Below are 57,671 nucleotides of genomic sequence, written 5' to 3'. Positions count from 1 at the left end.
GTGGTTTTTAAGCCTTACAAACTCAGCTTCCGGTATTTGCTCTTCCTTCCACTTTGCCCAAAATTTATCTTGTGTACCGCAGGTAGCGTATAAACCTTCATGCCCGTTTATGGCCAACAGTAACTGGCTGTAGGCATATAAATGCGGTACTTCATCCTGCTTTTGGTTACGAATATGCTGAGAAATTGCCTCAGCATTGGTCGATTTACCCTCTTTGTTTGAGTCGGGGCGTTTTGCCTCAATCACCACTAATGGCAACCCATTTACAAAACACACAATGTCCGGTCTGCGGTTGCCCGTCCCCTCGGCATTTTGTATCACTAATTCTTCGGTACAATGAAAGTGGTTGTTGTCGATGTTATGCCAATCAATCAGCTTTATAGTGGGGGAAGCTTTTTTACCGTCTATGAATTCAGTGACACTAATGCCGTACATCAACGCATTATAAATCTTCTCGTTGGCTGCTTTTAACCCTAAGTTCATAGCAGGGTTAAGCTCATGCATCACCTTATCAATGGCCGCTTCTGAGAGCTTATGCTGCTTACCCGCAAACGAAAACGTCTGTTTGGCTAAAAAGTCACGCATCACAGGTAACAACACCACCTGATGGGTACTTTTTTTATGGCCTGCTAACGTGTTACCACGTAAGGCTTCACATTCACTTGGTGGAATAAACGTGTAGCCTAAGTTAGTAAGCAACGTAAGCGCAGGAATTTTTGCGCTAAATTCTTCTTGAAACTTAATGGTTGTCATTGTGCCTAATCATCCTTAAATTGCATCGCCTAATAAGTTAGGTTTTTGCGAATAACTCACATGTATTTGGTCATCATTTAGCTTTATTTCCAAGTAACCCAAAAAGTTAGGCCAATCTTGAAGCGTTAAACGCTCGTCTCCAATACGAGCCGCTAAAGTGGCCAATATGGTGTCGTGAGTAACCCATAAATGCACTCCATCTGCTGAGTTACTTAACAGCGCTTTTATATCACTAAAAATACGTGCAACCGAATCGTCTAAATCATAAAAACCATCCCATGATTCAGTACCCGACAGCAAATGTAAATTAACGGCTTCATGACCTTTTTTAAGCCAATGTTGCCAAGCTAAGTCACCATCTTTAATAATAAAACCAGGATCGCCTAATAAGCGACATTGCTCTATATCATCAGGTTTAAAATGAGTTGCCTGAGCTATTAGTTCGGCAGTTTGAACACATCGGCCAATAGGGCTGGTTCTAATACTCAATACTTGACCGTTTATTAGCGAAGCAAATAATTTACTCTGCTCAATACCTTCATCAGTCAGCATTACATCATTACCCACAGTGTTCGGTAAAATATCAGGCCGTTCAGCATGTCTTACAATGAGTATTCTTTTCATTTATTTATGTCCGTATTAACTTCATCACAGTTACTAAGCTATCTTTCTTAATAATCGAATCAATGCAAAGCCCTGCTTTTTTAAATAGCGCTTCAAATTGGCCTTGCGTCCTTTCTTGTCCACCTGTCACTGTGAGTAAATGTAAATCACAAAGAGAGCCACCAAAGCCGTACTCATCAAGTAACATTTCAAACACATAAATCGCACCATTATTTTGTAATGAGTTCGCTGCATTTAAAAGAATTTGCAAAGCATCTGCGTCGTTCCAGTCATGAAGCACACGCGCCAGCATTATTTTGTCTGCTTTAACAGGCCATGTTTCAAAAAGGTCAAAGGCTCTTTTATTACCGAAGTTACTAGAATCAACAACACCTTCAAGGTCACCCAAAGTCACATTTGAAGAGGAGAACTTATCAAGGACAAGCTGTGCCAATAAACCATTGCCTCCCGCAGCATCAAAAACAATATCGCCTTTTTCAATATCTAAATAACAAACAAGTTCTTTATAGTCTTTTAATGCGTAGCTGCGCAGCATATTATGATGCCTTTCAGTATGCTCCTTAGACAAACTCACTTGTTTAAAAATGTCATCATTTTCAATGTCCTCTTGCATTAATTGCGTGAGGTTGTGCCACCTTTGCATTAACTCACCACGATACTCTATCGCAGCGCTTGCAAGCGACATAGCGTGGTTAGTTGTTAAAAAAGAACCTTTGGGTAATACATGCCAAATATGTTGTTCGCATTTTACCAACCCTAACTCCCCTAAGGCATTCAACAGGCGAGTTAACCGTTTTTCTAACGTGTTTGTGTGTATGGCTAACTGGGCTGTATCGTTAGGTAAGTAGTCAAATACTTTTAAATCAGCGGCAGCCGCAATAGTAAAGGTTCGCCAGTAACCAACCATATCAGCAGATAAAGATCCAAAACCATCATTATTTGCAGCTCTAAGCTCTCTAACAATATTGCCTTGTTCGTTAATAATTTGCAGTGCACCAGAATGCGTTTCAATGCGCGAAAGCCCATTATAAAAAGGCTCTACACTTGCGTAGCGCTGTGCGTAAATAGGTTTGCCACTTTTATCAATGTGATGCCAACCTTCATCACTTTTTGCTCTTGCAAACCCCTTATGAAAAACATCCAAGTCTAAAAACCAGTATGAATGAATAAACCGACCTTGCTTATCAATGTGCGTACTCAGGCCATTTTCAGCCTGAGCAACGGCAATACCTTCTCTAAAGTCTCCGCAGTAATGCCACTTATTTTCGTAAAGAGGTTGGCCCGATTTATCAATATGAAAGTAAAAACCGTCCTTATCACATACCACAGCAATGTTCTGTTGATAATTACCAACAAAAGCATAACGCTGTGTATAAACTGCAAAGCCATTTGGCAATATATGAAACCAATCATCGTTTTCTAACACAGCCGCTAAGCCACAGTAAAAACCAAAAGTACGATTAAATCTGTGCGGGTAAATTGCTTCGCCTGTTTCGTTTATGTGCCACGCTTGGCTATTTAAACAAACAGGCGCAACTTGATATGCGTTGTCTATTGCATGAAATGATAAAACCTCATCAAAGCGTGTAGGGTAAGCTGGGGTGCCATCAGTAAAAGTATGATACTTACCATTGCCTGAAACAGAGAGTTTAGTTAATGTGCTCATTACACGCGCCTCATAGTGCACTGCTTACACAAAGGGTGATCTTGATATGTATTCATCAACTCAACATACTGTTCACTCTGGGCTAATTCTGAGAGTGACGACTCGGCAACTGAGCCAAATTCCCCTAATGATTTACGTTCTTGATCAGGCGCACAACACACATTAAAACGACCCGATGGATCAATCCAAATTTCTTTACCTAAAAATGGGCAGTGGCCATTCGGTGCTATATCGTCTAAGTTGTCTATGTGTAGCTCAGAAAAGTTATCGAGTTTAAAAGGTCTCAATGCAGTTTTATTATGTAATTCAACACGCTCATGGCAATACTTAACTATTTGATTCCAACGCTCTGCAAACACAATATCGTTGCGTAAGTTTTCAGTCGCTATTTCATCAAAGTGCGCCCATAACTGGTGACCTTTTATGCGGTCAAACCCCAGTGCAATAGCAAGGTCAACCATTTGAGGGATTTCCTCTAAGTTGCTGCGTAAGAACGTTAGTTGCATTGTTACAGAACAATAATGACGTTCGGCCCAGCTGTCTCTAATGGCAATATAACGTTTTGCATTTTCAATATGTTCGCTTAATTGAGCACCAAGCATAATGCTACTGTGAGTGGCGTCGGTTGCCCCATTCCACGAAATTTTTACATCACTACCAATAGGCACAATACGATTAGCCCAGTATTCAACATTATGGTGTTTATCGGGGCTTGGGAAGGTGCCATTAGTGGTTAAATTTAACGATAAGCCCAACTCATGGCATAAATCTAAAAACACATCAAAATGAGGGTATAGTAAAGGTTCTCCCATTGTTGAGGGGATCACTTCTTTAATACCCATTGCAGCCGCATCGCGGATCACCTGCTCAAGCATCACTCTATCCATATTAGGGCGTAATCGTCCTTGTTGCTTACGCAATTTAGGGCTATCAGAATAAGGCGAATGATCCTCACACATAACACAATTTAAATTACAGGTATCAGGGTTAGTGTCTAAGGTAATGCGCCAAAAATTGGTATCCCTCACTGCATTAGCTCCTTGTAGCAAGCCTCTAAGTCAATAATATGCTGGTCTATACATGGAATTTCGCCATCGTCACTAAATGCATAACCCTTTTCTCCAAGTTGCCTTGCATACTGTGGGTCGTCAACAAACACCTGCATTTTTTTAGCTAGTGCATCAACATTTCTATGCTCATAGGTCAGGCCATTTACGCCATCTATAACGTATTCACCCATACCGCCATCGTTAGCTGTAATCACAGGTACTCTAGACTGTTGCGCTTCATGTATCACAAGCGGAGAGTTCTCAACCCAAACTGAAGGCGTTACTATCGCATCGGTTTTACTAAATACATCAACAGCTATGTGCTGGTTTTTATACTCTGGCATCCACTGAATACTGTTCTGTTTTTCGAGTGGTAATGTGGCAGCAATAGCTCGTAATGCGCGAGAGTCTTGCCCTCTGTCGCGGCCCCAAATACGTAAAATGGCATCGCCTTTTATCTTACCAAATGCCTCAATTAACTGGTGAATACCCTTAGCCGGAATATGCGTACCGATATAGCCAAAGGTAAAAGGTTCACCTTCATTGCGTACACGGCCCAACATACGAGAACGATCAAAGCCGTAATCCAAGTAAATGCTTTTATCAGTTGGTAAACCAAAGTCTTTTTCGTAACGGTTTTTTAAATATTTGGCTGGCGAGATAAATAGGTCAACATGCTCAACAACCTCTTTTACGTGGCGCATTCTGCGTTCAACCCAGTTTTCCCAATAAGCAATATCTTGCTCTAACTCTTCTTTATCACCCGAAAAGTAACGGGCATAACATTGTGTGGCACATTTTTTATTTTCTTGTCCATCACATGCAGCCCAAAGGTTATCGTCAGCAGAGTGCATTTGCATAAACTGCCCACGCGGGCACATTAACCAATAATCATGCAACGTATAAACAACAGGAATATTGCGTTTTTTGGCTTCAAACACCAAAGATGTCGATAAATGGTTCAAATGGCCAATATGCACAATATCAGGGCAATATTCATCTAATAACTCAGCAAATTTTTGGTCAATAATCGCTAAGCGATACCTATCTCTGTGGCGAGGGTTATTAACAAGGTGTAATGCAATTTCAGGCACATCAGCATCGTGGCTAATCCTTATATCGCCATCTGGTCTAAATGCATCTTCTTCACGGGTAAAAACACGAACTTCGTGGCCTTTTTTAACCAATCCATGACAAATAGTTTGAGAATAAACCTCTGAACCCGCGTTATACAACATAGGGTAGCCATGTATTACTTTTAATATTTTCACGAATGCGCTCCTAATTTTAATTTTTTATTATATGCGCCAACTAACCTTGCAACCCCTTGTTCTGGCAAAACACTCGCGTGCCAACCTAGTAGCGATTTAGCACGAGATGGGTCGCCAATAAACCGCGCAACATCGTAATCACGAGACGCCGCCTCAACAATAGTTGAAGAGCTATTGGCGGCCTTAATAGCCATTTGTGCGGCTTGTTTTAAGGTTGTGCCATGCCCGGGTAATAAATGAATGGGTGGCAATTGTTTTTCACCTTCACTCAGCAATGTTATAGCTTTTACTAAACCCGCTACGGTGTCATCTACATGGGTAAAATCAAATAAATGCTCAAAGCCATCAACCCGTAAATCAACGCCTAAGGCGGCATTTCTGCTAAATGCAGGTAATACTCTATCTTCATGATCAAGCGTGCAGCCATACACGTTAGCTAACCTAACAATAGCGGTATTAATACCTGCACTTCGTGCGCTTAAAGCGGCATCTTCCATGTAAAGCTTAGAGCGACCATAAATATTAACGGGTACTAAAGGCATGGTTTCTGTGACGGGTAAAATTTTTGGTTCGCCATAAACCTCGCGGCTACTGGCAACCAGTACCCAAGGTTTATGTGTACTATTTGCGGCTAAATTAAGAAGTTGCTCACTGGCCAGTGCATTAGTTTGCCAGCACTTTTCAGGATCGTTCTGCGCCCATACAACGCGCGAAACAGCCGCTAAATGTATTACGCCACAGCATTCATTTAATGCTTGGCTTAACTGCCATGTATTACAAATATCACCTGTTCCATCAGCAATATCAAAACCAACTACTTCATAACCTAGTTGAGATAATAGGGGAGATAAATGACGGCCAATCAACCCTAAGTGGCCTGTCATTAAAATTTTATTCATTAATTCTTAATCCTTTACTACCTAATTAATATTACTTACCTGCTCACTGGCTGATTCTAGAGTTCGGCCTTGGTAATCATGGAGTGTAACGCCTTGCTCTGTTTTCCAGTTTTTCCAACCGTTAGCCGTGGCAAGTAGCAAAAACATTGATGCGCCACTGGGCGAGGGAAATAAATAATCCCGTTGAAATATAAAGCGACCATTCTGCTCTGTTATTACCCCTTTAGCTAAAAGGCGGTCGCGCTTATCGTAAAAGCGCTGGTCTGTTTTACGCGTTGTTGTCATAGGGGCTGACGAGCCTTTTAATACCACCATACCTTCGTTGGTGTATATTCCTTTGGCATCAACATCAGCACGGTTACAAATAAATACCTGCTCAGGTTTGGTGGTTGACTGCTCAGCAAGCGGTTCAAAAATGGGGTAGCCAAGGGTGGCCAATAACAAGCTGCCTATTTCATGTATTTCATCGCAATCAGCTTTAAGCGGCACAGGTGTATGGGGCTTTTGGCCGCCATTACCATTAAGTAGTTCATAACGCTGGCAGTGTTTGGCTTTTTCTATCGACAGCGATTCTAAATACAGCACATGAGTTTGCGTTAAGTTATTAGTGAGCGACACCAATACCAATGCTCGCTCCCAGTCCTTCTTCTCATCTTTGTAATGCTGCATCAATCTGCTGCCTACATCGCCCGACTGCCCAATATATAACTCGTCTTTGCTATCGCCAGAGACCAAAAAGTAAAGGCCCACCTGTTTGGCTTCTGGCATTTTTACAAACTCAGCAATATCACTACGCGGCACTTCAATTAAGCGAATAATCGAAGTGGTTTGCTCAGCAATGCGAATACCCGCAGGATCGCCCGTAGGTAAAAATATTTGAATAGTGCGAGGGCGTTTTTGCGTGATCATGCGACCTCCTTGTCGTCCACTTTGACCCTACGCTTGCCTGTTAACAGTTGCTGCATCAACGCTTTCTTTTCTTTTTTTAAGTCAGCAAGTTGTTTTTTTAATAAATCAATTTCTTTATCTGCGTTGGTTAGAACAGAGGCAATTTTTAGCTGTTCAGTTTTTGGAGGTAAATTAATTCTAAAATCTTTAACCATGCCAGCATTCAAATTTGATTGCGTACCTTGTTGTCCCATCAGAGTAATTTTGCTTTTTAAGTTTGTTAGAAAATAATATAAATAATCATTTGATAACTTGTCGGTTGGTCTAATTCCTAAGATAGCTTGTGATGAACTTAATTCGACTTCCGCAATACTGCATTCCCCTATAGAAGCATACATAGCATAAAGGATTGTTCCCTTTGGATAGAAGCGTGCGCTGCTATTGTTTAAACCTTCCTGAGTTAAATATTTTTCTGTTTTTGAAATCGACTTACCATGCTTGGTCATATCAGCAATAGAAACCCAAGGTATATCACCGCCATAGTATTCAGGAATAGATGATTTTGGCGTTCCACCACTATTCATCTCAGCGATTGATTTTAATTTTACTTCTTCCCACTCACCCTCAAACGGTTTACCTGACTCATCGAGTAGGCTTTTTTTCCCAGTGAGAAGTTGTTGCATTAGGGCTTTTTTCTGCTGTTTGCTGTTGTCGATTAGGCGCTCGGTGGTGCTAATCGCTTTATCCCAAGTGTATAGAATTTTGGCAACTTTACGCTGTTCAGGAAGTGGGGGGATTAAAACAGGAAACTCTTTCAATTGAGTCGAATTAATACTGGCTAGGTTCGTACTGCGTTTAGCACAACTTAAAAAGTATGTTTTGCCATAATGGCTACCTGATAGTGCTGCAAGATAATACGGTTCTAATATTTTAGAGTCCACGCGTACTGCAAAAACATGATTTTGATTTAAACACGGCTGTATTTGACCATGCCAAACATCCCCACGTCCTAATTTGTCGAAGTCACCACCTTCTGTCATCAATACATCACCAGCTCTTAGGGAGTATCGTGCTAGTTGGTGACGCTCAATAGCAATCGTTTTAACTTCTGTTAAGTCAATATGTCCGTCTTGGACATTCGCTACTCTCAGGTAGGGCACTTCAATAGGATCTTTAAGCCCTTTTTTCCCTTTGGCTACGCCGGTACGAATTTCAGCAATATCGACTAATGGTTTTCGTTCCCATCCATTAGGCACCATAACCCAGCTCCTTTAAGTAGCTACTCATATCAAACTCAAAGGGTCGCAGCTCATTTTTCACTTGCATGTGCCCACTGAATAGTTTAATCAACCTAATATTTAGCTCAAAACTAATCATCCGACTCTCCTTTTACCAAGGTGGCTGGTTTGTTGAGTGCTTTTTTCTCTGTGCTAGCTAATCGGCGCTCTACTTTTTTAACGTCTTCAGCTGGCGGTAGGTTTTCTGGTTCAATACCTCGACCAAGTAGTGTTTCTCGCACCGCCTGATTGTTGGTGATGTGCTCGTTAGATATCTGCTGTTCTTGCGTCATTTGTTGGTGACGTGCATTGTGAATCGTGATTTCGGTGGCAAAGTCTTTTGCTTTAAGCACGATTGTGGGGGCAAAGTCGGCTAAAGGGCGATTGTCAGGCACTTGCCATTTTGCTTTCATAGCTTTGGTATTTCGGCCAAATAGCGCACTATCGCCTTTACTGCGAATTAAGGCAAAGTTTTGATTACCACCAGTTTGTTCAAAAATGACATCTGAAAGCTCTGTTTCTGTTGTTGATAATTTTCTACGCGCAGCTACTCGTTCAGATTCTAATAAGCGTTGCTCTATCAACTCGGCTTTGCGGGTTTGCATGGCAAAATAGGTTTGTGCAAAGGCGATTTGTTGCTTTCTGGCGTCACCATTTTGCGCGACTAAGTAGCAGGCATAGCGTGTGAGCATGATATCGTCTATTTCACGTTTGCTGCCAGAGCCAAGTTCAACCATTTTCCCGACGTCGGCAAAATGGTCTGCTATATTATGGCCGCTGATTTCACAGGCTGTTTTTGCTTTGGAAGTAACACCGATAAAGTTATCCCATTTGCCATATCCTAGTAGGTGTTGTAGATCGCGCGCTAACCAGTACTCGATACCAGTTTCAGTTTTCTGAGAATGGGCTTCAAAGGTTGTGGTGAGTGATTGAATTTGCTGTTGTTCCATAATTTATTCCCTATAACCTAGTTCTGTTAAGTAGCTTTCCATTTCTGCCTCAATGTTTTGCAGCTCATTTTTAAGCTGTACACGCTCAGTACGCACTGCCACTAAATCAATTTCAGCTTCTTCTTCAAAGGTATCGACGTAACGAGGGATGTTGAGGTTAAAGTCGTTTTCGGCAATTTCGTCAAAGCTTGCTAGGTATGAATACTTATCGGTGGTTTCACGCGCTTTGTAGGCATCGATAACTTTTTGAATGTTATCAGACGTTAACTGGCTTTGGTTTTTACCTGATTTAAACTCACGGCTGGCATCAATAAACAGTACGTTATTATCCGTTTTTTGCTTTTTGAAAATTAAAATAGCTGCGGGTATACCTGTACCAAAAAACAGCTTTTCTGGTAGGCCAATAACGGTATCGAGCAGGTTTTCTTCAATCAGTTGTTTACGGATTTTACCCTCACTCGATGCGCGAAATAGCACACCATGTGGCACAACTACCGCCATACGGCCTGTGTCTGGCTTTAGGGTTTCTATCATGTGGCTGATAAACGCGTAATCGCCTTTGGTTTTAGGCGGCACACCACGGCGAAAACGCCCGTAAGGGTCGCTACTAGCATCATCATGCCCCCACTTATCCAAGCTAAATGGTGGATTGGCGGTGACCACATCAAAGTGCAATAAGCCGTTGCCGTCTTTATCAAGCAGCAATGGGTTACGAATGGTGTCGCCCCATTCTATACGGTGGTTATCTTCACCGTGTAGGAACATGTTCATTTTAGCAAGTGCCCATGTAGAACCTATGGCTTCTTGTCCAAATAATGCGTATTTTTTAGAGCCTGAGTTTTTACGCACCATAGCGCCACATTTTAACAGCAACGAGCCACTGCCTGTACATGGGTCACATATTTGGTCGCCTTCAACTGGCTCTAAAACGGTGGCTAAAAGAGTTGAGACCTCAGGCGGGGTATAGTATTCGCCGGCGGTCGCGCCACTGCCAGCGGCAAAGTGTTTAATAAGATATTCATAGGCGTTACCGATAATGTCTAAGCTGCCTACACGCTCTGTGCTTAGGTTTAAAATGTCTTTACCAAAGTCTTCTAACAAGTGGCGCAGTAAATCGTTTTTTTGTTTTTCTTGGCCTAAGCGGTCGGTGTTAAAACTGATGTCTTGGAATACGTTTTTAAGCTTGCTGCCGTTGGCTTCTTCTAGTGCGTGTAGGGCTTTATCGATGCGCTCACCGTTGCCTGCTTCATAACGCTTTTCGTATAAGTCCCAAAAGCTAGCGCCATCAGGTAACACAAAGCGCTGCTTAGCCATCATTGCATCTACTAGGGCTTTATTATTTCCGAATTGCTGAACTAACTTAGCGTGTTCGTCTTTGTATACATCAGAGATATATTTTAAAAACAGCATGGTGAGGATGAAGTCTTTATAGGTATCGGCACTGATCACACCGCGAAAGGTGTCGCAGGCGTTCCACACCGCTTTGTTAATATCGTCCTGATTGATTTGATTTATAGTTGTTGCCATAGTCGTGAAATACCTTAGTTTAGTTAATTATAAACATCTTAATTCAATAATTTTAATGCAATTGTTGTTTATCTTTATTTTTAATCAGCTGCATCATTGCAGCTTGTTCTTTTAAAGCACACTTATGTATATCTGCGATAAGTTGTTGGTCTTTAATATCCAACAGCTTGATTGGGGTGTTTTCTAGCACTTACCTACGCACACTTAAATGCAACGATCCCTCAGCTGTAGAGCTAAAATAGCGTTGAGCTAGTAATTGATTTAACTGCCAACAAATAAACTCGGGCTTAACTCTTATCAAAAAGAAGTGGGGGAGTTAGTCCAAATTGAAATATTTTAAAACAACTAGAATTCATTATGCTATCGCAGACATAAAGCGCCAACTCCAGCGTATAAAACCTAACTTTAACAAAGAATATACTTAAATTACCTAATTATCTTTGGTAGGCAATGGCTGATTTAGTTGTTCAGGCGTAACTCCGTGTATGTGTGCATTATAAAGCCATGTATGAAATTGCTCTAATAATCGATTATTTTCAGCTTCAAGTCTTTCGTTTCTTCGCTTTAAAGAATCTAATCTTTCAGCTGCTATTTTTAGGCTTGGCGGTAATGACTGAGTTACATTTTTAACCTTACTGGTGTTACCAGAAACAATTGCTTTGACCTCAGTGAAAGCTGTCTTTATTCGCGACTGCTTTGACAATGTTTGTCTTGTTGTTTTAAGTTTGTAGTCATGTTCAACAGCCTCGATCAAAGAATCCCATGTTAATCTTGAGTCTGTAGGCCAATCATCAAGTAGTTCAACCACGTTTTTGATATCTTCATCTGTTAGGTGCTTAGCCATAGTTAATCCTCGGGGAAGTATAATTCATTCATTTCATCTAAGTCTTCAAAGGAAATATCATCATCAGCCGAAGGGCTAGGCAGGGTGTCGATTGAAAGGTTACTCCTAATCATTTCATCAACCGATATTTTCTGAGCTTGTTTAGTACGTTGATAATTAATGATATTAGGTAGCCTTTTTCTGCCATTTATATCCATAGCTCGGTCTAATAAAGATGCATTGTTCAAATTTGTTAGTTTTATTAGTGAGCCATCTTCTATATTCGGATCTTCAAACATGCTAATTAATTCTTTGGCCCGCTCAACCGTAAGTGCTCTGCTTTCATAAAACCGTAATGCACCTTGTACCCCATCATCTACAGCCTTCTTGTCCATTTTTAAAAGCTTTTCTTCTTTTTTGAGACGCTGACGGACCCTCTCGCACTTATCATCATCACCTTTTACACATACTTGTTCATCACAATTAAGACAATCACGATATTTAGTACAGGGTTCTGATATATATGATGCTATACACATGCCAAACTCTGTTGTATGAGCAGTTAAGGACGCTTTAGTATTGAGTTCCTGTATGGTTCTGGCAGTCGCGATTAATAGCTGAACTTGATTTTTTTCATTTTTCGGTTGAGTCGTCATCTCATTTGAAGCAAGTTCTCTCTCGCGACTTTCTATAAAGTCTTCGCCGTACTCTTCATAAGTTGTATGATCATAGTATCGGTTATGAGCAGGATCACTTCGCATTGCCCATTTAGCACGCATTTCTCCATCCATTCCGTTAACGGCTGCCATTGTGTCCAGCATATGTCGTAACTGGTGTGAAGTAATGACTAAATCTCCATACCCCCAACGCTGGAATATAGAATGTACTCCTGAAGCTAATTCACCTGTCGTTCTATTTTTTTTCTTAGTCGGTGCTAAGTCCTCATTTAGTGTATTAATAGTCGGGATCTGTAGCTCAGTATAAATAGTTGCTCTTCTTGATTCTAAACTGTTAGAAAAACTAGCATAAAGAGATTGCGACCACTTAACTTTAATGCCATCACCATTTTTAAATGGAATATACGGAAACCCATCAGGCAAGCTATCGCGAATAATCTTATTTAAATCAACAAGATTTACAATATAATCCTTGCGCGCAATACCTCTTTTTGTGAGGAGCTGATTGCGAGCGGTACGCATATTTTTTCGTTTATGGCTATCACTTGTGTCACCATAAATTGATAAATCTAAGCCTAAGGCTAATGCAGCCTCATTCATAGTTAATAATTGTTCTTCTGGCACATTTGGGCACAATTTATGACGAGGAAAACTTGGAGAGTCTTCTAGCATTTTTGCAAAATTTCGGGCATCTTTTGACTGCTTCTGTAGTCTTGCTATAGCTTGTTCTATTACTTGATACATAACGGTAGGCAACCATTTATTTTCGTACCCATAACCTTTCCCTGAGTACCACTTAATGCCTTTAACAATGATCTTCGTGTCCCAGTCAATTTTAATATCGTCAGGATTACTTGGCTCAGCTAGAACACTTCCATTTCCACTATCAATAATTAATGCTTGTTTCGACTGGTTTTTTGCTTTTTTAATTTCGTCTAGAATTAGCGCTTCAACTTCCTCTTCAGATAGTCCTAGCTCTATCGCTTTCTTTGCATTCATTGGAGTGCATTCGATACAGCTATCTAGAAGATAAAGAGGTTCAGAGCCACGGTTGGGTGCTGAAAATAATAGTGCCATTGTCGATGTGGTAAATATATCTCTAGGGCTTAGTTCTTCCATCTTTAATGAAGTTACTCTGGCTAACGCCATCAAAGCATCTTCATCTGGCATCTTCTTTTGTCTAGCATCATCATCATCAACAGCCTGATCAACAGGTTTGAGTATTGGGTTTTTCCATGAAAAACGCGAAATAATGTTGTATTCAATTAAAAACTTTAATAGGTTAGCTAGCCCTCGTCCAGCTTGATATGCAGCCCCCCTTACCCAGTACTTTTCTTGCAGCTTCAGCTGCATTATTGAAGTCGTTAGCTGTAAGCTTTGTAACATTAATATCTACTAGAGCATTTGTATCTGTTCGGCTTGCATGAATAGCCCTTAATGCTTTAAATCTGTTATCTACAGCTGACTTACCACCACCGCCATAAACAATATATGCTTTAGCAAACGGCATAAATGAGGGATCGAAAAGCTGCTCTGTCATTCGCTTACGACTATTAGCTCCAAATATTGTGAAGTTTCCGACTTTATCCCAATAATTACTTTCATAGTCATACTTCTCATTCAACGGTGGGAGTTTTCTACAGAATGCAAGAAACTCATTTAAATTATTCTCATGCTCAAGTTCGTGTTTAGGTTTAAAAATAAAAACTTCAGGCATTATTGTACTCACGACATTTCTCAATTACTTGGCAAACAGCCAAGATAGCACGATCATTAATTGTTACGATTTGCATATCCCCACCTGCATCCTTTTTTAGACGCTCCCTCTCTTCAACTAACCACTCAAGAACTAGATGATGGGGAGCATTAGCCCATGGTTTAAATTTAGGGCAGAGGTAACAAGCTATGGGCGCATAATCTTGGCAAAAAGCGTTTGTACCACAGGAGCCAATATCGCAGTCCTTATCACGGCATGGAATGCGTGCTGCTCCAGGATTTATACTATTCGCTTCATCTTCATCGGCTACTATCTGACCAGCAAATGCGGAAGCATACTTAGCTAATGATTGGTTCATGACTTTTGAAACTTCAATGGCAAATTCAGGTATATTTGCAACATACACTCTTACATTCTGGGTACTAGAATGATCAAGTATCCGAGCTATTGTAAGAACACCAGCACCTTCTCTTGCTGCCCTCGTGCCCATAGAGTAACGAAAGCGGTATCCTGTAGAGTGTAGAGGCTCTCCTGTACGTTCACTTATTACATTAAGCCTTTTTATAGCTCTTCTTAGATTTGAAGATAGATCGATATTTTTTATATGCAGTAATTCAGATTTTAAAAAAGAAAGAAGTAGCTCTGAACTGAGATGCTTCATTTCCTTAAGTACATCGTGAGCGATAAATAAGGGTAACTCCCCTTTTTGCTCATCCGTCAATTTGCGACCTAGTATCTTTTCAATAAGTTTAGTTTGCTCTTTGATATGTTTTTCTATCACTCGACCAATTTCGATGGTAAACGCAAAGGGGGTCAAAGAAGCTCTGAATTTTTCTCCTATTTGCTTAGCCCTCGGTATATTACCGATATAAGTGGATATAGAAGAGTGAGTATTGCTCCAAAAAAAATCTTTATGCTTAGTAGAAGCTAATTGGTCAGGGCGTCGACCTGAAGCTTTGAATAATGTGATAGTAATATACTGTTCAAGACTCAGCTTTCCTTCAGCATATTTATGGGCTGCATGATGGCCTATCGCATCAAACTCCAAATCACTATAAGGCCCTGTTTCAGGATCGAGAGTCAGCACAGGTATGCCTTTATCGTTTCCACCGATACGCCAGCCATCAATCAGCTTAAAAATTGATTCATCTATATGGGAAGCTAAGCCCAAAAATCGCATTTTCTTAATGAAGCAGCGAACTTGTGACACGTAAAGCTTAAATTTATTGGATTTCGCCCCATTTTTAGCTAAGTTATAAAAAGTCATTAAACCAAGCTCAGTAAAAGCTCTAAGGCCTGTATTCTTTTGGTATGCGTTTAAAGAATTGACCAAAGATTTTGTATAGCCAGCTGAATAATTCTCAGCAAAATACACTACCGTTTCATGAATATCTTCGCGTAAAAGTGCTTCAAAAACACCTATACACGCTACATTAATCGTTATATTTCGGCTAAGAATCCAAGTATCATCAAGATAGTCAAATTCAAAGTTATTAAATGATACAGCTTTTGTTGTTTTGCTCTTTTTAGCAAAAAAACTTTGGTTCTCAAAATTATATTCCAATTAAATGACCTCTTACATGTCAATGTCTTCGTCGTAGGCACCGACGACTTGATTTAGCTGTTCACTATGCTTCTCTTGCATTATTAAACCAATATCCATAGCACGGTTATCAGTATGCCTTTTCGCATAATGCTGACCACTTAAAGATTTCTCCGACCAGCCCATAAGCTTTCTTCTGTCAGACTCTGATTTTATATCTGTCGTTTTATTCTGCTCAATAAGAGCATCTGTAGTTTTACTGTATCTATCATTCCATGTGTGTCGCAATGCATGGGGATGCACCCTATAACCAACCACTTCGGACACCTGCCTAAACATTTTATTCACTTGTGCTAAGGATAAAGCTGAATTCGATTTCGTACGATGGTTATGAGTTACAAATAGGTACTTAATATACTCAGAGCCTTTAGCATTCGGACGATGATTGATAAGGTAATTCTCATACATTGTCGTAAGGCGACTATCCATTGGCACTATTCGACCCTTTGTTTTTCCCTCAGGTCGAATAGTGCGATCATCTTCCTTGTCCACAGAGGCATTTATTTTTAGGTACTTACGCCCATTTTTTTCATTTGTTATGATATCTGACGGGTTGTTATCTGTTTTAACTCTAACTTTCATCAATTCACCACGACGACACCCTACTGAATTAAAGAAATTAAAAATTAGTTCATTTCGATAACGAACAGACTCATTCCACCAAGGATTTCTCGATGAATTAGTTCGAATAACATCCATTACTTCAATGACTTGGGATTCAGTTAATGAGCGCCATTGCCCCCAATCTACAGTTTCATTCTCATTTGAAGATTTCCTATCAGGCCGGATGGATAATAAAAAACTTTCTGAACTGAGGCTTTTTGTTTTAGAGGTTTTTTCCGTGGATTCTTTTGCTTTGGATTCTTTTTTTTTGAAGTATTCAGCCTTAGAGGGACACAGTTCACTTTCAAGCCAACCAAGGTAATAAGCAAAAGTTGTTATTCGATTATATGCCGTATAAGAAGATATATTTCTATCATCCTCAATAATAATAGTTGCCCTTGATGTTTCCAGCTTCTTTGGATTGAGCTTGAACGGAACAATATTTGAAACCTTGTGCTTAGCAAACATCTCCCTAATTTTTTCTACATCAAACGAAGCTGCATTTTTTAACTGTTGCAGTTCATTCTTTTTAAGGAAGTTACCTGCTTTACAGCGTTCAACCAAATTAAGATTAAGATAACCACATATTTCGGAAAGAAGACGAAGATGCTCGAAAACAACATGGCAAGTATTGCTAGCGCGAGAAAAGTTTCGATAATGAACAGTAACAAACAAGTTTTCGTATAAAAGAGGGGCTCCGCTTTCATCGAGTAAGATTGAGTACTTTTCCCCATTCGACATTTGTAATCTTTTTAACTTCATTTCTTCTCCAGAACATTAAAAACTTTACAAAATAACAAGGTAAAGCATAAGCTAAAAACAAGTATAAAAAAAGTTTACAAAAACTACAATGTTTTATATAAACTTTTTAAATATTAGCTTATTAATTAATACTTTAAGATATAAACTTTACAAAGTTACATCTCTGGTAACCGTCAGAACGGGATATCGTCGTCAAAATCAATGGTTGGTTCCATTGGGTTTGATGCGCCACCTTGCGGAGCACTTTGTGGTTTAGGAGCGAAACCACCTTGCTGTTGTGGTGCACTTTTTTGCTGTGGTGCATAACCACCTTGCGGCTGATATTGATTACTTTGCTGCTGTGGTGCTGGAGCCGTTTTTGGTTGTGCTACTGGTGCGGCTTGTTGCTGCGGATTATAGCCACTTTGCTGTGCGGCTTGGCCTTGGTTATTTTGACCGTAACCACCGCTTTGTTGACCACCTTGCGGCTGATTACCTTGGTAACCACCACCTTGTTGTCCACCTTGCGGCTGATTACCTTGGTAACCACCACTTTGTTGATCGCCACCACGTGCGCCTAACATTTGCATTTGACCAGTAAAGCCATCTACAACTATTTCTGTAGTGTATTTTTCTTGGCCTTGTTGATCGGTCCACTTACGTGTTTGAAGCTTACCTTCAACATAAATTTGTGAACCTTTACGACAATATTCACCAACAATTTCAGCTAATTTGCCAAAGAACACAACACGATGCCACTCAGTTTTATCAACCATTTGGCCAGTGTTTTTATCTTTATAGCTATCCGAAGTTGCTAAGGTAATATTTGCTACACCATTGCCGTTAGGCATATAACGAACTTCAGGATCTTGCCCTAAATTACCAACCAAAATTACTTTGTTCACACCGCGTGCCATGGAACCATCTCCTATAAATGTTAGATTAAACCAGCTACTTTACGTGCTTGGTCTAGGTCAAATTCTTTATCATTAATCTTTAAATAGCTGCGACTTTCATCGCGAACCACAGTTGCTTCTATTACACCTGGTAAAGCAACTAACTGAGAAGCAAGTGTTTGAGCATGCTCTTCAGAATCTAATTTGGTCATTAAACTAATAACTTTACTTTTGGGTGGGACTTGCATTTTCCACGCAATAATAAGCCATATTAACCCAACAAGTGCCGCTGCCGCAAACACAGCTTGCGTCGTTGTAGTTTGTGCTACATAACCACCTAACATACCGCCTAAAAAGGCGCCTAAAAACTGACTAGATGAGTAGCCACCCATTGCTGAACCTTTTTGGCTTGCAGGTGCTATTCGCGATACAAGCGCAGGCATAGTGGCTTCTAAAAAGTTAAACGCCACAAAATAAAGCAGCATACACACAGCAATGCCTACTACACTATTAACCCATACCGACATTGCTAGCATACTAATAGTTAACAAGGCTACTGAGCCAATAAATGCTTGTTTTTCTTTCTCTTTTTTAATGGCTACAATCATTATTGGTACCATTAATAAAAATGCTAAAAATAGCACTGGAATATATAGATACCAGTGATGGTCGGCAACTAAGCCATCTTTAATTAATTGACTCGGCAGTACGACAAATATTGTGGTTAGCGTTAAGTGTAATAGCAATACACCTGCATTTAATCGTGCTAACTGAGGGTGCTTAATTAGTTTTTTAATGTCGCTAAAGCTTGCTAATGTATCGCCTTTGGGCGCTTTATTTACCGCATTTGGCACTAGCATAGTCACTATAAATATACCAAAAACAGCTAAAATAGCAGTCAACCAAAATACACCCGCAATACCCCACGAAGCTGCAACAATTGGCCCAAGTAGCATAGCAAAGGCAAAGCTCATTCCTATGCTCATACCAATAACGGCCATTACCTTTGGTCGTTGCTCATCGCGGCTTAAATCTGAAGCAAACGCGAGTAGCGCACTGGCTATTGCGCCCATACCTTGTAGAGCGCGGCCTACGGTAACCATTTGAATAGATTCAGCTAATGCAGCAACTACAGAGCCAATAGCAAATACGACTAAGCCACCAACAATAACCTTTTTACGACCAATTTTATCGGATAATCGACCCATAGGTATTTGCAATACAGCTTGCGTTAAACCATACGCACCAATGGCAAAACCAATCCAAATAGGCGAAAAACCTTCAAGCGATTGTCCATAAATAGCCAATACAGGCATCAGCATAAACAAGCCGAGCATTCTAAATGCAAACACACTCGCCAGCGATACTGCGGCGCGTTTTTCTCGTGAATTAAGTGAAGATGCGGTCATTATCTGCGTGATCTTACTCTATGAAAAATTGAGGTTGGGATTCTACCATAAGCTTGGCAATAATTAATCGCCTATAAGTAAGGATTTTTCATTGATCAAGGATTAATATTGCTTCGTATTATGCGATACTGAGTAAATAATTTTGGTAATAAACGAGATAGCATGGAAAACATTGAAGTCCGAGGCGCCCGTACGCATAATTTAAAAGACATCAGCCTAACCATCCCACGTGATAAATTAATAGTTATTACTGGTCTATCTGGTTCGGGGAAGTCATCACTTGCATTTGATACACTTTATGCAGAAGGACAACGCCGGTATGTTGAATCACTTTCTGCGTATGCAAGACAATTTTTATCGCTTATGGAAAAGCCTGATGTAGATCACATCGAAGGCCTCTCTCCTGCAATTTCTATTGAGCAAAAATCAACGTCTCATAACCCACGATCCACTGTGGGTACTATTACCGAAATTTACGATTATTTACGACTTATGTTTGCCCGTGTTGGCGAACCACGATGCCCTACACATGATTTACCACTTGCTGCGCAAACAGTTAGTCAAATGGTAGATACTGTTTTGGCACTGCCTGAAGGCAGTAAATTAATGCTGCTTGCGCCTATAGTAAAAGAGCGTAAAGGTGAGCATGTTAAGTTATTAGAGCAGCTATCAAGCCAAGGTTATATTCGCGCCCGTATAGACGGTGAAGTATGTGACTTATCTGATCCACCAACACTTGAGCTTCATAAAAAACATACAATAGAAGTTGTTGTAGACAGATTTAAAGTAAAAGATGGCTTACAACAACGCTTAGCAGAGTCATTTGAAACTGCGCTTGAAATGTCTAACGGCGTTGCACATGTAGCATACATGGATGATAGCAGCGCTGAAGAAATTCTATTCTCAGCAAACTTTGCCTGCCCTACTTGTGGCTATGCAATGACTGAGCTAGAACCGCGTTTGTTTTCGTTTAATAACCCTGCTGGTGCGTGCCAAACCTGTGATGGTTTAGGTATACGTCAATATTTTGATCCTAATCGCGTAGTGCATAACCCAGAGTTAAGTCTTGCTGGCGGTGCAATTAAAGGCTGGGATAAACGCAGCTTTTATTACTATCAAATGCTACAAGCGGTTGCGGATCATTACAATTTTGATTTAGATGTGCCTTATCAAGATTTAGACAGCGACTCGAAAAAAATTATTTTAGATGGCTCTGGTAGCACTAAAATTGCATTTAATTACCGTAACGACCGTGGCGATTTAATTACGCGCAATCATGAGTTTGAAGGCGTGTTAAACAACATGAATCGCCGCTACCGCGAAACTGAGTCAAACTCAGTACGCGAAGAACTTGCTAAATACCAAACAAGCCAAGCATGTCCTAGCTGTAATGGCTCGCGTTTACGCGAAGAATCTCGAAATGTATTTATTGGAAAAACCAACTTACCTGCAATCACGTGCATGAGTATTGGTGAAGCTATGGAGTTTTTTGAAGGGTTAACGCTAACCGGACAAAAAGGCCAAATAGCTGAAAAAATACTAAAAGAAATTCGCGACCGTTTATCGTTTTTAATTAACGTTGGCCTAAATTACTTATCACTTGAGCGCAGCGCCGACACACTATCAGGTGGTGAAGCTCAGCGTATTCGTTTAGCGAGTCAAATTGGTGCAGGCCTTGTAGGTGTAATGTACGTACTAGATGAGCCATCAATTGGGCTACATCAGCGCGATAACGACCGCTTACTACAAACACTGGTCCATTTACGTGACTTAGGTAACACCGTTATTGTGGTAGAGCACGATGAAGATGCTATTCGTGCCGCTGACCATATTATTGATATTGGTCCAGGCGCGGGAGTTCATGGTGGGCATATTATTGCGCAAGGTACACGCGACGATATTTTAGCAAGCAAAGAGTCTGTTACGGGCCAATTTTTATCAGGCGTACGTAGAATAGAAATACCAAAAGAACGTCACCCAACAAACGACAAATGGCTAGAGCTATTTGGCGCAACGGGTAATAATCTTAAAAATGTGGATTTAAAAATCCCATTTGGTTTAATGACCTGTGTGACAGGTGTATCGGGCTCGGGTAAATCAACGTTAATAAACGACACTTTATTTAAACTTGCTCATACAGAGCTAAATGGCGCAACAACTGCCGAAGCGGCACCCTATAAATCAATTAGTGGTTTAGATCATTTTGATAAAGTGATCGATATTGATCAAAGCCCAATTGGTCGTACTCCGCGTTCAAATCCGGCAACCTACACAGGTATATTTACCGGCATTCGTGAGTTATTTGCAGGTACACAAGAAGCGCGCTCACGTGGCTACAAAGTAGGTCGCTTTAGCTTTAACGTTAAAGGCGGACGCTGTGAAGCTTGCCAAGGTGACGGCTTAATTAAAGTTGAAATGCACTTTTTACCTGATGTGTATGTACCGTGTGATGTATGTAAGAGTAAACGCTATAACCGCGAAACCCTCGAAGTACAATACAAAGGTAAAAACATACACCAAGTGCTTGAGATGACTGTTGAAGACGCTCATGACTACTTTGATAAAATACCAGCTATTGCGCGTAAGCTTAAAACGCTGATGGACGTTGGTTTGTCGTACGTGCGTTTAGGTCAAGCCGCTACTACTCTCTCTGGTGGTGAGGCGCAACGTGTAAAATTAGCACGCGAGCTATCAAAGCGTGATACTGGTAAAACGCTCTACATATTAGATGAGCCAACAACAGGCTTACACTTTGCTGATATTGAACAGCTGCTTGTTGTACTTCATCGTCTGCGCGATCACGGCAATACAATTGTTGTTATTGAGCACAACCTCGATGTAATTAAAACAGCAGATTGGGTTATCGATTTAGGACCTGAAGGCGGTGCTGGCGGTGGTGAAATACTCATTGCAGGCACGCCAGAAGAAGTAGCTGAATGTGAGCGTTCACATACTGGGCATTACCTAAAACCTCTATTAAGTAAATAGAGGTTTTGCTTACCCACCATAAGGAAAGTCGGTGTTAAGTACTTTAGAGTTATAAAGTGGCGGGCAAATAAGCTTCTATATAAAATATAACTCAATTAATCAGTATTATATAAAAAATGCCGCTTAGTAAAGCGGCATATTTGTTTTTAAATTTATTTATAATTTAACCGCGAGGAATAAAACCAAGCGCATCGTATACCGATTTCAATGTTTTCTCAGCACGTACACTTGCTTTTTCAGCACCTGATTTCATTATGCTATTAAGTAGGTTTTGATCTTCTCTGATCTCTTTAAAGCGAGCTTGAATTGGCTCAATCATGTTTACAACTGCATCTGCTGTATCTTTCTTTAAATGGCCATACATTTTATCTTCATACTCAGGAACTAGGTCTTCTATTGAGCGCTTAGTTGCAACACTCAATAAAGTAAGCAAGTTTGATACGCCAGGCTTTTCTGTGCGATCAAAATAGATGCGCGCTTGCTCATCTGAATCTGTTACTGCTTTTTTAAGCTTTTTCACAATTTGTTTAGGCTCATCTAATAACATGATGTAACCATTTGGGTTTTCGTCAGACTTAGACATCTTTTTAAGTGGATCTTGCAGGCTCATTACGCGTGCACCAAACTGTGGAATATACGGCTCTGGTAATTTAAATACGTCGCCGTATAAATTATTAAAGCGTGTGGCTATATCGCGAGTCAGCTCTAAGTGTTGCTTTTGATCTTCACCAACGGGGACTTGATCAGCTTGGTATAATAAAATATCCGCAGCTTGCAATACCGGATATGAAAATAAGCCCACGTTTACGTTATTTGCATGCTTAGATGACTTGTCTTTAAACTGAGTCATTCGATTAAGCTCACCCATTTGCGCGTAACAATTTAATACCCACGCTAACTGTGCGTGCTCAGGTACTTGTGACTGTACAAATAAAGCAGATTTTTCAGGATCAATGCCACATGCCGCGTAAAGAGCAATACCATCCAACACTCGAGAGCGCAGTAATTCAGGCTCTTGGCGAACCGTAATAGCGTGTAAGTCTACTAACATAAAGAAACTTTCGTGGTCTTCCTGTAACTTTAGCCACTGGTTAATAGCGCCAACATAGTTGCCTATTGTCATACCACCGGTTGGCTGAATGCCGCTTAAAACTACTGGTTTACTCATGATTTTCCTTTATTTTGCTTAATTAATAATATTTAACGCTGCGTTAGAACAGGTATTATATCTAAGAAGTGATCGCATAGGTACTGTGGATTATAATCCTTAAGATTTTCACCTTGGTTATAGCCATAACTAAGTGCAATTACGTCTATATTAGCGGCTTTAGCTGCAAGTATATCGTTTTTAGAATCCCCTATCATTATTGCTTTATTAGGCTCTGCATTTAGTTTTTTGCAGGCAAATAGCAATGGCTCTGGCGATGGTTTTTTTGCCATATCGTCACCGCATACAATCACATCAAAATGACTCGTTAGTGCCAGTTTATCAAGTAGTTTTTCTGTAAATACTCGAGACTTATTAGTGATTAGTGCTTTAGACATACCACGAAGTGCTGCAAGCCCGGTTTCTACATGTTGGTACAAAACACTATACTCACCAACTTGTTGTTCATAGTGCTTATAAAACTGTAATATTGCTTTACTACTAAGTGACTCATCTAGATGCTCACTCACTTGCATATCACCACTCAAAGCGCGTTTAACGAGGACTTCAACCCCATTACCGACCCAGCTTTCGACCAAGCGTTGGCTAACAATAGGAAAAGCGAGATCACTCAAGGTTAGGTTAATAGCAATATACAAGTCGTAAACGCTATCAACTAAGGTACCATCTAAATCAAATAAGGCTATATCGTATTTCATTACTTAACACTTCCAAGCTGCTCACGCATTTGATCAATCACAACTTTGTAATCTGGTTGGTTAAAAATAGCTGAGCCTGCAACAAACATATCAGCACCCGCTTGTGCTGCTGCTGCAATGTTATCGACTTTAATGCCACCATCAACCTCTAAGCGAATATCTCGACCCGATTCAATAATGCGTTGCTTAGCTTGGCGTAATTTTTCAAGCGTATGAGGGATAAAGCTTTGCCCGCCAAAACCTGGGTTAACCGACATAAGTAAAATGGTATCTAGCTTATCAATAACATGATCTAAATAACTTAAGCTTGTAGCAGGATTAAACACTAAGCCTGCTTTACAGCCGTGATCTTTTATTAACTGTATTGTACGATCGACGTGCTCACTGGCTTCTGGATGAAAAGTAATAATTGATGCGCCAGCCTCTGCAAACAATGGAATAAGACTATCTACAGGCTTAACCATTAAATGTACGTCGATAGGTGCTGTAATGCCGTAATCTCTTAGTGCTTTACACACCATAGGACCAATTGTGAGATTAGGTACATAGTGATTATCCATTACATCAAAGTGAACCACGTCAGCGCCCGCTTCGAGTACTTTATCAACATCTTCGCCTAGTTTTGCAAAATCAGCAGACAAGATAGAAGGGGCTATTAAATATTTTTGCTCTGGGTTAAACATGATTAACTCCATCAATAAATAGTGTATTGCGTTAATGTAACTTAATTGAAGATGTTACCCAAGTAATATGGCGTAATAGCCCCTATTTCAGGTAACTTTAAGTTTGATATTTAATCAATATTTGCTATGATTAAAAAAGTAACAAATTATTGGATTTCATCATGCGTGCTTTTAAAACTGGGATATTAATTGCGTCGGCATTACTGCTTATCGGGGCGTTTAGCTTTGGTTCAAGCTCTGAGCAAGAATTAAGCTCAGTGGGTAATTGTCATAATACACAAGTGGTAAGTGCTCAAAACACATTAACTACAATCACGTGTATTAAAGCTGAAGAAGAGTCATCGTGGTTTTCGTGGTTAACTGGCGATAGCCGTAGTGCTCAGTTTCATTACCTCGATTTACTAGAGCTACTTACTAGCTCTGATGATTCTAAAAACACTCCATCTTTAAAACCTTTATTTTAAATAATGCTGCAATTTTTTAGTGCGTTGCAAAGTGTGCTAGCAGCATTTTTTGGTGTTCAATCTGAAAATAAACGCCAAGTCGATTTTAAACAACACTCTCCTGTCTCTATCATCCTAATTGCGGTTGTACTATTTATTGCTTTTGTTATCGCAATTTACGCTGTGGTTGCTTGGGTGCTAAATACATAGCCATCAACTCGTCAACTTTATTTCTAGAGCCACCTTTGGGGCTAATAGTGCGCTTTACTTGAATTTGGTCAAGTGATGCTTGGCTATAAATTTTTCGAGTCCATACGGTATCGTGATTAGAGATAAGCACTGGTGTATCATTTTCAAAGGCAGCCTTCTCAGCCAGATTAGCCAAATTAGCCTGATCATCTAAATTAAACCCCCCTTTAGCGTAAGACGTAAAAGAAGCGGTTTTACTTAATGGTACATAAGGTGGGTCGCAATAAATAACTGCATTGTTAGGCACTAACTTAAAAACATCATCGTAATCTAAACAGGTAAAGGTTGCTTTTTGTGCTTTTTCAGCAAAAAAATACATTTCTTTTTCAGGAAAGTAAGGCTTTTTATATTTACCAAAAGGCACATTAAAAATACCTTTTAAATTATACCTACAGAGTCCGTTGTAACCATGGCGGTTCATGTATAAAAACAATATTGAACGTTCATATACATCACGACTTTGATTAAACTGCACACGATATTCGTAATAAGCATCTGCGTGATTATTCAAATCTACAAATAACTTTTTAGCGTCACTAATCAGCTCATCTGGAGAGCTTTTTAGCTCTTTGTATAAGTTAATTAAGTCTGCATTTATATCGTTGAGAATATAGTGTTTAAAGTCACTATTTAAAAACACAGAGCCTGCACCAACAAAAGGTTCAACCAACGTATCAGCATGCTTGCTAGCTTGGTTTAATCGCGCATTAATATTTTCAACTAGGCTGTATTTTCCGCCGGCCCATTTAAGGAAGGCTCTACTCTTTTGCTGCATTGGCTCTTTACTTCAATCTGGTGTTGCGCGATTTTACACTAAAGCAGTGTGTTTTACTGATCAACGAGTGCTATTTCTTGCTTTATTTTACTAATTTTTTTATAGAAAGGTTTATTTTTTCTAACCTCAGCAGATAAAGTATCCATTGCTGATTTTGCTTCGTTTATACTTTCAAAACTGCCAAATGTAACAACCCACCATATTTTATTATTTCGCTTTGTTTGGTAAGTATGAGTTTGCTGCTGTAGATTGAATTGAGCAATAAAATTATCGCTAACTTCCTGCTGAGTTACGGCTAATAATTGAATAACACTATTTGTATCTATTTGCTGCATGTACCATATATTATCTTGGCTGATCTGAGTTTGCTCTGCTGTATTTACTTTTAGAGCTTCAGATTTAACGTCACTTGATACACTGCTTTTATTATTAGTACTATCATCAACATCATTGTCTAATACGTTAACTGTGTTGCCAGGTTCGGTAAGGCTTTGCATTATGGCAGGCACATCATTAATGTGTACACGCTCTGCCTTAATATCTGGCTCAACTACTTCAAGTTCATTTAAGTTAATTATTGAGTCATTTTTCTTTATAGCCGGCTCACTTACTTGCTCTATAGATATTGCTGTATTTACTACTTGTGTTTCTTCTTGCTGATAATACTGTTGCCACCACTGCGTCATATCCGACTTATAAAGCAGACCAATAATTAAAAGCATAATCAGCAACATCAAAATCAATAAGTGTAATCGCCAAGACACTTTGTCTTTAACAATAATATCGGCTATGTGCTCACTAGGTTGCCAAGCAAGCAATAAGCTGGGATTACCGTGAGCCTCAGCTAAAAAAGTACTAAATACAGGGTCTTCATCATAGGGTAAGTCTGTAAAGTACCACTGCAATAACATCTTGCTTTCTCGAAGCGTTAGCGGCTCCAGATAAATTTCAACAGCGTTATTTAAAGCCAGTTTAGACTGTGAAGCTATTATAATATATAGCGTATTTGGGCTGTTTTTAGAAAGTAACTCAAGCTCAATTAACATCTCATCAGATAATTGCCTACCGCCATCAAGTACCCATAAACATGGCCCGCATGGTTGCTGCTGCAGTAATTGGTAATAGTTTTCAGGTAAACTTAAGTTATGATCAATCAGGGGAGAGTTAAAGCTTTGCTCTAATAACTCACTCATTAGCTGAGCATCAGTCATTTGCGCACTTACTTGCACGAAGGCTTTATTAAAGTCGTTGTATTTATCTGTAATGAAGGTTTCGAGCATATAACTTTTACCTAGCCCAGAAGTGCCAAGTAAAACAATTAAATTTTGCCCGTACTCAAATTGCAGTGCGATTCTATCCACCAAAGCCGCACGGCTTGGTAAAATTTGTGACTGCATTTACTGCTCGATTAAGTCTCTAACTTGATCATCAGATACATTATCAACTAATGCACACTGGCCAAATTGGGTAGGTAGAATAAAGCGGATAGTGCCTTTTTTATTCTTTTTGTCTTTACGCATATGCGTTAAAAACTGCTCGCTAGTCATTTGCTTTGGAATTTCTGTTGGTAAATTATATAGCTCAAGCAGCTTAATAATTCGATCAACTTCATCTGCGCTTAAATCTTGGCGTGTCTTGGCAAGTTTAGCTGCTAATACCATTCCTGTTGCAACAGCTTCGCCGTGTAACCAAACGCCATAACCCATCTGTGCCTCAATTGCATGGGCAAATGTATGGCCTAAGTTTAACAAAGCCCGTAAGCCATGTTCTTTTTCATCTTGAGCAACTATAAGCGCTTTTATTTCACAACATCTAAAAATGATATGCTGTAAGCATGCTTCATCTAGTTGCTGTAAATTAGTCACATTTCGCTCTAAATAGGCAAATAATTCGGTATCGTAAATCAGACCATACTTAATTACCTCAGCCATACCTGCTGCAAACTCTCGTGCAGGTAGAGTGTGTAATGTTTGCGTATCAATAAAAACCGCTTGAGGCTGATAAAATGCCCCTATCATATTTTTACCTAACGGATGATTTACTGCCGTTTTTCCACCTACCGATGAATCAACCTGTGAAAGCACTGTCGTTGGTATTTGAATAAACGGTACGCCGCGCTGATAACAAGCCGCTACAAAACCAGTTAGGTCACCTACAACACCGCCACCTAACGCAATTAAACACGTATCTCGGCCACAGTTATTTTGTAGTAAAAATGCTGATATTTTTTCAAACCATTCCAGTGATTTATATTGCTCACCGTCAGGAATAATAAAAGATAGCGGATTTAGATCAGCTAATGAATCAAGTAACCTTTGCAAATATAAAGGCGCTATTGTGTCATTAGTAATGATGATAGGCCGACAATCACCAATGTGGTGAACCAGGCGGCCATTATCTTGAAGTGCAGATTGCCCAATATAAATAGGATAACTTCGCTCGTCCAAATTAACAGTTAATTTAAGCATGCTTGGCTATTCCTTTATTATTGGTTTTTAAAAATCTAATTTCTCGATGATTTGGTTAGCAACAACTTTAGCGCTTTGCTCATCGGTACGTACAACAAAATCAGCAACTTCTTTGTATAGTGGCTCGCGTTCTTCTGCTAAGCGCTCTAGTACGTTACGAGGTGCTTCTTCAGTTTGCAGTAATGGGCGACGCTTGTCGCGTTGCGTGCGTGCAACTTGCTTCTCTATAGGTGTCTCTAGGTATACAACGATACCTCGAGCCGAAAGCTTGTTTCGAACTTCTTTGCTCATTACTGAACCACCACCGGTAGCAAGTACAATACCTTGCATCTCGGTTAAATCGCCAATAACAGACTCTTCTCGAAGTCTAAAGCCTTCTTCACCTTCAAGATCGAATACCCATGCAATATCTGCACCTGTGCGGCGTTCGATTTCTTGATCAGAATCAACAAATTCAAGGTGTAATTGGTCAGCGATGTGACGACCAATCGTGCTTTTGCCAGCCCCCATGGGGCCAACTAGAAATATATTACGTTTCTCAGCCATATCTTTTAGTACAAACAAACTCTAAAATTTGAAATAAAACCCCGCCTAACGACCTGGCCCCAAAATTAAGGAGGGGATTATCTCAGTAATTGCGGGGGTATTTCAAGTCAATTAGCATAAAAAGCCATATAACGAGCAATTAATCTAAATAATCACCCGTTGGTTAACATAAAACCACTGTATTTTAATCAATTTGTATTTTTGGTGTCACAAAAATAAGTAATTCACGCTTTTCATTAAACTCACTTGTGGTTTTAAATAGTCTTCCTACGTAAGGAATGTCACCTAAAATTGGCACTTTACTCGTAGTATTAATGATCTGCTGCTGGAAAATACCACCGAGTACTACGGTTTGTCCATTCTCAACTAACACTTGAGTTTGAATCTCTTGGGTATCAATAGACACTGCTTCACCTGTTCCCGTTTGTACAGTATCACCACGAGTATCTTGAGTAATAATTAAGTCTAGAATTACTTTATTATCAGGTGTGATATGAGGTGTCACTTCTAAGCTTAGTACCGCTTTTTTAAAGCTTACAGTAGTAGCACCACTTGAAGCTGACTCAGTGTAAGGGATTTCAGTACCTTGCTCTATTCGCGCCTTTTGCTGATTAGCCGCTATGATACGCGGACTAGCAATAATTTCGCCTTTATTCTCTTCTTCAAGAGCACTTAGCTCTAAATCAATTAATGTACCGTTAGCCAACTTTGCTATGTGCAAACCAATACTGGCCGCAGGATTAGAAATTGGTAAATTTACATTTAATCGATCTGAAATACTTGGCGCATTTGAAGTTGATGTCGCGTTATAAATACCTTCTGCGCCTTCAAGGGAGCCAGAAATACCAACACTACTGCCTTGATCACTAAACCCCCAGCGTACGCCTAAGTCTTCAGTAACGTTATCGCGCACAGTTACCATTCGAGATTCGATTACAACCTGCTGTACCGGAATATCGAGTGTTTCTATCATCCGGCGAATGTTTTCTATACTCTTTACAGTATCTTTTACCAATAAAGTATTTGTACGCTGATCAACCGATACACTACCGCGGGCAGTTATAATACTGTTCCTATCTGTTTTTAATAAGTCAGCAAAATTTTCGGCTTTAGCATAGTTTAATCGAATGTATTCACTATAGAGTGGTTCTAAGTCTTCAACTTGCTGTTTAGCTTTTAAATCTTTAGCTTCACGTGCCGCAAGCTCCTCTGCAGGCGCTACCATTAAAATAGAGCCATCCATGCGTTTGTCTAGCCCTTTAATACGCAATACTACGTCAAGCGCTTGATCCCACGGAACGCCATCTAAGCGCAGTGTTATATTACCGGTCACTGAATCACTGGTTACTAAGTTAAAATCGTTATAACCCGCAATAATTTGTAGTGCTGCTCGCACAGAGATATCTTGAAAATTTAAGGTCATAGGGCGACCTTGATACTCAACGCCACCATCTAAATAGGCGTTTTGCGTTTCATCTTTTTCTACCGTCAGCGTTAAAATATTATCTATTTGCTGGTACGTAAATGTAAACTGAGCGTTTGGCTCAATAACAACACGACTTAATCCGTCTTCTTTAAAAGTCTCGATATTACTTACAACAGTACCAAAATCTAATACATCTAATTCATAAAGTAGGTCATCTAAAATATCGGTGTGATGAAAGTCAGCATAAATTTTCCCGCCACTCTCATGAACTTCAATTGCAGCTTGAGTGTCTTGTAAAAATACGAGTACTTTCGCTTCGCCCTTTTCACCACGTCTAAAATCAATTGATTGGATACGGTTGATGTAATTTCCACTTACGTCACCTGAGTCCATCGCTACATTTTCATTTTCATTTTCAGATTCTGTAAGAGGATTATCAGACACGCGTATTGATACTAAGTTGTTATGAACTTCAGTTTCATAAATTTTTAATCTATCGAGGTTTACTGTTACCTTTAAACCACTGTTAGTTAAAACATTAGTAACACTGCTAATTCCAGCTTGATTAACTTCAACATCATTTAAACCAACCTCTAACTCTGCGGTATCAAAAAACATTTCGATTCGGGCTGGGCTATTAAACACCTGAACTTTTGGCTCAAGCGTTAACTCTTCATCAAAAACAAGCTGTAACTCAGTTTCGCCTTTAAGTAATGGATTATAACGAACATCATAAAGTAACGGCCCTGCAACGGCTGAATTTACAGTGACTAAAGCAACAGCAGCCAGTAATGTTCGTGAAATACGATGAAGCCAAAGTACATCCTTATGCATGCTATTTTTACCTTTTTTATTATTAATTTGCGCCATCTGTTGCCGCCTCTAACATTTCTAATTTAGTCAAGCGCTCTTTCCAACAGCCAGACCCATCAGGGATTAATTCCACTAACTCTATATAGTCGTTACTTACCGTTTTTACTTTGCCATCATAACTACCAAGGTAATTCCCTACCGTTACACGATGCAAAGTAGCGTCAGCTGCTGTTATTAATGCCCATATTTGTCCACTAGAACCAATTGTGCCTTTCATTGCTAAGTTATCTAGCGGGTATTTTTCTAACGGTTCGCGGCGACGCTCTTGATCTGGGTGCAAACAGTTTTTTACTTGCGTTAATTTATTTTGGATTATCTCAGGCTGAGGCGCTACAAACGGGCTACGTAGCTGACCAGCACTGTACTCAAATATTTCAAACTTTGTCAGCTCAGGAATTGATTCAACCTTTGGTGTTGTGCTTGCTTTTACCTGATCAATAAATTCTTTTTGCTCAGATGTATCATCATTACAACCACTCAAAACAAACACCATTACTACAGGTACTACGCGAAGGAGCTTCATTTTTTAACCCCTTCTTCATAACGATATGTTTTTGCAACAACACTAAATGTTAACTGTTTATCGCCCGATGATAAAATAGAAAAGTCATGTAAGCTTACAATTCGTGGTAACTGAGCTACTTTACCCACAAACTCACCAAATTCATGGTAGGTCCCTATCACTTCTATTTTAATCGGTAATTCAGTATAAAATTCTTTCTCGACTTCTGGTAACCAACCTATTTTTAAAAAAGTCAGACCACTTGTTGTGCCAACATACGACAAATCATCAAGTAAACCAGGGGTTTCGTTAGAGGTAGGTAAACGTTTTAATAATTGTGAAAACTTATCTTCCATTTCAATCATTTGTTGACGGTAGATCTCAAGCTTACTCGCGACTGCGTATTTAGTACGATAAGTTGTGCGTAACTCGACCTCTTTCGCAACTGCACTGTGGTAACTATCAATTTCATCAGAAACTAATAGGCTATAACTAAAAAACAATACAAGTCCGGCAACAAACGTACAGCAAATTGCTTTAACTGCAATAGGCCAATCGCCAATGTTATCGAGCTCTATTTCATTCCAATCAATTTCACTCAGTGCTTTAAAATCAAGGCTCATCGCTAACCTCACCAATTTTATCAAATGGTTTTACGTAAAATTCCATATTAAAATCACTAAGTAAACGCGAAGATTGATCGCCTGCAACAATGCCTTGCATTGAAGGATTCTCTAGTAAATATGAGCTTTGTACTTGGCGCAGCATTGTTGATAAACGATTATTAGATTCACTGCGTCCCAATACATGTATTTGGCTGCCTCTGCGCTCGAGTTTTGTTAAGTAAACCCCACCCGGCACTATTTTGGCAACTTCATCCATTATTTGCGTACCCAAATTACGGCTGCTTTGTAATTCTTCAATGAGCCTCATACGCTGTTGTAAGTTTTCTTTTCTTTTATCTAAACTTCTAATTTCACTTATTTTTTTATCTAGCATGCTAATTTCTGAGCTTAAATAGTTATTCTTTAAGTTTTGACCGTCTTTTAATGCACTATAAAAAGAGCTTAATAAGTACATACTCGCAAAACAAAGTATAACGACACCAATAAGTATAGTTACAAATTTCTTTTTCGATTCTTCGCGCTGCGATTCACGCCAAGGAAGTAGATTTATATGTGGCATGTTGAAAAGCTCCTTAATGCCAACCCTGTCGCAATTGCAAACTGCGTTTTGTGACGCTGCATTACATTACGATCTACTTTTGGAGAAATTTCCATATTTTCAAAAGGCTCAGCAACGACAGAGTGAATACCTAGTTCTTCAATGAGTAATCGGTCAATACCTTTAATCATCGATGTACCACCCGTTAATACAATATAGTCGATTTGCTCTTTGCCACTGGTTGTTAAAAACATTTGCACCGCGCGTCGCACTTGTTGAAGTAACGAAGTTTGAAAAGGGGCTAATACTTCAAATGTGTAGTTTGGCGGTAAATCACCTGATGTTTTACCAATTTCAGCTTCATCAAATCCTTTATTATAATAAGCAACAATACTATTTGTATATTGGTCGCCACCAAAAACTTGGTCACGTGTATAAATTGTTTCCCCTGCTTGAACAACGCTCACGAGCATTAAAACCGCACCAATATCAACCACAGCCACACATTTATTAAATGCGTCGCTAGGTAATTGTTGGTAATACACATCCATTGCACGACTTAATGCATAGCTTTCTACATCAACTATTTTAGCTTCTAAATTTGCAGCTTCTAAAGCGCCAACACGCGCTTCTACACTCTCAGTACGAGCAGCTGAAAGCAAAACATTCATTTTACTAGGATCGGCCTCATTCGTCGAAAGCTTCTCAAAGTCGAGGCTCACTTCATCAAGAGGATATGGAATTAAACTATCGGCTTCAATTTCAATTTGCGACTCAAGTTCAGCATCAGTTAACGATACATCCATGAAGATCACTTTTGTAATGACTGTTTGGCCAGAAACAGCCACTGCTGCAGATTTTAACGACTTTGGTAATTTTTTTCTTAATTTTGTAATTACGTTACCAATCGCTTCAATATCTTGAATTGTGCGCTCACTCATTGCGCCTTTTGGCATCGGCTCAATTGCAAGTGCTTCGAGTCGAAATCCAGTTTCAATTTCACGTAAAAGCACAGCCTTAATAGAGTGTGATCCAATATCAATTCCTACCATCATTTGGGACGGTTTTTGAAATAGTTGACTTAGCATGTTTCAACTTGGCCTTTGTTTTAATAATAAACAAGTTATAATTTTTATATGAAAAAATATTATTCATTTTTTAATCAATATATACTAGCAGTCAAAACTCGCAATTGGGAGTCCATTTAGGGAAATATAAGTGATTTTATTAAAACGAACTTTACAATTTTTTATCATTTGTGTGTTAATTGGTCTGATTACTTTGATCAGTCTTTATTACTACGTTAAACCTGATATCCCCAGTGTGCAAGTTTTAAAAGACGTGCAATTACAAACTCCTATGCAAGTATTCACTAAAGATGGGCTTTTAATCAATCAATTTGGTGAAAAACGTCGTATTCCAGTGACTATTGATGAAATTCCTCAAACACTCATTAATGCATTTTTAGCGACAGAAGATAATCGATTTTACGATCATATAGGCATAGACCCTATTGGTATAGTACGTTCGGCTGTTGTTCTTATATCTACTGGCGAGAAAAAACAAGGTGCAAGTACTATTACTATGCAGCTTGCTCGTAATTTCTTTTTAACACGCGAAAAAGCGTATATCCGTAAAGTTAAAGAAATATTTATAGCGCTTCATATTGAAGGAGTGTTAACAAAAGACGAAATTTTAGAGCTTTACCTTAATAAAATAGAATTAGGTAATCGTGCTTTCGGTATTGGTGCAGCAGCGCAAGTTTATTACGGTAAAGAGCTAAAAGATTTAACACTTGCGCAAATGGCGATGATTGCAGGTTTACCTAAAGCACCTTCAGCTTTAAACCCAATTCGTAACCCAACGCGTGCAAAAGCGCGCCGAAATGTAGTTTTAGGCCGTTTACTGACCGAAGACTATATAACACAAGAGCAATATAACGAAGCAACTAGCCAACCTATTACAGCTTATTTTCACGGTGCAGAAATAAACTTATACGCACCGTATATCTCTGAAATGGTGCGCGCTGAAATGGTTTCGCGCTATGGGGTAGATAAAGCCTACAACTCTGGTTTTAAAATTTTTACCTCAGTAGAGTCAAAGGTTCAAAAAGCAGCGCAAAACGCACTTGTAAATAACTTACACAGTTACGATATGCGTCATGGTTTTAGAGGTCCAACTGATGTTTTATGGAATCCTGAAACACAACCAGCTTTAACTGAGCAACAAATACTCAATAAATTACAGAGCGTAAATGAGTTAGGCACTTTAAAAGTTGCAGCAGTACTCAGTGTTAATAATAAAACAGCTACAGTACTACTTAAAAACGGTGAGCAAACAACTCTCAGTTGGGATAGTTTAAAATGGGCGCGTAAGTATATTACTCGCTACCGCCAAAGCTTTGCTCCAAAAGCAGCTACTGATATTTTAACGCCAGGTATGCAAATATGGGTACGTCAAAACGAAGATAACAGCTACTTATTAAGCCAAATACCAGAAGCATCAAGCGCTATTGTATCCCTCGATCCACAAGACGGTAGAATAAAAGCTATTGTAGGGGGTTACAGCTTTGAGCAAAGTCAATACAACCGAGCGATACAAGCTAAGCGTCAAGTGGGTTCTAATATAAAACCTTTTATATATTCAGCAGCACTTGAAAAAGGTTACACGCTTGCGTCTATATTAAATGATGCACCTATAAACCAATGGGATAAGAGCCAAGGCGTAGCATGGCGCCCTAAAAACAGCCCTGCTGTTTACAACGGTCCTATTCGAATTCGCCGTGCTTTAGCACAGTCTAAAAACGTTATTTCGGTGCGCTTATTACGTGGTGTTGGATTGCAACGTACAGCTGATCACTTACTAAAATTTGGTTTTAAAGACGCTGACATTAATCGTAGTGAATCATTAGCACTGGGTAGTGCTTCTATTACCCCGCTTGAACTTGCAAGAGGCATGAGCACATTTGCCAATGGCGGTCATTTAATTGAACCTTACTTTATCTCAGAAATTCAAGACGCTTACGGCAATGTATTGTTTAAAGCAAACCCTGCTCTTGCCTGTGACGAAGAGCCTTTGCCAACACACAATGCTCTCTCGATGCATAATAGTGATGATGAAATGGAGCAAACGAAAAAATGTGCGCCGAGAATTATTTCTAAGCAAAATGCATTTTTAATCGCAGACGCCATGCATAGTTCAATTTGGGGTGGCGGTAGTTGGGCTCACAAAACGGGTTGGAGTGGTACAAGTTGGCGAGCACAAGCTTTAGAGCGTCGTGATCTTTCAGGTAAAACAGGTACAACTAATGATTCTGTAGATACTTGGTTTAGTGGCTTTAACCGTAACATAATGACATCTGTTTGGGTCGGCTTTGATAATCCAGGTAACTCCTTAGGTAGATCAACGTATAACAACAATCTCGACAGTGGTCAAATATCAGGCGCTGAATCGGGAGCTAAAACAGCACAACCTGCATGGAATGACTTTATGGCCGTAGCACTTGAAGGCGCACCAGAAGCCCCCATTGAACCACCTGAAGGGCTTGTTTCTATTCGTATTGATTTAGCTACTGGTTTATTGAGTCATAAAAATGACTACACTAGCCGCTTTGAATACTTCGAAAAAGGCACCGCACCTACAAAATATGTGCTATCTCAGCCTAACGATATATTTGAAGAAGACACTAAAACAGAAGAAGAGCTATTTTAATAATGTGTATGTAATACAAAAACAGCAGCTTATTTAAGCTGCTGTTTTTGTTTAAACCAAATGTTTATTTTAAGTTTTGAACAAGCCAATATAAATCAGAGTGCACACCCGCAGCGGTCACTTCTCTACCCGCTCCTGGCCCCTGAATCACTAATGCGTTATCGCTATACCATTTGCTATTAATTACAAAAATATTATCGCCAGGTGTAAGGTTTGCTAACGCATCGCCATTAGGCACATACGCTATTCCCACTTTAGCAATTACTTCACCTTGTGTGATTTCTAACAAGCCCGTATATCTAAGTACTAAATTTTTAGACTTTGCTGTCACTGCATGCTCTTCGATGAACGCGTCTAGCTGTGCTTTTTTATTTAAAAAGTCATCCCAACTTCCCAGCGCAAGTTCATCTGGCATCAATGCCGATAAGCTAATATCGTCAAGTTCAAGCTCAACACCTAGCTCTCGAGCTAAAATAAGTAGCTTACGCTGCATATCTCGCCCAGATAAATCTTCGCGAGGGTCTGGCTCTGTGAATCCCATTTTCTGAGCTTCCAGTAGCAACTCAGAAAATGGCCTTGTTCCATCATATTTACTGCATAACCACGAAAGCGTGCCTGAGAAAACACCTTCTATACGTGTTATTTTATCGCCACTATTTTGCAAATCAGCCAAAGCAAAGTTAATAGGTAAGCCAGCGCCTACACTGGTGTTATATCGCCAATGTAAATTACGTTCTGTAATATTACTACGAAGTGCTTTATACCAAGTAGTCGGTGCTGTTCCAGCGTATTTATTAGCACTAATTAAATGACAGTTTCTATCTACAAAGTCTGGATATAACAAGCTAAATTGTTCACTTGCGGTAATATCAATTACAATTTTATGCTCGTAATCGAGCTCATTTATAGCATTCAGTAAATCTGCAGATTGATAGCTATTTGCCTCATGCTGCCATTGAGTTTTCCATTGCTGTGTATTAATACCACTTGCATTAAACAGCATTTTTTTAGAGCGAATTAGACCGACTAATTTAATACTAAAGTCATCCGATAAACGCTCAAATTGTGCCGATAACTGTTTAATGAAAACGTCGCCAACGTTACCAAGCCCCGCAACTATAATTGCGATTTCTTGGCCTTTATTAATTAGCTTATCGTGTAAGGCACTTTGTATATCACTATCTATAAATTGATCGGTAAGCAATAAAGCATAGCCAGTATCTTGATGGAAAAAACGAGGTTTTATGCTGTGGAGTTTTAATAAATCTAATGCTTGTAAGCTTAATGTATTAACGTCTTGCTCAGGCGCTACAATTGCACAACCGTTTAAATTTGACTCGCTAATATTTGCCCTACCCGCAAAATAATTAATAACCAGATAAGTTTGTGCTGCAGGTACTACTAAATACACTTCACCATTATGGTTAAAGTGATGAAGGCTATGCTGAATAAGCTGACTAACACTTGCAACCTCACCTTCACTTAATCCTTCAACCATTAATAGGTCAACATTTTGCAACGTGGTTATAAAGCGCTTTTTCTTCGCTGAACCTTCTTTGACTATATCTGTTGGACTTGCTTGTACGTCAAAACTACTGCGAACAGCTAGCTTAATATCTGTGTTTTTAAGTGGCGATAGTGTTTTTGCATGTAATACAGGGTTACCCAAACGAGCTAATAAATTAGCTTGCCCACGGCAAATTTTGCCGTATTTAATCGCTTTTTTTACCTTTCGAGGATCAGTGCTATACACTCCCTGTGTATCAGTCCAAATACATACTTGCTTAGCATTGCAATAATTTGCAAGTAGTGTTGCACTGTAGTCACTGCCATTTCGCCCAAGCGTTACTGTCTCGCCTTTGATATCTGCTGCAATAAACCCAGTAACAACATTTATTTTATTAGGCAAAATTAACTGCCCACATTGCTGCGCATTTTGCGCATGCATTAATTCGCCATCATTTAAGGTAAAAAGAGTACGCGCATCTTGAGCGCATGCCTCAATATTTAGCTGCTGTAAATAAGTAGCGAGTAAACGTGCTGACCACAGTTCGCCATGTGCAAGTAATGCAGCCTCTTTTAGCTGCTCAGCTTGAGCAAGTTCTGCAATATAGCTAAGTTCGATACTTAGTGTTTTAAGTGCACTTCGTTTTAAATCGGCTTCTAATAGCTGCTCTATTAAATCACTTTGATGGTTATTTAACTGCAGTAAAATATCAGCTACTGCTTGAGTATCTTGTTTTTGATAGCTTTGCCAAAGTAATACTAGCGTATCGGTTGTCTTACCCGCAGCCGATACCACCACACAATCACCCGCTTGAGTATGTGTAATTATTATTTTTGCTACGCTTTGGTATCGCTCACTTGAGCTTAAACTTGAACCACCAAATTTATGTACACAATTGACCATATTAATCACCAAAGCGCCGGACGGGCTGCACTTAATTTAACGTTCCCACCAGAAGTGCCTGCACCTTTGCCTACACGGCCAACATTTTTATTTTGCCCTGGTTTTACAAGTTCAAACACTCGCTCAAAATCAGCGACTAAATCGTGTATATCTTCAATACCTACCGAAATACGAATAAGCGTATCGCCCACACCCGCTTCTAAACGTGCTGTTGCCTCCATACCTGCGTGCGTCATAGTTGCAGGGTGACAAATTAAGCTCTCTACGCCACCTAGTGACTCAGCTAAACTAAACGTTTTAAGACTAGTTAAAAATGCCGCAGCGTCATTTATATCGCCTTTAATATCAAAACTCACCATGCCACCAAAACCAAGTTGCTGTGCTTTAGCCAGCTCATGTTGAGGATGTGACTCAAGACCTGGGTAGTAAACTTGGCTTACATATTCAGAGCTTTCAAGATACTTAGCTATTGCCAGTGCATTTTCTTGATGCTGCCTTAGGCGCACATTTAAAGTACGTAAACCACGAAGCGTTAAATAGCTATCAAAAGGCGCACCCGTAATACCAATGTTATTAGCCCACCAAGCAAGCTCATCGCCTAACTTTTGTGTTGCTGCAATAACAGCGCCGCCTACTACATCTGAGTGTCCGTTAATGTATTTAGTGGTTGAATGCACCACAATATCTACACCAAACTTAATAGGGTTTTGTAAGGCAGGCGACAAAAACGTGTTATCTGCAGCCACCAATGCACCGCATTGCTTAGCCACATCGGTAACCGCTTTAATATCTGTTAAACGAAGTACTGGGTTACTTGGGGTTTCTATCCAAATAAGCTTTGGTTTAATTACTAAAATTTGTTGAAGGCTTTCTTCTTTTGTTAAATCTAATATTTCGAGCTTTAGTAGTCCGCGTTTTTGTAAAGATGTAAATAAACGATAGCTGCCACCATAACAATCATGTGGAATTACTAACGTATCGTCACTATTAAGTAGCTGAGTAGCTAAATGCACGGCAGCCATGCCTGTAGCTGTAATTATGCCACGAGCGCCACCTTCAAGCTTAGCAAGCGTCTCAGCTAAAATATCACGATTAGGATTACCGCTACGACCATAATCATACTCACGCTTAGTATCAAAGTCGGCAAACGAATAAGTAGTCGATAAATAAATTGGCGGTACCACCGCACCATGATGTTTATCAGCATCAACGCCGTTACGTACAGCAATGGTCGCTTTGTTTTTTTCGCTCATATTCGTCACCTGATTAATTTGGATGTGTAGACGTCTAAAAGAGTAAGTTATCCGTTTTGATAAGTCAAAGTATTTTAAAGCTCTAGATGGCTAAAAGTAGAAGGGGCCTCTGCGAATAACACATTTTAGCTCACAAAAGTGTGCTTATCTTTACACCTACAATAGGCTTATTAAGATAGATCGGTATCTATTATTTGACTATCTTTTTTAAATCGATAGAATTTCACGCATATTTACACGCTTTTTATACCGTGTGAGAAATTAATAATCTGAGGCAACGATACATCTTATGGCTAAATGGAATGGTGAGTATATTCACCCATACGCAGAACACGGTAAAAAATCAGAGCAAGTTAAAAAGATCACCGTTTCGATCCCGCTAAATGTATTAAAGGTATTAACTGACGAACGTACACGTCGTCAAATCAATAACCTTCGCCATGCTACAAATAGTGAATTGCTATGTGAGGCATTTTTGCATGCTTTTACTGGCCAACCTTTACCAAATGACGATGACTTACGTAAAGATAACGCCGAAAAAGTGCCAGAAGAAGTTAAAAAAATAATGCAAGAAATGGGTCTAGAAGTACCCGTTTTAAACGAAGAATAAATATTACATAGACAAAAAAACCTCAGTAATTACTGAGGTTTTTTTATGTCTAAATTTTATTGCATAGCTCTACTGTATAGATTTACTGCATATAGTTTTCAGGTAGCTCAATTTGTGCAACACCTGACTCAATAGCAGCAAGTGCAACAGCTCTTGCTATACGCGGCAGTAAACGTGGATCCATTGGTTTTGGAATAATATACTGCGCACCAAATTCTAGTTTATCTACACCAGCGGCTTTTAAAACTTCTGCAGGTACTGGCTCTTTGGCAATACTTCGAATAGCATCTACTGCAGCAATTTTCATTTCATCGTTAATAGCGCTTGCACGTACATCAAGCGCACCACGGAAAATAAACGGGAAACATAAAACATTATTAACTTGGTTAGGGTAATCAGAGCGCCCTGTTGCCATGATTAAATCGTTGCGTGCGCCGTGCGCAAGTGCAGGATCAATCTCAGGATCTGGGTTTGAACATGCAAACACAACTGGTTTTGCAGCCATTAGCTTTAAATCTTCAGCCGCTAATAAGTTAGGACCAGAAACACCCACAAATACATCCGCATCTGCAATTACATCTTGCAATGTACGCTTATCGGTATTGTTAGCAAAAAGCTGTTTATATTCATTTAAGTCATCGCGGCGGGTATGAATAACACCTTTGCGGTCAAGCATATAAATGTGTTCACGCAGTGCACCACACTTAATTAACAGCTCCATACACGCAACAGCGGCAGCGCCTGCACCTAAACATACAATAATTGCATCTTCAATTGACTTACCTTGTACTTCTAGCGCATTTAACATACCAGCAGCCGTTACAATGGCAGTACCGTGTTGATCGTCATGAAAAACAGGAATGCTACAACGCTCTATTAATGCTTTTTCAATTTCAAAACACTCTGGTGCTTTAATATCTTCAAGGTTAATACCACCGAATGTGTCGGCAATGTTGGCAACCGTATTAATAAAGTCTTCTGTTGTTTTGTGCTTAACTTCAATATCGATAGAATCAAGCCCTGCAAAACGTTTAAACAATAACGCTTTACCTTCCATTACAGGCTTAGACGCTAAAGGACCTAAATTACCAAGGCCTAGAATTGCAGTACCATTAGTAATAACCGCAACCATGTTACCTTTACCAGTATATTTATAAGCATTTGCAGGATCTGCAGCTATTTCACGTACAGGTTCGGCAACACCTGGGCTATACGCAAGTGCAAGATCATGAGCCGTTTCAGCTGGTTTTGTAAGCTCAATGCTAATTTTACCTGGTACGGGATGTGAGTGGTAATGTAGTGCTTGTTCACGAAAGTCAGACATAACGCGATTGTATCCTGCAATTTAAGTTAAAGTGAGAGATGGAGTCTTGGGGTACGATACCCTTATTATTTTTAAATTCCAAGCAATATCAGGTCTATCCTGTTATATGCTATATCCTATAATTTTAAGAGGTTTTTCAGTAACTTTGCAGGATTATATCAACATTTAATAAATAAAAATTCACCTAAAAAGTAAGTTTTAAGGTGCTTTTATGCCTATCAAAATCTTATAAAATGTATACTTAAAGTATCAGCATAAACTTAGAATAACAGCCTACTACCCTACTTTAAAAACAGATAAGCCCACGTTAGCTACTTTTATCAACCTAGTTAAAAATTGTACTATTTAAAATATAGAGAATATCTATCGATTTGTCTGTAAAGGATTATGCATACTCAGAATAAGAATAGGAAATAGTTATGCAAAAGGAGGGGATAGTCAAAATCAACGAAATAATACCAATCTGCTTATATATGGGGTCTATTTAACGTTAAGAAAATTACGCTAGAACTAGGCTAAAATTTTTGTATCTAGTTGTTCTAAATAAAAATTTTTTAACGACGTTATAGTGCAATTTAATTCGTTAAATTGCTCAAAGATTTATGCAGGTTGGTATAAGATAATAAATAACAAATTTTAGGCACAAAAAAAGCACCCTAAGGTGCTTTTTTTAACTAAACAGCAATAATTACTTCTTGCTGGCAAGTGCACCGAAGCGCTTGTTGAAGCGATCAACACGTCCGCCAGTGTCTAAAACTTTTTGCTTACCAGTGTAAAACGGGTGACACGCAGAACATACGTCTAAGTGAATGTCTTTACAAAGAGTTGAGCTAGTTTCGAATTTATTTCCACATGAACATGTTGCAGAAATTACTTCGTACTTAGGGTGAATACCTTCTTTCATAGGAACCTCTAGTTAAGGCCGCATCGCTCTCCAAACCCGGAGTTTGGCACCATACGTCGTTAAAACAAATTTGTTGGTGGCGGATTTTATCCAACAACCTCCCCCCACACAAGTATTTATTTATATTTTTGCCAAAAAAGTGAACAATCTCTGTCTCAAGCGCTATTGCTAGTAGGTTTTTAGCGTTATTTTTAGTACATTACAGCATTAATTTTACGGGTTGAGTTGTTATGAGTTTTGTTGAAGTTGCTATTAAAGTCCCGCTTCCACGCACCTTTGATTATAAAATAGAAGAACAGCTCAGTGGCTTATCAACTCCTTTACTACCTGGCATGCGGGTTTTGGTACCTTTTGGTAATCAAAAAAAAGTAGCGGTTGTTTTGGGTATTAAAAGCAGTACCGACGTCCCTTTAAATAAAATTAAAAATATTATAGAGGTAATAGACGACGCCCCTATTTTAAGTGCCCAGCATTTAGAACTCCTTAGCTTTACTGCCCGCTATTATTGCTACCCATTAGGCGAAACTATTCATATAGCGCTACCTGGTGCACTTCGCCAAGGTGAATCGCCTGATAAAACCAGTATTAATATGGTTGCCCTGACAGAAAAAGGTGCAAAAGTACCGTCGTTAAAAGCTAAAACACAGCTCAACCTATTAAAGCAGTTATCGCAATCAGGTAAGTCATCATTAACTGAGTTAAAAGCACTGGGCTTTAGTAAAAAAACAATAGATAGCTTAATAGATAAAGAACTCATAACACAAACTATTGAGCACGATAACCAATGGCAAAGTGTTGCTCCAACCGTCGGTAGTAAACCAGTACTAAATAAAGAACAAGCGGTTGCTTGCACAGCTATAAATCAAAGTACTGGCTTTAGCAGCTTCTTATTAGAAGGCGTAACGGGCAGCGGTAAAACCGAAGTGTATTTACAGTGCCTAGAAGAAGTACTCAAACGTGGCGAGCAAGCCCTCGTACTCGTGCCCGAAATCGGCCTAACACCACAAACCGTAAACCGTTTTCGCCGCCGCTTTCCTGATACACCCATTATGCTTTGGCACTCAGCACTTACCGACAACGAACGTTTACAAACATGGCGTTTTTGCGAAAAAGGCAGTTGCGCGATAGTTATTGGCACGCGTTCGAGTATTTTTCTACCATTTTTAAAACTCGGTATGATTGTTGTTGATGAAGAACACGACTCGTCATTTAAACAACAAGATACCCTTCGTTACCATGCTCGTGATTTAGCCGCTTACAGAGCTTTTCAGCATAAAATTCCGCTTATATTAGGCAGCGCCACACCCGCGCTTGAAACACTTCACAAAGCAATTAATAACAAATACCAGCTATTAAGTTTAACGGAGCGTGCGCAAACAGCGACTGACAATCAGTTTAAGTTACTCGATATGAAAGGTCAGCCCGACCAAGCAGGTATTGCACATGCAAGCCTTGCTACTATGCGTCAGCACTTAAATCGCGGTAAACAGGTTATGGTATTTTTAAATCGCCGAGGTTTCTCACCAACCCTTATTTGCCATGAGTGCGGTTGGTTGAGCGAGTGTAAACGATGCAGTACCAGCGCTACATTTCATAAAGCGATTGGGCAAATGATCTGTCATCACTGTGGCGACCAGTACCCTGTCCCTCACCAATGCCCTGACTGTGGAAGTACGCAAATATTTCCTAACGGTAAAGGCACAGAGCAAATTGAAGAGTTTTTATCGACCGAGTTCCCTGATACACCCGTTACTCGTATAGACCGCGATTCAACTCGCCGAAAAGGTAGCCTTGAAAAAGCACTTGATGAAATAAACCTAGGGGGCGCACGCATTTTAGTGGGCACACAAATGCTTGCCAAAGGCCATCACTTTGCAGATGTGAGCCTTGTTATAATTTTAGATGTAGATAGCGGCTTATACTCATGCGACTTCAGAGCGACAGAGCATTTAGCGCAATTAGTCACCCAAGTAGCGGGGCGTGCTGGACGTTCAGGAGAACCTGGTCAAGTGTTATTACAAACACACTTTCCAGAACACCCTCTTTTGCAAGACTTAGTTAATAATGGTTACCAAGACTTTGCCCGCTTTGCTCTTAGTGAGCGCGATGATGCTGACTTACCGCCCATTACAAATATGGCCATTGTGCGTGCACAAGGACATAGTATTAAACTAGTCGTCGATTTTTTGACGGATTTGGTTCCTGTGAATGGGGTATCTGGTATACAATTGCTCGGTCCGATCCCTGCCCCACTTGAAAGAGTCGCAGGCATGTATCGTTTTCAATTGCATATTCAAGCGCAAGATCGTCGCATATTACATCAGTACCTTGCGCAAATGGTTGATTATTTAAGTACCAGTAAACTTGCACAAAAAGTACGCTGGAGCTTAGACGTAGACCCTATAGACATGATTTAGGTTAAGGCCAAAATAACACCATGGCACAGCACGATTATATTAATAAAAAGCCTGCAGGCAGAAACAGTAAAAAAAACGCACCCGCTAAAAAACCATTTCCTATTCTTTTAGCCGTTATAGCCATCTTACTTGTAGGTGGTTTTGCCTACACACTATGGTTTATAAAAAGTAATGCCGATCCAAAACTTGTCGAAAAACAAGCTAACCCAACTGCACCCGCAAAAGTAGAAGTTGTTATTCCACGTACACCGGAATTTATTAAAGAAATTAGAAACCACGAGATTCAAGTTGAAGTAAAAGAACTTGAGCAAAAAGGTCCTTATGTTATGCAATGCGGTTCGTTCAGAACTCATGCACAAGCTGAATCATTAAAAGCTAAAATCGCATTTGCAGGGCTCATTTCTGAGATAAAACAGGCTGAAGGCAGCAATGGTACTTGGTATAAAGTACGTTTAGGCCCTTACAAAACCAAACGCCAAGCCGAAAGCGATAAAAACAAACTTAAACGTGTAAAAATAGTCGGCTGCGGAATTTGGGGCTGGACTTGAAAATAAACCATTCACCCATATAACCTCATCATAATCGTTTTTTACGAGTTGCCTCTGTAGCTCGATGATGAGGAATAACATGACTACTATCGTAAGTGTTCGCCGCGGCGACAAAGTTGTAATTGGCGGCGATGGCCAAGTTTCACTTGGTAACACCGTAATGAAGGGCAACGCCCGCAAAGTTCGACGTCTTTATAATGGCAAAGTAATCGCTGGTTTTGCCGGCGGTACTGCTGATGCCTTCACTCTTTTCGAACGTTTTGAAAGCAAATTAGAAATGCACCAAGGTAACCTAACTAAAGCCGCAGTAGAAATGGCTAAAGATTGGCGAAGCGACCGTGCACTTCGAAAACTCGAAGCGCTGCTCGCTGTAGCAGACGAAACAGCCTCTTTAATTATTACCGGTAATGGCGATGTGGTTCAGCCAGAAAACGATTTAATTGCAATTGGTAGTGGTGGTAACTTTGCGCAATCAGCGGCAACCGCCCTTTTAGAAAATACAGATTTAAGCGCTCGTGAAATAGTAGAGAAAAGCTTAACTATTGCAGGCAACATCTGCGTATTTACTAATAACTTCCAAACAATCGAAGAATTATAATAGGAACTATCATGTCTGATATGACCCCAAGAGAAATTGTTCACGAGCTAGATCAGCACATTATAGGTCAGGCTAAAGCTAAAAAAGCGGTCGCTATTGCGCTTCGTAATCGCTGGCGCCGTATGCAATTAAATGAAGATTTACGCAGTGAAGTAACACCAAAAAATATATTAATGATTGGTCCAACAGGTGTAGGTAAAACAGAAATTGCCCGCCGTTTAGCAAAACTTGCTAACGCACCATTCATTAAAGTAGAAGCGACTAAATTTACTGAAGTTGGTTATGTTGGTAAAGAAGTAGATACGATCATACGTGACCTCGTTGATGTTTCAATTAAAATGACTCGCGAACAGCAAACTAAAAAGTTTAAACATCGCGCCGAAGAAGCTGCAGAAGAGCGTATTTTAGATGCACTTTTACCACCGGTTAAAGATCAATATGGCGAAAGCCAACGCGACGATACTTCATCTACTCGCCAAACATTTCGTAAAAAATTACGTGAAGGTCAATTAGATGATAAAGAAATCGAGATTGAATTAGCGCAAGCTCAATCAAACGTAGAAATTATGGCGCCTCCTGGTATGGAAGATATGACCAACCAGTTACAAAGCATGTTTCAAAACATGGGCGGCGATAAACGCACTAAACGTAAGTTAAAAATTAAAGAGGCCTTCAAACTATTAACGGAAGAAGAAGCCGCTAAATTAGTAAACCCTGAAGAGCTAAAAGAACAAGCTATTTTTGCAGTAGAGCAAAACGGTATTGTGTTTATTGATGAAATAGACAAAATTTGTAAACGTGGTGATTCTTCAGGCCCTGATGTGAGCCGAGAAGGTGTTCAGCGCGACTTACTACCGCTAATTGAAGGCTCAACAGTAAACACTAAGCACGGTATGGTTAAAACTGACCATATGTTGTTTATTGCCTCAGGTGCGTTCCAAATGTCTAAACCATCAGACATGATACCTGAGCTACAAGGTCGCTTACCGATTCGAGTAGAACTTGAGCCACTAACTGCAAATGACTTTAAACGTATCCTGACAGAGCCACATGCATCGCTTACTGAGCAACAACGAGAGCTCCTTAAAACTGAGCAAGTAACGATTGAGTTTAGTGATGATGCTATTGAGCGTATTGCTAAGGCAGCGTGGCAAGTTAACGAAAAAACCGAAAACATCGGTGCTCGTCGCTTGCATACTGTGATGGAAAGATTGATGGAAGAAATTTCATACGATGCTTCTGAAAAAGCAGGTTCATCACTTGTTATTGACGCCGCTTACGTTGAAAAACATCTAGGCGCACTTGTTGAAGATGAAGACTTAAGCCGCTTCATTCTATAAAACGAATATAAACGTTATACTAAAAGCCTCCAGATTGGGGGCTTTTTAATGGGATATATAAAATGAAACACGTTACAAAAGTGCATTACCACAGCGTGAGTAAAAATTTAGATGTTTATTTTGACGACAATAGCCAAGCAGTCTTTAGCTGTGAATTTTTACGCGTTCACTCTCCCTCTGCTGAAGTGCAAGGCCATGGCTCTGGTCCAATGAAGCTAGTACTTAATAAACAATCTGTAGGTATAAAAAACATAGTACCTGTCGGGCATTATGCACTGCGTTTAGATTTCGATGATGGTCACAATAGCGGACTGTTCAGTTGGAGTTACTTTGAAAAACTACAAGCGCAGCAACAAACGTTGAGCGATGAATATTCGGCACGCGTAGCCGAGCACGAACAAAACAAAAACAGTGTACCAATAAAGTTTATTCCTTAAACCTTATTGGTAACTTTAGGTGGGTATTTTTAGATTAGTTAACCTAAACCCTGGTTAAGATATTTACTATCCAGAGTTCAGGTTAGTTACACTTTAAACTTATCAATAGCGCTAAATAACACTCTAGCTTGCTCAGATACTTCTTCGCTAGTTTGGGCGTTTTTAGCAGCATGTTCAGTTGCATCTTGCGCAATATCGCGAATTCTTACTACATTTTTATTAACCTCTGATGCCACTTGGCTTTGCTCGTCAATAGCAACCGCTATTTGAGAGCTCATTTCCATTATTGTTTGTACATCTTCAGTAATTGCGCCTAATAACTCACCTGCTTTAATTGCTTGCGAGGCACTTTCATCGCCTTGAGAACGACATTTATGCATAATACTCACCACTTCTTGAGTACGCTGCTGTAAGGTACTTATAATACCTTCAATCTCACTCGTGGACTCTTGAGTACGCTTCGCTAATGAACGAACCTCATCTGCAACAACAGCAAAACCACGACCATACTCACCAGCACGTGCCGCTTCTATTGCCGCATTAAGTGCGAGTAAATTTGTTTGATCTGCAATCCCCCGAATTACATCAAGCACTGAACCAATTGTTTCGCCATCTTTTTCAAGTTGCGATACTACATTTGATGCATTCCCTAACGAATCAGATAGGGCTCTAATGTGCTTAACGGTAGAGTCAACTTCACTGCGCCCTTGTTGAGCACTTAAGTTTGTTGACTCTGCTTTTTTAGCAGCCGCTTCAGTATTATGTGAAATATCCTGAATCGTCGCCTGCATTTCGGTGGCTGCAGTTGCAACCATGTCGGCTTCATGTAATTGCTCTTGCATACCGGAGCTTGTTGCTGCGGTACTTTCTGATAAATGCTCTGTTGCTATGTTAAGCGTATTTAAAGCACCATTAACTTCGTTAATTAAGTTTTTAAAATCGCCTATTAAACTATTAAAGTCGACCGTCATGGTGGTAATTTCGTCTTTACCTGTTTGCTCTATCATCACGCTTAAATCATTATTACGACGAATATCGTTAATGGTGTGATAAACCCGCTCTATAGGCACAATAATCGAGCGGCTCGTGAAATAAACCAACATTAAAACAATAATGCCAGCAATCACAAAAATAAGAATGGCTAAAAATTGTGCCTGTTCAACGCTTTTATCTACCTGTTGCTTAGTGCTTAATAGTATCTGCGCAACGATTGCATCACTTTGTTCAACACTTTTACGCATTTTTCCAAGTGCACCTGAATTTAAATCTAAGCCCAATTCAACCTGTGCCTGGACCAATGCTTGAAATTGCGTTTGGTAGGAATTTAAAAAGCCATTTAATTGAGCTGTGTATCCTGTATCAAATTGAGCCTGAGCGATTTGCTGCTTTAAAGTATCAACCCCTTCATCAAATCGAGTTAAATACTTAAGATCAAAACGTAGCATAAAATCTTTTTCAGCCCGTCTTAATTGTAATATAGAAGATAAGAGTTTGTAATTATCTTGCTCTTTGAGCAAGCTTTCGACCTCGTGTACTCCACTTCTTAGTTCGCCATACAACCCATCTTTTGGGTGTAACCCTATGCGTTTTTGTAGCACAACAACACTCATAAAGTCATTGTTATAAGCACTTACCAAATTATCGAGATTACTTATTTTTTGGGTTTCGATGCCCTGGTCTTGCATAATTACATTCAACTTAGCAATTTTACTTTTAAGCTGGTTATAATCTTGTTCAAATAAGTCTAATGCTTCTTCTTGTTTATAAAAAAGAAAGTTTTTTTCATGTTTACGCAGTTCTAATTCATGGATATTAAGCTCTTCAGCAAGCTGAATTGTTTTATTTAAGCTTAACGTTGTTCTCGCTTCATAAATTATTACGCATAAAAGGACCACCATTGCTAAACCAACAACGACTGCGTTTAACTGTAAACGTCGTTTGATTGTTAAGTTTTGTAAAAAATTCATCGCTAACGCCTTTTTTAAATATGCATTTGTATTATAGCTGATAGCTCAGAAGCGACTCATTAATTTAACTTTTTATTATTGGTTATTCTAAGCTACTTAATTATGATGGCTATAAAGCGACACTATCCCACAAACCTTTGTGTAACGATTGTGTGTTATTCCACTGTTGTTTAACCAACCAATCAATTAAAGGCGCGGGATCGCTAGGGTAATTTATTTGCTTATTTTGCGGGGCGCTATTCCAGTCATCAAGGGCTTGCGGGTTTAAATAGTTCATAACATGCGCCATGCCCATGGCAAACAAAGTTTGTGCATTTGCGGTTTGCTCAAACTGCCCATCTAAAGGCTTTAATAGTAACTTCTTACCTAACTTAAGCGCTTCACTGGCAAGCTCAAACCCCGCATTACCAATAATGCCACTCGTGTTTGCTAAATCATTTAAAAAACCAGAGCGTGAGGGTGGTCGCAAATGTATATGTCCAAAAGACTGATTGCAGGCATTTGGGTGATAACAATAAAATTCTTTTTCGGGAAAGTCTTTTAAATAATCAACAATGCTATCTAAGTTTTCAAACGGTAAATATACCAATACCTTATTTAGTACCGCGACAGGATTCTCATGATTATGATGAGCAATAAAAGGCGGGATTATATTATTTGCGAATGGCTTCCAGTGTACGCCTAAGTAGGTAGATGCTGGTGCATAATGCTTGATGAGCGATTTTCTAAGTACACCACGACCAAATATAGGTACGTTTTCTGACAAAAATGCGGCTTGGTGACTAATACCGATAACGGGTATATCGGCCCGTTTTGCAGCCCATGCTGTAACTGGCTCAAAGTCATTAAGTACAAAATCGTACTGTTTTATATCAAGCGATTTTATATCACTCACCAGCTTACAGACTCGCATGTTTTTAAGTGTTTTTAAATTTTTGACTTGCCCATTTTCAGTACTAAACGATAAGCCCCGATACGCTTTATAATTTGAGAATTCGTGCATATCAAAGTAATCTTTATTTGCTCGCCCTGAAAACACATAATCAACATCAATACCAAGTTTATTAAAGCAACTTGCCATAACCCTAGCTCGCGTTATATGACCATTACCGGTACCCTGCACTCCATACAATATTTTCATACAGGTACCACAAGCGCTAATGCGAATAAGCCACAAACACTGCCAATAATCGCACCTATAATAATATCAGCAGGAAAATGTACGCCTAATACAACACGAGAAATAGCCACACCAGCAGCCCAACTAAGTAGTAGCCATATATATTCAGGGAAAAAGTGACTTAGTATAATCGCAACTAAGAACGCTGCAGCGCTGTGACCCGAGGGCAAACTAAATTTATCATTGGGTACTATGTAAGCATTTGTTACTAAGCAGTCGCATGGACGGATACGGGCAAATCTATTTTTGGCCAATAAATAAATGGGCCTTTCTATAGCAAAACCAACTAATATCGTTACAGGTAATAATTGTTGCTGCTCATTATTACTAAGCCACCACACCGCTAAACACACAAGTATGTAAAGCCCACCATCACCGCTTTTAGATAAGCCAAACGCAATTGTTTTAAACCACTTCGGTGAGTTGCAATTAAACAGAGTTAAAAATAATTGCTCATCTAGCAGAGCTGCCCTTTTAAACATATTATTGTTATCCATCACTTCCCCCTCATTGCATAATATATGAACACCGATTTAGCTTATGTGTTGTAAATAACAATTGAGTGACGCTTTTAAGACACTATTATTGCGATTAATGATTTAGCGCTTGTTTTGTCTAAATTTACTGCGATTAAGTCGTTGTTATTGCTTATAAGGAGGGTATACTGAGGTATAAATTAATGTACCTTTTGAGGATAAAATAATGGATTACAGCACTTCTGATTTATGTGACCACTTTGCTGATGTGGTTGACGTGCTAGAGCCAATGTTCATCAACTTTGGTGGTCGACACAGCTTTGGTGGCCGCATTAAAACGGTTAAATGTTTTGAAAATAATGAACTGATCCGCGAATTACTTTCTCAAGACGGTACAGACTTAGTGCTTCTTATTGACGGTGGTGGCTCAACTCGCCGTGCACTTATTGATATTGAATTGGCCGAACTTGCACTTGAAAACAACTGGAATGGTATTGTTGTTTACGGCGCAGTACGCCACGTTGATGAGCTTGAAGAACTTGATTTAGGCATTCAAGCAATTGCTTCCATTCCTGTTGCAGCTGACAGTGAAGGTGCTGGCGAGGATGCTATAGGCGTTAACTTTGCCGGTGTATCATTTTTTGATGATGACTTTATTTATGCCGATAGTACTGGCATTGTTTTATCTGCAGAAGAATTAGAATTGGAAGTTGTAGAAGTATAACGTGACCTCCCATTTAAAAGTATATGATGAAAGCGCGGTTAGAGCACTTTGCTCTAGCCGCGTAAATGAAAAAAAAGCATGGCAATCAATGGCCTTGCTTGACACTCAAGTAAACCTGCAACAAGCACTTATTGACGCAGCTCAATTTGGCATTCGCTACGTACTTCTTGGTATTTGCGAAGATATTGGCCCAAAAGCAAATTTAGGAAATGGCGGTGCAAACGAAGCATGGTCTGCTTTTTTAAAACGTTTTTTAAACCAACCTCATAATCAATTTATTGCCACTCAAAAAGTACTTTTATTGGGTGAAGTAAATACTGATGATTTAATGGCGCAAAGCAACCAACTTAATAATCAGCAAGCCCAGCAGTTAACTCAATTACGAGATTTATGCCAACAACTTGATGAACGCGTAGAGTCAGTATTAAGCCTTATTTTTAAAGCAGGGCTTGAGCCAATCGTCATTGGCGGAGGTCACAATAATTGCTTAGGTATTATTCGCGCGCTAAGTAAGTCAAAAAACACGCCTGTTAATGCTATCAATTTTGACCCTCATGCCGATTTTAGAGAATGTGAAGGTCGCCATAGTGGTAATGGTTTTCGCTACGCGTATAACGAGCAACATCTAAGTAATTACCATGTTATTGGCTTACATGAATTAAAAAATAATCAAGCAATTATAGATGCAATGAGTGAAGCTAACTTTAAGTTTGATAGCTATCAATCTATACAAGTTAAGCGAAAAATCACACTAACGCAGGCAATTGAAAATGCACTAAGTAATTTTAATGATTTACCACTGGGTGTTGAAGTTGATTTAGATAGTATTACTTATATGCCAGTTAGTGCGTATACATATTGCGGATTTAGCGTGAGTGACACTGAGCACTTTGTGCATTTAGCTGCAAGCCATCGCTACTCTAAGTACTTACACTTATGTGAAGCAGCGCCTAGCCAGCATCCTAACGGGTTAGATGCCGGTGCTGCCCATGTAGGGCAAGTGATTAGTGCACTTGTAAATAGCTACCTACAAGCCAAAGAAAACACTTAACGTTGTTGAACCGATCGCCACTCTTTTAGCCAGCTCATTAAACCGATACTACTTAGCGGATGACCAAAGTAATAACCTTGGGCAGCATAACCTTTTAAGCTTTTTACAAACTTAAGTTGTTCAAGTGTTTCTACTCCTTCAAAAATTACTTTTGTTTTTTGTTGGCTATGCATATCAACCATTCCACCAACTAAACTGCGTATATTGTTTTGATTACTAAAGTCAGCGGTAAGTGAAGGTGAAACCTTAATATACTCAACCGCTAAACTTGGTAACTTAGAAAGTAGTACTGGGTTATCACCAAGTCCATCCACACATACTTTTAAGCCTATGTTATTAAGCCTTGCGATCATGCCTCGACCTTTGTCATCTAAACCAGCAAAAATATGTAAAGGGCATTCAACAATCAAGTCTCCCGCCTCTAAGTGATGCTCATTTATAACAACATCAACAAATTCAACAAACTCTTCATTTAGCATTTCAGGGCCAAATACGTTAATGCTAAGCGGTATGGAAATACCTTCTACTCTAAGCGCCATTGCAAGCTCAGCGGCTCTCTCCATTACAAATTTAGCAAGCGGGTAACCAAGCCCTGCTATTCTTATGTCGTCAATAAAACGATTAGCAGATAAAATTCCTTGCTTAGGATGCTGCCAACGCAGTAGTAATTCTAAAAACTCAATTTGACCGTTTTCGTTGCAAATTATAGGTTGAAAATAGAGTTCTAATTCGCTCGAAAAATCAATATTTGCTAATTCTTTTAGTCGCGCTTGTTGCTCTCGCAGTTCAATCATCATTTGTTGATGATAAGGCACAACCTTGCGATTTGGGTGGCTATCGAGTGCTAGGTATGCGTACGATATTAAATTATCAAAGTTATTGTCTTGCTCATTACAATCAACATAACTCGCCCTCGCTTTTACCTCTACAGTGCAGTTAGCAACATTAAATGGCTTAAGCGTTGCACCCAGTATTTGTTCAATAACCAACTCATGCAAATGTTTTTGATTCGCAAAACTACAAATAAATGCAAAGTTAAGGCCCCCTAAGTGGGCTAGCTTTTCTTGCCCAACTAAAGTCACTATTTCGTCACTTGAAAGCAGTTCTTTTATTCGATTAGCCGATTGTGCTAAAAGTATATCGCCAAAGTCACGTCCAATGTGCTGGTTAACTTGCTCAAATCCTTCAAGACGAATAACGATTAACGCTGCACTTACTTGCTTATTGTCGCACCATGCATAGTAACCTTGACGTAACTGTTTTCTATCTGCAAAAACCGAAAGCGGAGACTCTTCAATAAATGCATCACCTGTAGGTTCTGGCTCTATCACGACTTCTATTTCAGCGCTTTCATCATTTAAAAAGCCAACAATAGCTAATAATAATATCGCTAACACAACCCAAAATAACGGAACTTCCAATAATAAATGAGCTGAAAATAGAACAACAAATAAAAGACCAGCCATTGAGCTGGTAATAATCATGCTCCAATTATTTCGCTCGAAGGCTTGCCATAAATGAAAACAAAATCCAAAGGCAAGTAAAATGGCAAGCCAAGCTGCGCCCGTACTCAAAATAGCCAAACCAACAGCTGCTGTGCATAAATAGCTAAATTTAATACTGGCATTTTTAACGGCAAATAAAGTGGCAATCATCGCCATCAATAGTGCACCACTAAAAAATATTGGAAAATTACTGTCGGTTAGTATGTTCAAATTAACGGCATCCGTATTCGCTAAAAAAGTTTAAACCAAGTTATATGTGGGTAAAAATAATACAAATTAGTTAATTCTACCCAAAATCCATAAATTTAGCAGTTTATTTACGCCAAATTGGTAACTTAATTGTGATGGATGACTTATTTGCCAATGCGCAATATCAGCTCTTGCGCCAACCTTTAAAATACCACGCTCGTCTAACCCTAGTGCTTTAGCTGCATTTCGAGTAACACCAGCTAATGCTTGCTCAGGTGTTAATCTAAACAATGTGCATGCCATGTTCATCATCAAGTGCACTGAGCACAGCGGTGAAGTACCTGGGTTAAAATCACTCGCAATAGCTATCGGTACTTTATATTGATTAAGTAATTCAATAGGTGGGAATTTAGTTTCTCTTAAAAAATAAAATGCACCTGGCAATAACACCGCGACCGTCCCAGCGTCTGCCATGGCTTTTACACCCTCTTCATCGAGATGCTCAATATGATCCGCCGAAAGGCCATTAAACTGCGCCACCAGCTTAGCGCCCTGTTGATTAGATAACTGCTCAGCATGGCATTTTACTGGGAGGTTATGCTTTTTAGCCGCCTGGAAAACACGTTTGGTTTGCGAATAACTAAACCCTACATTTTCACAAAATACATCGACTGCATCAGCAAGATTATTAGCCACTACCTGATCAAGCATGTCAGTACACACTAAATCAATATATTCATCAGCACGGCCTTTGTATTCAGGCGGTAGAGCATGCGCCCCTAAAAAAGTAGTTTTAATATCAATAGGGTGATGTTCACCTAATAAACGAGCGACTTCTAATATTTTTATCTCGTTTTCAGTATCTAGCCCATAGCCCGACTTTATTTCAACGGTGGTTACACCTTCTTTTAATAACGTATTTAAGCGATCTTTTGCATCAACAAACAATTGCTCACGGTCGGCTGCTCTTGTGGCTTTAACCGTACTTGCTATGCCACCGCCTTGTGCTGCGATTTGCTCATAACTTACACCCTGCAAGCGCTGCTCAAATTCTTGCGATCTTGAACCTGCAAACACTAAATGTGTATGACAATCTATTAAGCCCGGCGTTAACCACTGCCCTTTTATACTCAATGTCGGCGTTGCAAACACATCAAAACTGGGCAACGTTGATTGCTCTCCAATCCACGCAATTTCACCATTTTTAATAGCTATAGCAGCATTTTCGATTGCGCCATAAGGGGCATTTATATTGCTATCCATAGTGGCAATATTGGCATCAGTTAAAAGTAAGTCGATTTCTTCTAACTCATAATTTTTTGTTGTGCTTTGCATTTTACAGCCCTTTTTACGCCCAGAGTGATGAAAATATAGTCTAACAACCCACCTTGTATATACAAGGTAATTGTGTCATCTTATTTATATCGTTTATTTTTAATGTAACCATAAATTTAATGACGACACCTAAATTTGCGCAAATAAAACAATTCATTGTTGATAAAATTCGCAGCGGTACGTGGCAAGAAAACCAACGTGTTCCCTCTGAAAACGAACTAAGTAGTCAATTTAGTGTCAGCAGAATGACAGCCCGCCGAGCACTAAGCGAATTAACCGAGGCAGGTATTTTAACCCGCAGCCAAGGGCTTGGTACATTTGTAGCCACATTTAAAT

52 protein-coding genes (2 of these 52 cut by a window edge) are annotated in these 57,671 nt (G+C 39.5%); 13 read left to right on the top strand and 39 right to left on the bottom strand.

What is annotated here, in order from left to right:
* From AAEY68_RS06625 to AAEY68_RS06540, 18 genes are all read right to left on the bottom strand, one after another.
* Positions 1 to 753, bottom strand: partial view of a type I restriction endonuclease subunit R gene (locus AAEY68_RS06625; RefSeq protein WP_024594452.1) — the beginning only. It extends 2,535 nt beyond the left edge of the window; 753 of the gene's 3,288 nt are visible here — the first part of the coding sequence; the start codon lies at positions 751 to 753; its stop codon lies off the left edge, out of view.
* A gap of 15 nt (positions 754 to 768) precedes the next feature.
* Positions 769 to 1,377 (bottom strand): histidine phosphatase family protein, encoded by a 609-nt coding sequence (locus tag AAEY68_RS06620; RefSeq protein WP_024594451.1) that lies wholly within the window; start codon positions 1,375 to 1,377, stop codon positions 769 to 771.
* 4 nt (positions 1,378 to 1,381) lie between these two features.
* Positions 1,382 to 3,043: a methyltransferase gene (locus AAEY68_RS06615; protein ID WP_350585707.1), complete on the bottom strand. Its 1,662-nt coding sequence runs from the start codon at positions 3,041 to 3,043 to the stop codon at positions 1,382 to 1,384.
* Positions 3,043 to 4,071 (bottom strand): radical SAM protein, encoded by a 1,029-nt coding sequence (locus AAEY68_RS06610; protein ID WP_024594450.1) that lies wholly within the window; start codon positions 4,069 to 4,071, stop codon positions 3,043 to 3,045. Before AAEY68_RS06610 ends, AAEY68_RS06615 begins: the two co-directional genes overlap by 1 nt.
* Positions 4,068 to 5,363 carry a glycosyltransferase gene (locus AAEY68_RS06605; RefSeq protein ID WP_024594449.1) on the bottom strand — a complete coding sequence of 432 codons (1,296 nt, stop codon included), beginning with the start codon at positions 5,361 to 5,363 and terminating at the stop codon, positions 4,068 to 4,070. The genes AAEY68_RS06610 and AAEY68_RS06605 overlap by 4 nt, the downstream gene beginning before the upstream one ends.
* Positions 5,360 to 6,262 carry an NAD-dependent epimerase/dehydratase family protein gene (locus AAEY68_RS06600; protein ID WP_350585706.1) on the bottom strand — a complete coding sequence of 301 codons (903 nt, stop codon included), beginning with the start codon at positions 6,260 to 6,262 and terminating at the stop codon, positions 5,360 to 5,362. Before AAEY68_RS06600 ends, AAEY68_RS06605 begins: the two co-directional genes overlap by 4 nt.
* 21 nt (positions 6,263 to 6,283) lie before the next feature.
* A complete protein-coding gene (locus AAEY68_RS06595; protein WP_029751455.1) occupies positions 6,284 to 7,171 on the bottom strand; it encodes a GIY-YIG nuclease family protein in 888 nt (295 codons plus the stop codon).
* A complete protein-coding gene (locus AAEY68_RS06590) occupies positions 7,168 to 8,409 on the bottom strand; it encodes a restriction endonuclease subunit S (protein ID WP_024594446.1) in 1,242 nt (413 codons plus the stop codon). Before AAEY68_RS06590 ends, AAEY68_RS06595 begins: the two co-directional genes overlap by 4 nt.
* Before the next feature lie 110 nt (positions 8,410 to 8,519).
* Complete coding sequence (gene dinD / locus AAEY68_RS06585) at positions 8,520 to 9,377, bottom strand: DNA damage-inducible protein D (RefSeq protein ID WP_024594445.1); 858 nt, start codon at positions 9,375 to 9,377, stop codon at positions 8,520 to 8,522.
* 3 nt (positions 9,378 to 9,380) lie between these two features.
* Positions 9,381 to 10,904, bottom strand: a complete 1,524-nt coding sequence (locus AAEY68_RS06580; RefSeq protein WP_350585705.1) for a type I restriction-modification system subunit M — start codon at positions 10,902 to 10,904, stop codon at positions 9,381 to 9,383.
* Positions 10,905 to 10,956: 52 nt separating this feature from the next.
* Positions 10,957 to 11,094 carry a hypothetical protein gene (locus tag AAEY68_RS06575; protein ID WP_158001033.1) on the bottom strand — a complete coding sequence of 46 codons (138 nt, stop codon included), beginning with the start codon at positions 11,092 to 11,094 and terminating at the stop codon, positions 10,957 to 10,959.
* 240 nt (positions 11,095 to 11,334) lie between these two features.
* Complete coding sequence (locus tag AAEY68_RS06570) at positions 11,335 to 11,748, bottom strand: hypothetical protein (RefSeq protein ID WP_024594443.1); 414 nt, start codon at positions 11,746 to 11,748, stop codon at positions 11,335 to 11,337.
* A gap of 2 nt (positions 11,749 to 11,750) precedes the next feature.
* A complete protein-coding gene (locus AAEY68_RS06565) occupies positions 11,751 to 13,757 on the bottom strand; it encodes an integrase (RefSeq protein ID WP_350585704.1) in 2,007 nt (668 codons plus the stop codon).
* Positions 13,687 to 14,121, bottom strand: coding sequence for a hypothetical protein (locus AAEY68_RS06560; RefSeq protein WP_350585702.1), 435 nt, complete (start codon positions 14,119 to 14,121; stop codon positions 13,687 to 13,689). Before AAEY68_RS06560 ends, AAEY68_RS06565 begins: the two co-directional genes overlap by 71 nt.
* Complete coding sequence (locus tag AAEY68_RS06555) at positions 14,114 to 15,685, bottom strand: site-specific integrase (RefSeq protein ID WP_350585701.1); 1,572 nt, start codon at positions 15,683 to 15,685, stop codon at positions 14,114 to 14,116. Before AAEY68_RS06555 ends, AAEY68_RS06560 begins: the two co-directional genes overlap by 8 nt.
* 12 nt (positions 15,686 to 15,697) lie before the next feature.
* Positions 15,698 to 17,089 (bottom strand): tyrosine-type recombinase/integrase, encoded by a 1,392-nt coding sequence (locus AAEY68_RS06550; RefSeq protein WP_350585700.1) that lies wholly within the window; start codon positions 17,087 to 17,089, stop codon positions 15,698 to 15,700.
* 173 nt (positions 17,090 to 17,262) lie between these two features.
* Entirely contained in the window at positions 17,263 to 17,985 is a 723-nt protein-coding gene (gene ssb, locus AAEY68_RS06545) for a single-stranded DNA-binding protein (protein ID WP_350585699.1), read from the bottom strand.
* Between the two features lie 20 nt (positions 17,986 to 18,005).
* Positions 18,006 to 19,373 (bottom strand): MFS transporter, encoded by a 1,368-nt coding sequence (locus AAEY68_RS06540; protein WP_024594438.1) that lies wholly within the window; start codon positions 19,371 to 19,373, stop codon positions 18,006 to 18,008.
* A gap of 162 nt (positions 19,374 to 19,535) precedes the next feature.
* Between AAEY68_RS06540 and uvrA the strand changes: the two genes are divergently transcribed.
* Positions 19,536 to 22,361 carry an excinuclease ABC subunit UvrA gene (gene uvrA / locus AAEY68_RS06535; protein WP_024594437.1) on the top strand — a complete coding sequence of 942 codons (2,826 nt, stop codon included), beginning with the start codon at positions 19,536 to 19,538 and terminating at the stop codon, positions 22,359 to 22,361.
* Between the two features lie 163 nt (positions 22,362 to 22,524).
* Here the strand turns inward: uvrA and trpS are convergent, their stop codons facing one another.
* From trpS to rpe, 3 genes are read right to left on the bottom strand one after another with little or no spacing between them, the layout of a single operon-like run.
* Positions 22,525 to 23,529, bottom strand: a complete 1,005-nt coding sequence (trpS, locus tag AAEY68_RS06530; protein ID WP_007586290.1) for a tryptophan--tRNA ligase — start codon at positions 23,527 to 23,529, stop codon at positions 22,525 to 22,527.
* Between the two features lie 32 nt (positions 23,530 to 23,561).
* Positions 23,562 to 24,227 carry a phosphoglycolate phosphatase gene (locus AAEY68_RS06525; protein WP_024594436.1) on the bottom strand — a complete coding sequence of 222 codons (666 nt, stop codon included), beginning with the start codon at positions 24,225 to 24,227 and terminating at the stop codon, positions 23,562 to 23,564.
* Positions 24,227 to 24,910 carry a ribulose-phosphate 3-epimerase gene (gene rpe / locus AAEY68_RS06520; protein ID WP_007586288.1) on the bottom strand — a complete coding sequence of 228 codons (684 nt, stop codon included), beginning with the start codon at positions 24,908 to 24,910 and terminating at the stop codon, positions 24,227 to 24,229. Before rpe ends, AAEY68_RS06525 begins: the two co-directional genes overlap by 1 nt.
* A gap of 161 nt (positions 24,911 to 25,071) precedes the next feature.
* Between rpe and AAEY68_RS06515 the strand changes: the two genes are divergently transcribed.
* Together AAEY68_RS06515 and AAEY68_RS06510 are read left to right on the top strand one after the other, a co-directional pair.
* Entirely contained in the window at positions 25,072 to 25,374 is a 303-nt protein-coding gene (locus tag AAEY68_RS06515) for a hypothetical protein (RefSeq protein WP_010553790.1), read from the top strand.
* Between the two features lie 3 nt (positions 25,375 to 25,377).
* Positions 25,378 to 25,563, top strand: a complete 186-nt coding sequence (locus AAEY68_RS06510; RefSeq protein WP_007586286.1) for a DUF2970 domain-containing protein — start codon at positions 25,378 to 25,380, stop codon at positions 25,561 to 25,563.
* On the opposite strand, the gene AAEY68_RS06505 is transcribed toward AAEY68_RS06510, so the two are convergent.
* From AAEY68_RS06505 to AAEY68_RS06465, 9 genes are all read right to left on the bottom strand, one after another.
* The gene (locus AAEY68_RS06505; RefSeq protein WP_007586285.1) at positions 25,520 to 26,377 is read right to left on the bottom strand and encodes a Dam family site-specific DNA-(adenine-N6)-methyltransferase; all 858 of its coding nucleotides are present in this window, start codon (positions 26,375 to 26,377) and stop codon (positions 25,520 to 25,522) included. The genes AAEY68_RS06510 and AAEY68_RS06505 overlap by 44 nt on opposite strands.
* Before the next feature lie 53 nt (positions 26,378 to 26,430).
* The gene (locus AAEY68_RS06500; protein WP_024594435.1) at positions 26,431 to 27,774 is read right to left on the bottom strand and encodes an AAA family ATPase; all 1,344 of its coding nucleotides are present in this window, start codon (positions 27,772 to 27,774) and stop codon (positions 26,431 to 26,433) included.
* Entirely contained in the window at positions 27,775 to 28,845 is a 1,071-nt protein-coding gene (gene aroB, locus AAEY68_RS06495; protein WP_010553793.1) for a 3-dehydroquinate synthase, read from the bottom strand. It abuts the gene before it with no gap.
* Positions 28,846 to 28,872: 27 nt separating this feature from the next.
* The gene (gene aroK, locus AAEY68_RS06490; protein ID WP_004589350.1) at positions 28,873 to 29,391 is read right to left on the bottom strand and encodes a shikimate kinase AroK; all 519 of its coding nucleotides are present in this window, start codon (positions 29,389 to 29,391) and stop codon (positions 28,873 to 28,875) included.
* A gap of 184 nt (positions 29,392 to 29,575) precedes the next feature.
* Positions 29,576 to 31,687 (bottom strand): type IV pilus secretin PilQ, encoded by a 2,112-nt coding sequence (locus AAEY68_RS06485; protein WP_350585698.1) that lies wholly within the window; start codon positions 31,685 to 31,687, stop codon positions 29,576 to 29,578.
* Positions 31,674 to 32,213 carry a pilus assembly protein PilP gene (locus tag AAEY68_RS06480; protein ID WP_007586272.1) on the bottom strand — a complete coding sequence of 180 codons (540 nt, stop codon included), beginning with the start codon at positions 32,211 to 32,213 and terminating at the stop codon, positions 31,674 to 31,676. The genes AAEY68_RS06485 and AAEY68_RS06480 overlap by 14 nt, the downstream gene beginning before the upstream one ends.
* Positions 32,210 to 32,815, bottom strand: a complete 606-nt coding sequence (locus AAEY68_RS06475; RefSeq protein WP_007586270.1) for a type IV pilus inner membrane component PilO — start codon at positions 32,813 to 32,815, stop codon at positions 32,210 to 32,212. The genes AAEY68_RS06480 and AAEY68_RS06475 overlap by 4 nt, the downstream gene beginning before the upstream one ends.
* The gene (locus AAEY68_RS06470; protein ID WP_007586268.1) at positions 32,805 to 33,377 is read right to left on the bottom strand and encodes a PilN domain-containing protein; all 573 of its coding nucleotides are present in this window, start codon (positions 33,375 to 33,377) and stop codon (positions 32,805 to 32,807) included. Before AAEY68_RS06470 ends, AAEY68_RS06475 begins: the two co-directional genes overlap by 11 nt.
* Entirely contained in the window at positions 33,365 to 34,444 is a 1,080-nt protein-coding gene (locus AAEY68_RS06465; RefSeq protein ID WP_024589891.1) for a pilus assembly protein PilM, read from the bottom strand. The genes AAEY68_RS06470 and AAEY68_RS06465 overlap by 13 nt, the downstream gene beginning before the upstream one ends.
* Before the next feature lie 130 nt (positions 34,445 to 34,574).
* Between AAEY68_RS06465 and AAEY68_RS06460 the strand changes: the two genes are divergently transcribed.
* Positions 34,575 to 37,067, top strand: coding sequence for a penicillin-binding protein 1A (locus tag AAEY68_RS06460; protein ID WP_024594434.1), 2,493 nt, complete (start codon positions 34,575 to 34,577; stop codon positions 37,065 to 37,067).
* Positions 37,068 to 37,131: 64 nt separating this feature from the next.
* Here AAEY68_RS06460 and metL read toward each other — a convergent pair whose 3' ends face one another.
* Positions 37,132 to 39,477 carry a bifunctional aspartate kinase/homoserine dehydrogenase II gene (gene metL / locus AAEY68_RS06455; protein ID WP_024594433.1) on the bottom strand — a complete coding sequence of 782 codons (2,346 nt, stop codon included), beginning with the start codon at positions 39,475 to 39,477 and terminating at the stop codon, positions 37,132 to 37,134.
* Between the two features lie 5 nt (positions 39,478 to 39,482).
* Positions 39,483 to 40,730: a cystathionine gamma-synthase gene (gene metB, locus AAEY68_RS06450; RefSeq protein WP_024594432.1), complete on the bottom strand. Its 1,248-nt coding sequence runs from the start codon at positions 40,728 to 40,730 to the stop codon at positions 39,483 to 39,485.
* A 289-nt stretch (positions 40,731 to 41,019) separates the two neighbouring features.
* Here metB and metJ point away from each other — a divergent pair, with 289 nt between their 5' ends.
* On the top strand, positions 41,020 to 41,340 hold the full coding sequence (gene metJ / locus AAEY68_RS06445; RefSeq protein ID WP_007586263.1) for a met regulon transcriptional regulator MetJ: 321 nt from the start codon (positions 41,020 to 41,022) through the stop codon (positions 41,338 to 41,340).
* Between the two features lie 82 nt (positions 41,341 to 41,422).
* Here the strand turns inward: metJ and AAEY68_RS06440 are convergent, their stop codons facing one another.
* The gene (locus tag AAEY68_RS06440) at positions 41,423 to 42,664 is read right to left on the bottom strand and encodes a malic enzyme-like NAD(P)-binding protein (RefSeq protein ID WP_007582028.1); all 1,242 of its coding nucleotides are present in this window, start codon (positions 42,662 to 42,664) and stop codon (positions 41,423 to 41,425) included.
* 688 nt (positions 42,665 to 43,352) lie between these two features.
* Positions 43,353 to 43,568 carry a 50S ribosomal protein L31 gene (gene rpmE, locus AAEY68_RS06435; protein ID WP_007582029.1) on the bottom strand — a complete coding sequence of 72 codons (216 nt, stop codon included), beginning with the start codon at positions 43,566 to 43,568 and terminating at the stop codon, positions 43,353 to 43,355.
* A 230-nt stretch (positions 43,569 to 43,798) separates the two neighbouring features.
* Here rpmE and priA point away from each other — a divergent pair, with 230 nt between their 5' ends.
* From priA to AAEY68_RS06410, 5 genes are all read left to right on the top strand, one after another.
* Positions 43,799 to 45,985, top strand: coding sequence for a primosomal protein N' (gene priA, locus AAEY68_RS06430; protein WP_024594431.1), 2,187 nt, complete (start codon positions 43,799 to 43,801; stop codon positions 45,983 to 45,985).
* A 20-nt stretch (positions 45,986 to 46,005) separates the two neighbouring features.
* Complete coding sequence (locus tag AAEY68_RS06425; protein WP_007582031.1) at positions 46,006 to 46,533, top strand: SPOR domain-containing protein; 528 nt, start codon at positions 46,006 to 46,008, stop codon at positions 46,531 to 46,533.
* 79 nt (positions 46,534 to 46,612) lie between these two features.
* Entirely contained in the window at positions 46,613 to 47,131 is a 519-nt protein-coding gene (gene hslV / locus AAEY68_RS06420) for an ATP-dependent protease subunit HslV (protein ID WP_002958366.1), read from the top strand.
* Between the two features lie 11 nt (positions 47,132 to 47,142).
* Entirely contained in the window at positions 47,143 to 48,471 is a 1,329-nt protein-coding gene (hslU, locus tag AAEY68_RS06415; RefSeq protein ID WP_024594430.1) for an ATP-dependent protease ATPase subunit HslU, read from the top strand.
* Between the two features lie 62 nt (positions 48,472 to 48,533).
* Positions 48,534 to 48,908, top strand: a complete 375-nt coding sequence (locus tag AAEY68_RS06410; RefSeq protein ID WP_007582033.1) for a gamma-butyrobetaine hydroxylase family protein — start codon at positions 48,534 to 48,536, stop codon at positions 48,906 to 48,908.
* Positions 48,909 to 48,994: 86 nt separating this feature from the next.
* On the opposite strand, the gene AAEY68_RS06405 is transcribed toward AAEY68_RS06410, so the two are convergent.
* The 3 genes from AAEY68_RS06405 to AAEY68_RS06395 form a co-directional block, all read right to left on the bottom strand.
* Positions 48,995 to 50,875 carry a methyl-accepting chemotaxis protein gene (locus AAEY68_RS06405; RefSeq protein WP_350585697.1) on the bottom strand — a complete coding sequence of 627 codons (1,881 nt, stop codon included), beginning with the start codon at positions 50,873 to 50,875 and terminating at the stop codon, positions 48,995 to 48,997.
* A gap of 109 nt (positions 50,876 to 50,984) precedes the next feature.
* Positions 50,985 to 52,016, bottom strand: a complete 1,032-nt coding sequence (locus AAEY68_RS06400; protein WP_350585696.1) for an MJ1255/VC2487 family glycosyltransferase — start codon at positions 52,014 to 52,016, stop codon at positions 50,985 to 50,987.
* Positions 52,013 to 52,552, bottom strand: coding sequence for a phosphatase PAP2 family protein (locus AAEY68_RS06395; RefSeq protein ID WP_290294630.1), 540 nt, complete (start codon positions 52,550 to 52,552; stop codon positions 52,013 to 52,015). The genes AAEY68_RS06400 and AAEY68_RS06395 overlap by 4 nt, the downstream gene beginning before the upstream one ends.
* A gap of 205 nt (positions 52,553 to 52,757) precedes the next feature.
* Between AAEY68_RS06395 and rraA the strand changes: the two genes are divergently transcribed.
* A complete protein-coding gene (gene rraA / locus AAEY68_RS06390) occupies positions 52,758 to 53,255 on the top strand; it encodes a ribonuclease E activity regulator RraA (protein ID WP_002959955.1) in 498 nt (165 codons plus the stop codon).
* Between the two features lies 1 nt (position 53,256).
* Entirely contained in the window at positions 53,257 to 54,306 is a 1,050-nt protein-coding gene (locus AAEY68_RS06385) for a formimidoylglutamase (protein WP_101217275.1), read from the top strand.
* Here the strand turns inward: AAEY68_RS06385 and AAEY68_RS06380 are convergent.
* Together AAEY68_RS06380 and hutI are read right to left on the bottom strand one after the other, a co-directional pair.
* On the bottom strand, positions 54,303 to 55,967 hold the full coding sequence (locus AAEY68_RS06380) for a bifunctional diguanylate cyclase/phosphodiesterase (RefSeq protein WP_024589898.1): 1,665 nt from the start codon (positions 55,965 to 55,967) through the stop codon (positions 54,303 to 54,305). The genes AAEY68_RS06385 and AAEY68_RS06380 overlap by 4 nt on opposite strands.
* A 120-nt stretch (positions 55,968 to 56,087) precedes the next feature.
* Entirely contained in the window at positions 56,088 to 57,335 is a 1,248-nt protein-coding gene (gene hutI / locus AAEY68_RS06375; protein WP_350585695.1) for an imidazolonepropionase, read from the bottom strand.
* Between the two features lie 119 nt (positions 57,336 to 57,454).
* Here hutI and hutC point away from each other — a divergent pair, with 119 nt between their 5' ends.
* Positions 57,455 to 57,671, top strand: partial view of a histidine utilization transcriptional repressor HutC gene (gene hutC, locus AAEY68_RS06370; RefSeq protein ID WP_007582045.1) — the 5' end (the start) only. The gene runs 491 nt beyond the window's last position; only the first 217 of its 708 coding nucleotides appear in the window; the start codon lies at positions 57,455 to 57,457; its stop codon lies off the right edge, out of view.

This window comes from Pseudoalteromonas sp. RB2-MNA-CIBAN-0110 (assembly GCF_040309305.1).
GTDB classification, from domain to species: Bacteria; Pseudomonadota; Gammaproteobacteria; order Enterobacterales; family Alteromonadaceae; genus Pseudoalteromonas; species Pseudoalteromonas arctica.
This window is presented reverse-complemented; position numbering and strand designations above follow the sequence as displayed.

Excerpts from the sequence above, each read along its gene's own strand:
- AAEY68_RS06620 (WP_024594451.1), bottom strand. The coding sequence starts at position 1,377 with ATGAAAAGAATACTCATTGTAAGACATGCTGAACGGCCTGATATTTTA.
- AAEY68_RS06615 (WP_350585707.1), bottom strand. The coding sequence starts at position 3,043 with ATGAGCACATTAACTAAACTCTCTGTTTCAGGCAATGGTAAGTATCAT.
- AAEY68_RS06600 (WP_350585706.1), bottom strand. The coding sequence starts at position 6,262 with ATGAATAAAATTTTAATGACAGGCCACTTAGGGTTGATTGGCCGTCAT.
- AAEY68_RS06595 (WP_029751455.1), bottom strand. The coding sequence starts at position 7,171 with ATGATCACGCAAAAACGCCCTCGCACTATTCAAATATTTTTACCTACG.
- AAEY68_RS06590 (WP_024594446.1), bottom strand. The coding sequence starts at position 8,409 with ATGGTGCCTAATGGATGGGAACGAAAACCATTAGTCGATATTGCTGAA.
- dinD (WP_024594445.1), bottom strand. The coding sequence starts at position 9,377 with ATGGAACAACAGCAAATTCAATCACTCACCACAACCTTTGAAGCCCAT.
- AAEY68_RS06580 (WP_350585705.1), bottom strand. The coding sequence starts at position 10,904 with ATGGCAACAACTATAAATCAAATCAATCAGGACGATATTAACAAAGCG.
- AAEY68_RS06570 (WP_024594443.1), bottom strand. The coding sequence starts at position 11,748 with ATGGCTAAGCACCTAACAGATGAAGATATCAAAAACGTGGTTGAACTA.
- AAEY68_RS06565 (WP_350585704.1), bottom strand. The coding sequence starts at position 13,757 with ATGCAGCTGAAGCTGCAAGAAAAGTACTGGGTAAGGGGGGCTGCATAT.
- AAEY68_RS06560 (WP_350585702.1), bottom strand. The coding sequence starts at position 14,121 with ATGCCTGAAGTTTTTATTTTTAAACCTAAACACGAACTTGAGCATGAG.
- AAEY68_RS06550 (WP_350585700.1), bottom strand. The coding sequence starts at position 17,089 with ATGAAGTTAAAAAGATTACAAATGTCGAATGGGGAAAAGTACTCAATC.
- ssb (WP_350585699.1), bottom strand. The coding sequence starts at position 17,985 with ATGGCACGCGGTGTGAACAAAGTAATTTTGGTTGGTAATTTAGGGCAA.
- AAEY68_RS06540 (WP_024594438.1), bottom strand. The coding sequence starts at position 19,373 with ATGACCGCATCTTCACTTAATTCACGAGAAAAACGCGCCGCAGTATCG.
- uvrA (WP_024594437.1), top strand. The coding sequence starts at position 19,536 with ATGGAAAACATTGAAGTCCGAGGCGCCCGTACGCATAATTTAAAAGAC.
- trpS (WP_007586290.1), bottom strand. The coding sequence starts at position 23,529 with ATGAGTAAACCAGTAGTTTTAAGCGGCATTCAGCCAACCGGTGGTATG.
- AAEY68_RS06525 (WP_024594436.1), bottom strand. The coding sequence starts at position 24,227 with ATGAAATACGATATAGCCTTATTTGATTTAGATGGTACCTTAGTTGAT.
- rpe (WP_007586288.1), bottom strand. The coding sequence starts at position 24,910 with ATGTTTAACCCAGAGCAAAAATATTTAATAGCCCCTTCTATCTTGTCT.
- AAEY68_RS06515 (WP_010553790.1), top strand. The coding sequence starts at position 25,072 with ATGCGTGCTTTTAAAACTGGGATATTAATTGCGTCGGCATTACTGCTT.
- AAEY68_RS06510 (WP_007586286.1), top strand. The coding sequence starts at position 25,378 with ATGCTGCAATTTTTTAGTGCGTTGCAAAGTGTGCTAGCAGCATTTTTT.
- AAEY68_RS06505 (WP_007586285.1), bottom strand. The coding sequence starts at position 26,377 with ATGCAGCAAAAGAGTAGAGCCTTCCTTAAATGGGCCGGCGGAAAATAC.
- AAEY68_RS06500 (WP_024594435.1), bottom strand. The coding sequence starts at position 27,774 with ATGCAGTCACAAATTTTACCAAGCCGTGCGGCTTTGGTGGATAGAATC.
- aroB (WP_010553793.1), bottom strand. The coding sequence starts at position 28,845 with ATGCTTAAATTAACTGTTAATTTGGACGAGCGAAGTTATCCTATTTAT.
- aroK (WP_004589350.1), bottom strand. The coding sequence starts at position 29,391 with ATGGCTGAGAAACGTAATATATTTCTAGTTGGCCCCATGGGGGCTGGC.
- AAEY68_RS06485 (WP_350585698.1), bottom strand. The coding sequence starts at position 31,687 with ATGGCGCAAATTAATAATAAAAAAGGTAAAAATAGCATGCATAAGGAT.
- AAEY68_RS06480 (WP_007586272.1), bottom strand. The coding sequence starts at position 32,213 with ATGAAGCTCCTTCGCGTAGTACCTGTAGTAATGGTGTTTGTTTTGAGT.
- AAEY68_RS06475 (WP_007586270.1), bottom strand. The coding sequence starts at position 32,815 with ATGAGCCTTGATTTTAAAGCACTGAGTGAAATTGATTGGAATGAAATA.
- AAEY68_RS06470 (WP_007586268.1), bottom strand. The coding sequence starts at position 33,377 with ATGCCACATATAAATCTACTTCCTTGGCGTGAATCGCAGCGCGAAGAA.
- AAEY68_RS06465 (WP_024589891.1), bottom strand. The coding sequence starts at position 34,444 with ATGCTAAGTCAACTATTTCAAAAACCGTCCCAAATGATGGTAGGAATT.
- metL (WP_024594433.1), bottom strand. The coding sequence starts at position 39,477 with ATGGTCAATTGTGTACATAAATTTGGTGGTTCAAGTTTAAGCTCAAGT.
- metB (WP_024594432.1), bottom strand. The coding sequence starts at position 40,730 with ATGAGCGAAAAAAACAAAGCGACCATTGCTGTACGTAACGGCGTTGAT.
- metJ (WP_007586263.1), top strand. The coding sequence starts at position 41,020 with ATGGCTAAATGGAATGGTGAGTATATTCACCCATACGCAGAACACGGT.
- AAEY68_RS06440 (WP_007582028.1), bottom strand. The coding sequence starts at position 42,664 with ATGTCTGACTTTCGTGAACAAGCACTACATTACCACTCACATCCCGTA.
- rpmE (WP_007582029.1), bottom strand. The coding sequence starts at position 43,568 with ATGAAAGAAGGTATTCACCCTAAGTACGAAGTAATTTCTGCAACATGT.
- priA (WP_024594431.1), top strand. The coding sequence starts at position 43,799 with ATGAGTTTTGTTGAAGTTGCTATTAAAGTCCCGCTTCCACGCACCTTT.
- AAEY68_RS06425 (WP_007582031.1), top strand. The coding sequence starts at position 46,006 with ATGGCACAGCACGATTATATTAATAAAAAGCCTGCAGGCAGAAACAGT.
- hslV (WP_002958366.1), top strand. The coding sequence starts at position 46,613 with ATGACTACTATCGTAAGTGTTCGCCGCGGCGACAAAGTTGTAATTGGC.
- hslU (WP_024594430.1), top strand. The coding sequence starts at position 47,143 with ATGTCTGATATGACCCCAAGAGAAATTGTTCACGAGCTAGATCAGCAC.
- AAEY68_RS06410 (WP_007582033.1), top strand. The coding sequence starts at position 48,534 with ATGAAACACGTTACAAAAGTGCATTACCACAGCGTGAGTAAAAATTTA.
- AAEY68_RS06405 (WP_350585697.1), bottom strand. The coding sequence starts at position 50,875 with ATGAATTTTTTACAAAACTTAACAATCAAACGACGTTTACAGTTAAAC.
- AAEY68_RS06400 (WP_350585696.1), bottom strand. The coding sequence starts at position 52,016 with ATGAAAATATTGTATGGAGTGCAGGGTACCGGTAATGGTCATATAACG.
- AAEY68_RS06395 (WP_290294630.1), bottom strand. The coding sequence starts at position 52,552 with ATGGATAACAATAATATGTTTAAAAGGGCAGCTCTGCTAGATGAGCAA.
- rraA (WP_002959955.1), top strand. The coding sequence starts at position 52,758 with ATGGATTACAGCACTTCTGATTTATGTGACCACTTTGCTGATGTGGTT.
- AAEY68_RS06380 (WP_024589898.1), bottom strand. The coding sequence starts at position 55,967 with ATGGCGATGATTGCCACTTTATTTGCCGTTAAAAATGCCAGTATTAAA.
- hutI (WP_350585695.1), bottom strand. The coding sequence starts at position 57,335 with ATGCAAAGCACAACAAAAAATTATGAGTTAGAAGAAATCGACTTACTT.